The sequence below is a fragment of the Metasolibacillus meyeri genome (genome assembly GCF_003049505.1).
GTDB classification, from domain to species: Bacteria; Bacillota; Bacilli; order Bacillales_A; family Planococcaceae; genus Metasolibacillus; species Metasolibacillus meyeri.
Genome location: NZ_PYWN01000038.1, coordinates 57,281 through 101,284 on the forward strand (window position 1 = coordinate 57,281; position 44,004 = coordinate 101,284).

Sequence of the window (44,004 nt, forward strand, 5' to 3'; positions counted from 1 at the left end):
CACGCCTTCTGCAATCCACAACTTATTGATTTCACGACCTGAACGCAGCGCTTCTAATACAGGATTCTTCCCTGCAATCATTTCATTCGTTTGCTCCGCCATCTACGACACTCCCTTCGACTGTTCTACGATTGTTATTGCGTAATCAATGATTTCATAAACGCGAGTCAGCTCTCCCGATAAATACAAGCTACCGAGCACCGCTTCAAAGCCTGAGCTATTGCGATATGTTTGCACATCTGTATTTTTCGGTATAGAGCCAGATTTTGCATTGCGACCTCGCTTAAATACCGCAATCTCTTCCTCTGTTAAATAACTTTCCTCTATTAAACGATAGATTATCATCGACTGCGCCTTTGCTGAAACATATTTCGTTGCTTCACGATGCAATGTATTTGGCTTTACTCGCCCCATGAGCAGAAGGTGTTCACGCACCTTCTGCTCAAGCACCGCATCACCCATATAGGCAAGCGCCAACGCATTCAATTGTTTAACATCTTCTTTTCGAAGCTCTGACATATTATTACCCTCGTTTCCAGCGTGTCCCTTGGCGCGTATCTTCCAGCACGATATTCAAGCTTAATAAATGGTCACGAATTTCATCAGAGCGTGCAAAGTCACGATTTTTACGAGCCTCGATGCGCTCTTCAATTAACGCTTCAATTTCTTCATCAAGCAACTCTTCTTCCACTTTTAACACCACACCTAGAACACCGCTAAGTACATCAAATGTCGTTAAGAATGTTTGTAAAACCTTTTGCTCTGTATTACTTTCAGCTGTATAAATATTCGCTAAACGAGCTAACTCAAATAATGCTGTAATCGCATTGGCTGTATTAAAGTCATCATTCATCGCTTCCTCAAACTGCTGCTGGATTGCCGCAATTTGTGTTAGCCATTCATCCGCATGATCTACTAAATCAGCTGACGTTGCAAGGCGGTGTTCCACATTGCTATAGGCTGTGCGGATTCGCTCTAAACCTGTGCGAGCAGCCTCCACTAAATCTTGTGCAAAGTTAATCGGCTGACGATAATGCACAGATAGCATAAAGAAGCGCAACACCTGTGGGTCGATTTGCTGACGAATATCATGCACTAATACAAAGTTCCCTAATGATTTCGACATTTTTTCATTATCAATATTAATGTAACCATTATGCATCCAATAACGCGCAAATGTTTTATCATTATGCGCCTCTGATTGCGCAATTTCATTTTCATGATGTGGGAATGTTAAATCTTGACCACCTGCATGAATATCAATTGTATCACCTAAATGTTCACGTGCCATCACCGAGCATTCAATATGCCAGCCTGGTCGTCCATCCCCCCAAGGGCTAGCCCAAAAAATTTCATTTGGCTTCACCGCTTTCCACAACGCGAAATCCAGTGGGTCTTCTTTTTTCTCTCCTGCCTCAATACGTGCACCCACTTTTAAATCATCAATCGATTGATGTGATAGCTTACCGTAGCCATCAAATTTACGCGTGCGGTAATAAACATCTCCTGCTGATTCATATGCATAACCTTTATCAATTAATACTTGAATAAATTCGATAATATGATCCATATGCTCTGTCACGCGTGGATGTGCATCTGCTTTATCGCAGCCTAATGCTGTAATATCGTCAAAATACGCAGCGATAAAACGCTCCGTTAGCTCAAATACTTCCTCGCCTAATTCGTTTGCTGCTTTAATAATTTTGTCATCTACATCCGTAAAGTTAGAAACGAACTTCACTTCATAGCCTGCATATTGCAAATAGCGACGCACTGTATCGTAGACGATAACAGGGCGGGAATTTCCGATATGAATATAGTTATAAACAGTCGGTCCGCACACATACATTTTGACCTTACCCTCTTCTAATGGCACAAACGTTTCTTTTTGTCTTGTTAATGAGTTAAAAATTTGAATGCTCATTTTTCCCTCTCCTTTTTTAATAATGAAAAAACGTCCCTGCCACAAAAATTGTGACAGAGACGCGTAATTAGCGTGGTTCCACTCTGCTTGAAAGGGATGATAAATTCATTTCGCCCCAACGTAATTGTGTCCAGATTTTTTCAACATCCATGACATCCGCCAGAGGCATTATTTTCATGCATCGAGTAATTTGCACACTCGTTGAATGAAAATACATCCACTTTCCGCTCCAAGTCCTTTTAACGAGGGACGACTTCGGCTTGCCTACTCCAGTTTCAGCGAAGCGCTCAAAGGTGCATTTCCGTGTTGCCTAGGCTCAGACTACTTTCAGCCAACGATAGTCCTCTCTTATAGAGCATGCGCGACGTACTTCTCCTTCTCAATGCTTTTATCTATAGTAGCTTCATTGTACAAAAATGTGCAAAAAAAGCAATCATTTAGTTCGCATATTTTTCTACACGAGCAAGTACCTTTTCTTTACCAATTAATGCAATTGCATTCGGTAGCTCTGGGCCATGTGTCTGTCCCGTTGTTACCACACGAATCGGCATAAATAAATTTTTACCTTTATGACCTGTTTCTTTTTGTACTGCTTTGATTGCTGTTTTAATCGATTCTGCATCAAATGCTTCTAATGCTTCAAGCTGCGTTTTGAAGGATGTCATTACTTCAGGTACTTGCTCCCCTGCTAACACCTCTGTAGCTGCCGCATCATAATCGATTTCATCTTTGAAGAACAACTCAGAAAGCTCAACAATTTCAGCACCAAAGCTCATTTGATCATGGTATAAGCCAATCAATTCAGAAGCCCAAGCAGCTTGTTCTTCGTTTAGCTCAGCAGGTAAAACATTCGCTTTTTGTAAATGCGGTAATGCTAATGCAACTACCTCTTCACGCGATAGCTTTTTAATATATTGGTTGTTCATCCAAGTAAGCTTCGTTTTATCAAACATTGAAGGCGATTTTGATAAACGCTTTTCATCAAATAGCTCGATAAATTGCTCCTTTGAGAAGATTTCCTCTTCCCCTTCCGGCGACCAGCCAAGCAATCCGAAGAAATTGAACATTGCTTCTGGTAAATAACCTAAATCTTTATATTGTGCTACGAATTGAATAATCGTTTCATCACGCTTCGATAGCTTTTTACGATCTTCATTGACAATCAATGTCATATGGCCATATTGTGGATACGCCCAGCCGAATGCATCAAAAATCATCATTTGCTTCGGTGTATTCGATAAATGCTCTTCCCCACGGAATACGTGTGAAATTTCCATGAAGTGGTCATCTAATACAACCGCATAGTTATAAGTTGGGATACCATTTGCCTTGACTAATACCCAGTCACCCACATCCTTTGATTCAAAAACAACCTCACCGCGCACTAAATCTGCAAATTTATACGTTGTATCTGCTGGCACGCGCATACGGATTGTGTACACTTCCCCTGCTGCTTCCTTCGCTGCAACTTCATCTGCCGTTAAATTGCGGCATTTCCCATCATAAGTCGGTGCAGCAACACCGTTTGCTTTTTGCGCTTCACGCGATGCTTCAAGCTCTTCTGATGTACAGAAACATTTATACGCTTTCCCTTCTGTAAGTAAGCGCTCTGCATGCTCCTTGTAAATATCAAGGCGCTCCATTTGGCGATACGGGGCATAGGGTCCACCGATATCGATTGACTCATCAGGGATAATCCCTAACCAACGTAAATTATCAAGCTGAGACGCTTCCCCACCCTCAACGTTACGCTCAATATCAGTATCCTCAATACGCACGATAAATTTACCGTCATGATGCTTTGCATATAAATAATTAAATAACGCTGTACGCGCTCCACCGATATGTAAAAAACCTGTTGGTGATGGCGCATAACGAACGCGAACTTGTTTCGTCATAATATAAAAGCCTCCTAAATTTTAAGTCATGAAAAAATTTCCGACCGTTTTAACTTTGTCCATTTTACCATTGTCCATATACAAAGAAAAGTGCGGCGAATAAAAAAGCAAATTGCTCAACACGACTTCATGAAAAATGCAAGTAGCCGTTGGAAAAACATGCACCCCAACAGCCACTCTGTTACTTTTTAATTAACAAAATTGTTGCCAATGCCGCAATTCCTTCTTCCCGACCAACAAAGCCTAATTTCTCTGTTGTTGTGGCTTTTACATTGACCTGTGAGACATCCGCATTTAATAACTCCGCAATTCGGTTGCACATTGACTCGATATACGGTGCCATCTTAGGCCGCTGTGCCATAATTGTTGCATCTACATTGCCTAACACATAGCCTTTATCCTCAACAATTTTCCAAATATATTGTAGCAATTTTGCTGAATCAGCATCTTTCCACTCTGGGTCTGTATCAGGGAAATGACGCCCAATATCCCCTTCACCAATTGCCCCAAGCGCTGCATCCGTAATCGTATGTAACAATACATCTGCATCTGAATGCCCTAAAAGCCCACGCTCATGCGGAATTTCAATACCGCCTAAAATTAATTTGCGTCCTTCCGCAAATGCATGTACATCATAACCTTGCCCTACTCGAAACATATTCATCCTCCTTTTAATTAATTATTTACTTTCTATCATATCAAAGTTTCCATAGAAATAGAAAAAAGCGCGCTCAAAACATTGCTTTGAAACGCGCTTTTTCTGCTATGGTCAATAACACTTCACTTTTCGTGACAACTGTAAATGGTTAAATATGATACTCAATATTTTTCATTTGGCTATTGCTGATATTCGGAGATGGCTGTGAATTGTACACGCGAGAATACGGTGGTACAGAATGCGTTAGCCAAATATTACTACCTAACACCGAATCATGACCGATTGTCGTATCTCCGCCTAAAATCGTAGCCCCTGCATAAATAACCACATTGTCCTCAATATTTGGATGACGTTTAATACCTTTAATTGGATTGCCATTTGCATCAAGTGGGAAGCTTAGTGCACCTAACGTTACACCTTGATAAACCTTCACATTTCTACCAATCGTACATGTTTCCCCAATTACCACACCTGTACCATGGTCAATGAAGAAGGATTCGCCAATAGATGCTCCTGGATGAATATCAATACCTGTTAAACGATGTGCATGCTCTGACATAATACGTGGCACAATTTGCACACCCATCTCATACAATTCATGTGCAATACGGTGGATAAACATCGCAACAACCGATGGATAGCTTAGCAAAATCTCCTCTGTAGAAAGAGCTGCTGGATCTCCATTATATGCAGCTTGAATATCTGTTTGTAGCACTTTACGAACCGTTGGGAATCTAGCAATTAAATTCATGACGATTTGGTCTGCCTGCTCACGGCAATATGTTTCACAATTTGCTGGATTGCTATCCTCCATATTATAAATCAATACTTTTTCAATAATATCACGCAAATCTAGCGCTGCTTCGCGTAATTTATTACTGCTTACAATATTAATGCGTATCTCATCAATCGGTGGTGTCGTGTAAATCCCTGGGAATAGCACTTCATGAAATTTATCTAAAATTTTATAGATTTCATCACGCCCAACAAAGCCAATAGAATTTTCAATATCAATATATTGTTTATTTATATCATTCAGAGAGCTCGTAATTGCTGGTACTTTTTCGTTCAACCATTCATTTAAATTCATAACAACAAAACACCCCTTCATTTTCTCATTAACCATATAATAATACTTGTGTTTTTATAAGGGTACAAAAGATTACTGTCGTTTGCAACAGTTCATTTTATTTTCACTCAATGAGTATTTGACAAGAGGAATTTAGATTAATAATGCTACACCGTGTTGGTGCATAGTATGCATGGAAAATCAAACGCTAGTATAGAAGTTAAAGCGGTTATCTGGGCAAGCAATAAGCAAATCGGCATTACAAATAATACATTCAGTAAATCTGAACTAGAGAAAACTTTATATTCTATCGTTGACTAAAATTATAATAGTAGATTTTATTATTTTATTGTGATTACCGTTCTATACTTTTCTTTTCTGAAATTTCATGCGATAATGATAATCGTTATCAATTAAAATTAAATGATTATTTTTTAGGATGGAGCGACATAAATGCAAAATATATATGATGTAACAATTATCGGCGGTGGTCCCGCAGGTTTGTATAGCGCTTTTTATAGTGGATTACGTGGTTTGAAAACAAAATTGATTGAAAGTCAGCAAGAATTGGGAGGCAAAGTGTTACTCTATCCTGAAAAGCTTATTTGGGATGTTGGCGGTCATCCCCCTGTACTTGGAGGACAATTTGTTAAACAATTAATCGAACAAGCAAAAACATTCGAACCTACCATTTTAACGAATACCAAAGTTGATTTTATAGAACGTCACGATGATTTATTCATCATCCGTACTTCAAAAGGTGAGCAACATTACTCGAAGACAATCCTTTTAGCAATTGGTGGAGGCATTATTAGCCCACAAAAGCTTACATTAGAAGGGGCAGAAAAATATGAAATGACAAATTTACATTATACAGTGCAATCGTATCAGCGCTTTGTTGACAAAGAAATTATTATTTCAGGTGGCGGTAATGCTGCGATTGATTGGGCAGTTGAACTTAGCCCTATCGCAAAAAACGTGACTGTTGTTTATCGAAGCGAACAGCTATCAGCCCATGAAGCAACAATTGAGGAAGCGATCAAGGCCGGCGTGCAAATTGAATGCAACACAACTATTACAAAGCTTACAGCAAATACAGAAAAAACAGCCATCCAGTTCGTCACATGTGAAAATTCACAAACGCAACAAAGTTATACACGTCAAATTGATGAGGTTATCGTAAGCCACGGCTATAACCGCGAATCCTCCGTCGAATTCGATGAAGCCATCGCATTATCGAAAAAGGACGATTACTATTTTGAAGGAAAAGCAACCGGTGAAACAGTACATCCTGGTATTTTTGCAGCAGGTGATATTTTAACATTCGAAGGCAAAGTTAACCTTCTTATCGGTACTTTCCAAGATGCAGCAAACGCGGTTAACTCCATTAAAACGTACTTGGAGCCAAGTGCTTATCGTTATGGAATGGTTTCATCACACAATGACCTGTTTAAAGAGAAAAATCGTTCGATTATTGAAAAGCAGTTAGTAAAAGCAAGCAAGTAAAAATAGGCCTAATCAGAGGTACAAATTACTTCCAACTAACAAGAGTTTTACGTTATTTACTTTAACAAAAAGGCTTTAAAATAAGTTTTTCAACCTTTCAGAAACTTCCCATAACAATTAAATTAAGTCACTGAGGACAATTCAACTTGATTATCTTCAGTGACTTCTATTTTTTAACAACGATGAAAAATAGCACTTAATAAATGAACACAGTTTGACGCTTATCCTGAAATACAAGGTTAGTCAACCATAAAAAGTGAGGACCACGAAGGTTTTTCCCCTTGTTCAACGGCACTTAATGTGGCTATAATACCACTTATACCTTCTAGTACCCCCAAAGAAAGAGCCTCTTTGCCATTATGATCAATATCATAAAATCCCAATGGATTTTTAGGGTTATAAAAATTGGCTAACTTTACTTTTAACACTTGAATAAATTGATATAGCTCTTCATCTTTAGTTTCTAAGTACATTAAAAAGGTTAAGTGCAGAACCCCAGATACCCCATGACAGAAAGTTGGAGAAGTTAATCTTAAGTCTTCAAATGGATATTTTGCCAAGCCCTTAAAGGTAGTTAATGCAAATTTCTTATAACGCTCGTTATTAAGAGCTCGTCCGCTTAACCATAATGTTCTAGCTACTCCTGGCGTACCATAACACCACGCAAATGGATATTTCTGAGTGGTATCAAGTTGATTATTTAATAATTCCTGTAAATTAAGTTTAGAAGGCCACCATATACCAACAGCGTCTTTCTGCCCCCATTGTATGAGGAATTCACACATTTCTTTAATAGTTTCAGTTTGTCTAGGTTGGTTAAATCCATATTCCCTAGAAATAGCTAGTAAGGCTAGTGGCCCACAAATCCCATGAGATAGCCCCAAATCCAAATGTCCATCTGGGTAATTGGTTTTATCATCGATATATTGGTTTTCCACAGTAATAAAATATTGTGGCAAGAGGAGCCCATTAAAATCTTTCTTTTCGTTTAGAAGAACGAAGTAATCTATTATGTCTTTTATAAGATTGTATATTTTTGTATCACCTTTAAAATTAAGCAAATATCTAGCCATTCCAGCTAATCCGTATATCGTTTCAAAGTCGAAACTATTCACTTTTCCATTTTCAATATTATTAAGTGCTTGCCTTAGATAAGCATCAGTATTGGTAAAAATAACATCATTAAGTTGACTAATAAGATTGGTATAATTTTTGCCTTTATCCGAAACTAAATAAGCAGAGGCAGAAATTCCTGTTATCCCACTCCAGAGTGATAAATTTAGAGATGGAAGATTATCAATTATATAGCTCAAGATTTTAAATGCATATTTATTCCACTCCTTATCTTTGTAGCTTAATTGTGACGATAAAACCAGCAATCCTGACAAACCTGTGGCCAAAGTGAAATCAATTGTTTGTTCAGAATGCTCCTCTTGTGTTTGCAAAAAAGACAACAATTCCTTTGGATCCGAGAAATTTGATTGAAAATTTTGAATAAAATATTGAAAATCTTTATCTGATATTAAATCTGTACTACTCATTTTACATACCCCCCTAAAGGCAAATCCATATTATTACATTAAATTACCTTACCTTAAAATTATTCATTTGTAGTTTATAAAGTTTTGAGTAGATTCCTTCATTCTCTATAAGGCTATCATGGGTACCTTCTTCAGCAATTTCACCGTCACTTAAAACTATAATTTTATCGGCAAAGTGAATAGAAGTATACCGATGGGAAATAAAAACTCCAATTTTGCCTTCAACCAGCTCAGCAAATCTCTTGAAGATATCAGCCTCCGCTTCAGCATCTAAAGCTGCACTTGGTTCGTCAAGGATGTAAAGAGAAGCATTTCTCATGAACGCCCTGGCAATAGCTAAACGTTGCCATTGGCCACCAGATAATTGATAACCATCTAAAAAGTATTTTCCTAGCTGTGTATCTAATTTATTAGGTAGGTTTTCAGCAAACATTGTTAATCCAGTTTGTTCTAATGATTCACTAATCTTATCCTTATTATCATGATTGTTAATATCACCGAAGCCAACATTATTTGCAAGGGTCATTTCATAGTTAACAAAATCCTGAAAAACGACACCTATTTCTTCATATAACTTATTTATCGGAATGTTCCGAATGGATTCACCATTAATTAGTATCTCCCCTTCAAAATCTGGATAAAGTCTGGATATTAACTTAATTAACGTAGACTTACCTGATCCGTTTTTCCCCACCACTGCTAATGTTTCTCCCTTATTAATAGTTAAATTTATATTTTTTAAAGCGTAATTACTTGTATTAGGATATTTAAATGAAACATTTATGAACTCTACTGACTGTATTTTTGATGGAAAAGAGTTAGTTAGTTGTTTTAATTCTATTTCATCTTCTTTATCTTCGAAATCAAGGAAGGAAAATAACTGCTCAATATATAAGTTATTTTTACATATATTAACAATATCCCAAACTATATTTTGTGAATTGGAGAATGTTAAAGATACCACTGAAAAATATGCAACTAGACTACCTATACTAATCTCACCTTTGTATCCAGCATAGGCGATAAAGAAAATAACTACACCAACTATAATGTTACCCATTAATTGAGAAAAAATGGATAGCTTTGTACGCTTTTTAGCTAAATATTTATCCTCATCAAGAAATTGATTGATTATATTTCGATATTGATTAAGAAGGTAGTTATTTAATTTAAAAAGCTTAGCTTCTTTAAAGCTCGAATCTCTAATTTGTAATTGTAAAAGATACCAAGCTTTTCGGTAATTAGGAATTCTTTTATAGTGAATCAAAAATTCTGTCTTACCTAGACTTAAGTAAGCATAGAAAAACAAAACTGGTATAACACCCAATAACAATGTCAGTTTCCAACTCCAAGAGAAAAGTATCGCTGCTGATGACAATAACGTAACAATACCTGTGATAATGGATAAAATTTGTTCAAATATTTGATAAGGTCTAAAGCTAGCTTCTTGTTGTGAACGTTGTAGTTGATCTTGTATAAGTGAATTTTCAAAACTTGGTAAACTCATTCGACCAACTTTTTTAATAATTTCAATGTTTACATAGTTTGATATATAGGTTTGATAAACTGTAGTTGTATGTAGCTGAAAGATTAATAGCAACTCATTTAAAAACAAAAGTCCAATAAAAATAAACAAAGGCAACATCACTACATTAAAGCTCGTATTAGATTCAAGCGTTACTACTGTATTGACGACTTGTTGTGTTGCCAGCAATGTTAAAGCTGGCAACATACCACGTCCGATAGAAAAAAACCAAATACTGAGAAAATAAATTGGATTCGCCTTCCAAAGCATTTTAAAAATACGAGGCCAATAAGAAAAAGTAAAAAGGATATTTCTTACATTAATAGATTGATCAGTGACCATTTCAATTTTCTCCTTTTAACATAGCAGCTTGATTAATCCAGGTATAAAGGATATGTCGATATAAAGAAAGGGCTTTTTCTTCAAACTCCCGATCAATTCCAATTAGCCTATTTAGATGTAAATGAATAATGCTATCTAGTATGTGATCCTTATTTGAATAAAGTGAGCCATCTTTCTCATAGCGATTAACCTCTTTTAGATAGATTGCTAACATTTCATTCCTTAATTGAAAAAGATCATACAATACCGGGTGCTCTTCTAAATACTTATTTCTTGCTAGTGTATTATTGTATTTTTCGAAAATATTGACTAGAGAATTTTTATTTTCCCTGAATTCTTTTAGATATTTTTTATAATCCAAAGTCTTACTCAAAAATGCTAATTGCTCCTGATAATCTAATCCAAAGCTATGCATATAATTGCTAATATTAATGATAGACAAATGGTCCTTTGAAATAGATAAGGTTTGATTTTGTTTTCTATTTATTAACTCTAATGAAAGGAGGCTATCATAATAAAATAAATTTTCTGCATAGTTAATGAGCTCTGGACCACCGTACCTCTCAATTTCTGGATCATACGTATCGATAATACAATTACTGATAATCCCAATTTCCTGTAGCTGATTAATCCATTCTTTAACTTTATCTAACTTTTCTTTGTCCACTAAAGGTACTTTAAATCTCAGTCTTATATGGAATTTGGGATCTTTATAGCGCATATAGAAAAACTGTTCAAACCAATCGTTCTTATGAATAAATTTTAATAAATGTTCTCCTAAAAGTTCCTCTTGCCGATTTTCTGGACAGTAAAGTTTAATATAAATCCATTCTGAAAAAGGCATTTTCATACGATTTTTATCCAAGATAACCCGCATATTATTATTCAATACCTTTTTAGTAAACACTTCTTCATCTGATGATATTTTTGTATTAATTAAAGAAAAAACTAATTCAGTTGGGTATTTTTCATCACTCTCTACGTACTCAATTAAAGCAAGGGTTAATCCATGAGAAAGTTTTGAAACCTCCTTAAAAAGGTCTTGAATATGCATTGTATTTTCCGTATTTAGAAGAATTCGATTGTCAAATACAGATAAATATACATACTTAGGAAGGGAGTATTTTTCTCTAAACACATTAAAAGCATCTATAAAATCCTCTAAATTTTTACACCCCTTAAAAGTATGGTGCTTAATAGTCCATCTTGCAGGTGATAATATGAAATTTTTATATGAGATTCGTGGGATGAAAGCTAAATCTAGGCTAACCAAATTACTAAAAAAATACGGATAATTCGTACCACGCCGTTGTGCCCCTACTTCTAAGAGAAATCGATAAACATTAGGACATATATCTGGATTAAGCATATGACTAGTTAAAGGAATAATCTCTTTTTGTAATTCTTGAGATTTAATATAGAGCGCGTCATGAGTACAGCCAACTACAACATCATCGATATTAATATTATTTTCAATATGTGTATTGCTAATAATACACATGTTGTAATCCCTTCTATCCTTCACTTGGCAAACATTAAGGTTACGTGGATTTACAGGAGCTGGTTGGACTTCTACTAACAATGCATCAGGATGTAATTTCTTTTCTCGTTTATTTATATCTATCCAAAAATCATATTGATCTGGAAAGTAATTAATAAACCTCCCCAATGTTGAACCCGCTCCATTAGCGTATGGATTAGAACCTAAAATGAACTTTTTCTCTCCATTATGTCTGTGAGTCGTAAAATAAATATCCAATGAATCAGGTAGCCTGTTTTCAGACTCCTTCACTTTACTAATCATATCTATATGTTCTTCACTTAATTGAAGCTCATATTGGTTAGTAAGCAGAGATTCCATAATCCATTCTAAAAATAAATTATCTACAAAACCTAGTAGATGTCTCCCTTTAAAATCTCCATTTTCTTCCTCATTAGGAGGGTATTTATAACCATTAGGGGCTCCTAAGCCAAAGTCTTTATCTAATAGTTCTAGGATAGGCACTTCTCTATCTAACCCATATCTCTCCAAAAAGCTAGAGTGATACTCTTGCAAACTTGCATCGACAACACCGCCATTAATAGCTGTAAAATCACATAATAATTTAGTTATATTTTCTATTTCTTTCTTGTGAGATTCAGTTAAGAGATAGGATATTTCATTTGTTATAAGGTCGACTTTTAAAAAGTTTTTTACGGAAACTATATTTTTCATTTTTTCTATCGTGTTCATATAAATATCAAGCCCTTCACCAATGGGAAGCTCCTGATAAAAGTTAATCATTTCATTAATGATTTTAAGTTCATTCACTATAGGATGTTTTTCATTTGTAGTTAATAATACATCCAAAATATGAGCTAAAGGATTATGTACATTGTTTGGTATATTCAAGTTAGTAACAAGAAACTCTTGCTCAACCAAACTCACTAGAAATTGAGTAATGACCTTTGTTTCAACAAGAGGATATTTCAACGACAGAATAGCAATTACTTCTCTGAAAGGAATTCCTTTCTTAGATAATGAGTATACCTCTTCAACAATGTGGTTATAATTAATAGTTGTCTCACTGTACGTACTATTTGAACCTTCGTAGTCAACACTATCGGAGCTAAATACTAACTTCGCTCGATTCCCCTTAATTAAGATTCCCTGGTTTAATTTCACATCTAATTGATTAAGTAACCCGTAATCTGCCTGTAATAATTTAATTAATTTATGCGCCCATTCCATATCAATTTGCACTCGCTTTTGGTAATTAAAAGAGATTTCTCTTTCTGTGCTATTTTGAAGAAATTCTCCTATACCAACACTTGCGCACAAACCAAATGGAGTTGTTCTTGTTGAAACTCTATTAAGATATCTAAAAATTCCCTTAATCACATTTCTTTTATCTTTCGATTTACTATCAGTACTTATACTCTCAATTGAAGATAAAAGTGAAGGACTTGATATGGCTATCGTTTCTTTTATCTTTTTATCACACAGAACAAGGTTTTTTAGATAGATTAGTTGCTCATTTTGGGACATTTTGCTTAACTCTTCATTTGAAAGTTTTTCAAAAAAATAGTTTTTGTCCATATATGAGTTTCTAATCATGAATTTATTCATTATTTCTAACCCTTGTTTATTTATTTGTCTTTCAATAGAACCTGTAATCATTTGACACCATTCCCCCATAAGTATTAATAAATCAATAAATTAAGCCATTATAAGAGTGAGCATGTTAATTGACAATAATCTTTGAATTAATTACGAATAACGCAAATGTCCCCCCTGACAATACTTTGATTAATTATGATTTCTATTTTGTAATAAACAATCTTTTTTCATAAATTTGATACCTAGCGTCATGAGTAAAAGAAATTCATTTATATTTAAAATATTTCCTGTCATAAAATGAAAGAAAAGTTCACCTCTAAAACTAGGAGATGAACTATTCTTTCTCACTTCACTAACCTATTTCTAAATATTATTTACTACAACCAAAAGAAATACATACGAATGTTGGACATGTTTTAGTAGGACAAGCCCTTAGTGACACTCTGATTGGAGAAACCGTATGTGGTTGAACAGTGTCATCAATTTTGATTGAGTTTTTTTGAATGTTTAAATCGAAATCATTTTGCATAACGAAATTGCCTCCTAATATTTTGAATTGTTTGTGATCACAAGATAAATAGTAAATTATTCTAAATATTTAGTCAACCACCCAAAAATGTAAAAAGATAATTTTATATTTCACAAACATTACATTTATTTCACAAATATTACATGTATCAAAATAAATATCATAAACAACATTTATATATCCATTAATTCCAATTTTGTGTAATATATAAAATAGAAAGATTTTAAAAAATAACATAAATAATTAGGTGTTTGTTATATAAAAATCAATAATAAACATAATAATTTTTATATAATTATTCGATAATTAGTAGTTGCAAAATATTAAATTACTAAGTTTCCTAAAACATACTGAACAGATCAGTATGTTTTAACTTCTTAATCGTTACAAGAAAAATAAATGAGGTGATAGTTTTGAAAGAAAGAATCATTAAAGCCGCTTTAAAATTATTTTCTCAAAAGGGGTACCATTTAACCAGTGTACAGGAAATTGCTAACTGCGCAGAGATATCGAGGAGTACATTGTACGCCAACTTTACTTCCAAAAAGGATATTCTTAGCTCTATTTATCATTTTTATTTAGATTCATTATATGAACGCTTAGATGTTAATTTACCAGAAGGCGAATCTAATGATGATAGGATGAATAATTTCAAAGTAATCTTAACAAACTATTTAAATGTTGCTTTTGAAAACGAAGATTTTTTAATAATGCAAATGAATGAACAAAATATAAACGACCCCAAACTCGCTAAGTATATAACTGATAAAAGAAATAAAATATATCGTAGATGGTTAGATATTGTAGGATATATTGGTGGAGAAAATTTAAATTACTGCTCATTAGATATGGTTGTTATCTTAAACAGCCTTATTGAAGAGTACTCTACAGTAGCTATCTTTGATCGAAATACGCTAGCAGTAGAAGATTTAGTTAATTTTATATGTCAAATTATTTCTTGTATTTACAATGGTTTTGCTCGCTCCGACATTGAACCTATTTTACTTGAAGATTATATGCCTCAAGAATTTACTAATGAAAATTTAGATATGAAAGACCAATTAAAATTAAAAATTGAGGATTTAGAAGTTTTGATTAAAAATATCCGTTTATCTAAGGACAAATATGTTGAAGTATATTCTTCTTTAAAATTAATTCAAAAGGAAATCTCAAACCCAAAGGCAGATTTGATAATTATTAAAGGTTTATTACGAAATATAAAGCAAATTAAAGATTTACAGTACATTGCTGAGGATTGTATTGAACTCATACAATGAAATACTTCCTTAAAACTTCTCACATACATACTTAGTCATGGAGAATCACCTTGTGTAACTATGAAAATGATATTCGCTACAAACAGATAGATAACAGAAGTCCATTATATGAAAGTCTAGATGAACAAACAGGATTGAACTAATATCAATTAACCTAGGAGGTGTAATTAATATGTCTATAACGATTAAGCAAGTATTTGTTTCTGCTATTTCTGCACTAATAATTTCAATGATTAGCGTTGGAGGAAGTACTTTAGCAACCTTTTTATTCTATAAACTAGATAAGGAATCATTTGGAGATATCCTTTCAACATCACGAATAATATGGTTTTTAATTGTATTTGTCTTATCATTTTTCTTTATATTATATGAGTTAGATAAGAAGAAGCGAGTATAATTAGGTAAGAGATACCATAAAAATAAAAAGAAACTATTCTTTATAAGAAAGTAGAGATAATGTTGAAATTCTTTAAATGGATAACGATTACCCTAAGTATTTTCTTGTTAGCAAGTATTTTTTTAGTTTATCAATTCGGCCCAGTTGTCGGTGCACAATTTGGCAAACCAATTTATATCTTCGCACCGAATGCCGAAAGATATGGGAAAGTTGCAATCGAAATGATTGAATTAAATGGTTATTATGCAAACGGTGAACAATGGGAAGAAACAAAAGAAAAGCTTAAAAATGAGTTTAAAAAAGTTTCCGTTTACGAAGATACGTACTTGTTCATTGAAGAAGCCTTACAAGTTGGAGGCGGAAAACATTCATTCTTACTAACGAAAGAAAATCGACAAACACTTTCTGCAAAAGATGAAATGCCCTCAACCACGCGTGAAGGAGACCTACTTATTATAAAATTACCCCAGCATATAGACGCCGCTGCCAATGGAAAACAGTACGCTGATACGGTTCTACAAGAAATTAAAAACAACATGAACATCAAAGGAGCCATTATCGATCTTCGTGGAAATCGTGGTGGAGACATGGGGCCTATGATTACTGCCGTTTCTCCATTTCTCGAAGATGGGGACCTTTATCACCTTGAATATTTAGATCGTGATTGGACGGTAAAATTAGAAAACGGAAAATCAATCGGGGGTGGCACACAAATTACAACAAATATCACACCATTTAAACTCGATGTGCCAGTCGCTGTCTTAATCGATGACCAAACAGCCAGTTCAGGTGAAGCAGTATTAATGGCATTTATGGGACAGCCACACGCAAAAATATTTGGTCAACCCTCTGCTGGTTATGCTTCTGCCAATATAACACTTCCTTTATATGACGGTACATTAATTAACATTACAGTCGCCTATAATAAAACATTAAACGGCGAAGTATTTTATGACACGCCAGTTCTACCAGATGTTCAAACAGATCATCCGCTAGAACAAGCAATAGAATGGTTAACCAAATAAAGTGAAACTTCAATCAGTGGGGAATTTCCTCATCCCCCACTGATTGTTAGTTGAACGAATCTGGCTTTTACGGACAGTTATCGCCCACCTACCCTTTTTATTTTTCTCAAGTTTTGAGGTGGGTGTCTTGTATCTGTACCTGTCGTGTTGCTTTCGCACAGAAAATATTTGCTTTCGATACATAAAACATTACTGTCCGTTAATGTGGGATAAACAAAGCTATTTAAACGAGATAAAGTTTTTATAAACATCCAACTAGGTAAATTACAAATCATCGAATTGTATAGTGTAATTACAAGATAGAAAAAAGAACAATAGTCACTCTTATTTTCTCCATTAACAGGATTCATCAAGCCTTTATTTTAAACTACGATAGCGCCAAATTTCACGCGTACTAAAAAAACCGTTTGGAAAGTAAGCTCACACATTACTTTCCAAACAGCACCTATCCTTCATTCACTCGCTTGCGCAAAATAGCCTCTCCGAATAATAAATCCTCTTGCGTCGTCATTTTCAGGTTTTCATAGCTACTTTCGACAATATGCACTTCATGTCCAAGACGTTCCACCAGCATTGCTTCATCTGTGCCTAAAAAACCTACTTTTTCTGCTACATCGGCAGCCTCCGCTAGTAAATCAAAGCGAAATGCCTGTGGTGTTTGAATCATCCATAAGCTATCACGCTCAATTGTTTCAGCGATAACTGTACCACGCACCTTTTTCATCGTATCCTTCGCACGAACTCCAGCAATCGCTGCGCCCTCTTCATAGGCGACCTTTGCTAATTGCGCAATAATTTCTTGGGTAATAAATGGTCTAGCCGCATCATGTACAAGAACAATCTCCACCTGCTCCATCGCCTTCAAGCACGAATGAACAGAATGCTGACGCTCTTCACCCCCAGCAGGTAAGCCCTTTACTTTCGTAATATGATAGCGCTCAAGTAATTCCTCAATAAAAGTCTTCTCCTCTGGCTTCACCGCTAACCAAATACCTGTACAATGATGATCCCGCTCAAATATTTCTAGTGTGTGCATTAAAATTGGCTTTTCTAAAAGAGGCAAAAACAACTTGTTTTGCCCTGCTCCCATCCGCTTTCCACTGCCCGCAGCAGGCAACACTACTTCATATTGCATTTGCTCACTTCCTAACTTTCCTTCGGTTTAGCAAATATCATTCGCCCAGCCGATGTTTGTAGCACGCTCGTCACTGTTACCGTAATTGCTTGCCCTATATAGCCACGACCACCTTCTACAACAATCATCGTGCCATCATCTAAATAAGCAACGCCTTGGTTATGCTCCTTGCCATCTTTAATAACAACCACTTGCATATCCTCGCCAGGAATCACAACAGGCTTCACTGCATTTGCTAAATCATTAATATTTAATACTTGCACACTATGCAATTCACAGACTTTATTTAAATTAAAATCATTCGTTAAAATTTGTGCATTGCGTTGCTTTGCTAAGCGAACAAGCTTCAAATCGACCTCGTGCACGTCCTCAAAGTCATCATCTACAATCAACACTTGTGATGCTCGCTCATCCTGTAGCCTTTTTAAAATATCCAAGCCTCTGCGACCACGTGTACGCTTTAACGTATCGGATGAATCTGCAATATGCTGTAATTCAGTTAATACAAACTGTGGTACAACTAAGGCTCCTTCCACAAAACCTGTTGCCGAAATATCCGCAATGCGCCCATCAATAATAACGCTCGTATCTAATAGCTTTGACAATGCAATATCATCCTGCATCGCAACTTTTTTCTTTTGTACATTGCCTTTAGAGGTAAATAACTGCAACAATTCCTCTCGTTGCTTAAACCCAATACGGAACCCTAAATAACCCAGTATAATGGAGGAAAGAATCGGCAACACTTCCGGCACACCTCGCATCGGAATGCGTTCAACTGCAAAGCCGATAAAATACGCTACAATTAAACCAACAATTAAACCAAATGTCCCAAATAGTAAATCAGCAACTGGCAATTTGAAAAGAACTTCCTCCATCCAAACAATCAAACGGACACAATAATCGGATAATAAAAACGATAAAACAAATAGCAAACTAGCACCTAAAATAATCGAAACAATAGGATTGTCAAGCCACGGATTAGAAGATAAATGCATAAACTCATATAATGGCGGTAAGAAAATAAAGCCCAACGCTCCCCCGATTAATAAAAAGGCGATTTGTATAACTCTTTTTAACATTCCATCACATCCTTTCCTTGACCATAATTATACAATGTTCTGCGTTTTAATGCGAAGAATAGACCAAGTGCCAGGCACGCAAACAATTCAGAATTGTTTGTGTGCCTGGCACTCTGATTAAAGCTCATTAAAACAAAGACGCAAGCTATCGCCAATCGTTTCCACACCAACAACCTGAATACCAAGTGGGAAATCCCAGCCACCGATATTCGATGCTGGAATAAAGGCACGTTGGAAGCCTAGCTTTGCTGCCTCCTGTACACGTTGCTCAATACGAGAAACACGGCGTATCTCTCCAGTTAAACCAACCTCTCCAATAAAGCAATCCGTCGCACGCACAGCTTGATCCTTAAAGCTGGATACAATCGACGTCAAAACAGCTAAATCAATCGCAGGCTCATCCAACTTCACACCGCCTGCTACCTTAATATAAGCGTCCTGTGCCTGTAGCATCATACCCATGCGTTTTTCAAGCACTGCCATTAATAACTGAACTCGGTTTTGGTCAACACCTGTCGCCATACGCTTTGGATAATTAAAGCTAGTCGGTGTAACAAGTGATTGAATTTCAACTAAAATCGGACGGGTCCCTTCCATTGATGCAACAATTGTAGAGCCTGCTACACCTTGCGAACGCTCTTGCAAAAACAGCTCCGATGGATTTAATACTTCCTTTAAACCTGCCTGTAGCATTTCAAAAATAGCAATCTCATTCGTTGAGCCAAAGCGGTTTTTTTGGCTACGTAAAATACGATGGTTATGATGACGTTCCCCTTCAAAATAAAGCACGGTATCTACCATATGCTCTAAAAGGCGTGGTCCTGCAATTTGCCCTTCCTTCGTCACATGCCCAACAAGGAAAATCGCAATATTTTTTGTTTTTGCAATGCGCATTAGCTCCGCCGTACACTCACGCACCTGCGACACGCTGCCTGGCGCACTTGTCACCTCTGGATGATGCACCGTTTGAATCGAATCAACCACGACAAACTTCGGCTGCACCTCATCAATTGTTTGATTCAAAAATTCTAAATTTGTCTCTGAATAAATGTAAAGCTCCTGTGACATGACACCTAAACGCTCCGCGCGTAGCTTCGTCTGACGAATTGATTCCTCCCCAGAAATATAAAGCACACGTTGTCCACGATTGGAAAGCAGTGCGGACACTTGTAGCAATAACGTCGACTTCCCAATACCTGGATCGCCACCGATTAACACAAGTGAGCCGGCTACAATACCTCCACCAAGCACACGGTTTAACTCCGTCATCTCCGTCACAATACGTGCTTCCTCTACTGTTTCCACTGACATAATTGGCACAGCCTTTTGCGCCGTTGCATTAGAATGCTGGAAAGCTCCGCGAGGGCCCTTCACAATGATTTCAACCTCTTCCACCATCGTATTCCACTGCCCACACCCCGGACAACGCCCCATCCACTTTGCCGATTCATAACCACATGAATTACACGTAAATTTCGTTTTCTTTTTTGCCATGATACCTCCGAGGTTTTTAGTTTTATTATAGCAAAGTTTAGGAGTTAGAATTTAATTACTCATTTTGAATGTTGTCTATATCATTTTTTCCTTTTAGAACTCTATATTGAAAGCGAAATTTTAGATGAATTAATGCAAAATATATATTACATTCTATCTCTAATGAAAAAACACCTAACGCAAATGAACGCATTAAGTGTTTTCTATATTAATATTTCGCTGATATTTTATTTCCCTGCATGAAAATGTTTTACTTGGTCTACCGCTTCTAATAATTTGCGTGTGACAATTTCAGATTCATCGATATGATTTGTTAATACGCTATTTGTTTCATCGAATAAAGTGGTTGTCATTTTAAATTTACTCATGACATCTTCATTGGATACTTTTTGGTCTTTCATATAGCCTAACAGCTCATTAATACCCGCTTGCACATTTGTAATCATATTTAGTAGCTCGTCTATTTGTGTGGATGTAGCAGCACTTTTTTGGATGCCCTCTGTTACTAATTGCATATTATTTTTATTGTTGTCATAGGCTTGTACAATTTGCTCTTCAATTTTCTTGGTTAAGTTCGCAATATCTTCTGTGCTCGTTTTCGTGCTTTCTGCTAACTTTCGCACTTCCTCCGCCACGACAGAAAAACCTTTGCCATGCTCTCCTGCACGAGCTGCTTCAATGGATGCATTCAAAGCAAGTAAGTTTGTCTGATTTGAGATTTCGCCAATAACATTAACAATTTCTGCAATTTGCTTAGAGCGTTCACTTAAATCACTCATGCTTGCAGACGTTTTTTGTGATTGCTCCCCTAAAGAGTCAATTAACTGCTCCACTTCATGTACAGCCTGCTTACTCTCCACGGATAATGTTGCCATTTGATTAGAGGAAGAAATTAAAATATTGCCTTTGCTTAATGCATTTTCTGCAATATGGTTCGACTGAATCGTGCTATTCTCTACTTTATTAAATTCCCCTAATATTTCGCCAACCATTTGACCTAACACGACATGCTGATTATTTACTTTATCATGTTGCTCAATTGTTGAAATAATTTCTTTATGTAATTCATTTAAAAAAATTTGAAACTCGTGATCCTTTTTATCAAGCTGCGCATTTAACTCATCAATCTTTGTTTTAAATTGCTCGATATCTTCTTTTTTTGATTGAAACATTGTGAACATAGTCCTATCACCCCAAGTAAAAATTTGCTTTCCCATTCATTTTACTTATTTTCTAACAATTAATAAACTATTTTGTCATCATTTTCGTCTTGGAGCGCTCATCTCTGCCTATTTACTAGGTCCAACGTAATAATTCGCACACAAGAGCTTTGCTAATCGCACAATTGATTTTGATTTCGTTTTCGATACAAAAAGAATTTGCCGCTGACGCTACACTTTCGCGCCAGGAGAAGATTTGCTGAATCAAGTTAAATCAGCCCTTTCGTCTAACAAACTTAGCGCCATAAAGAAAAACGCAAGAAATCAATAGGATTTCTCGCGTTTTATCAATTAAGCCTCTACAGCACTTTCCTTTGCACGTACAACAAACTCATCATTAACATAATCGAAAATAATTGTGCCGCCTGTTAATACTGTGCCTTTTAATAGCTCTTCGGATAGGCGGTCCTCCACATGCTTTTGCAGTGCACGGCGCAATGGACGTGCGCCGTATTGTGGATCGTAGCCTTCATCAGCGATTTTCACAAGTGCAGTATCTGTCAGCTCTAGCTCGATGTTTTGCTCTTGTAGACGCTTCGTTAAAGAAGTTGCCATTAGTGAAATAATTTCTGTTAAGTGTTCTTTTTCTAACGAGTGGAACACAATCATTTCGTCGATACGGTTTAGGAACTCTGGGCGGAATGCCTTCTTCAGCTCCTCAAGCATCGTACTCTTCATATCTTTATGCTTCGACTCTGAACTGCCAACGCTGAAGCCTAAATTCTTTTGATATTTCAGTGCATCTGCTCCCACGTTCGATGTCATAATAACAACTGTGTTGCGGAAGTCAACGAGACGTCCTTTTGAGTCTGTTAAACGACCATCCTCTAATACTTGTAATAAAATATTAAATACATCTGGATGCGCTTTTTCGATTTCATCCAAGAGCACAACTGAATATGGTTTACGGCGTACCTTTTCTGTTAATTGACCACCTTCATCAAAGCCTACATAGCCTGGAGGTGCGCCTACTAAACGAGAAGTTGCGTGTTTCTCCATATATTCAGACATATCAATGCGAATCATCGCATCCTCATCGCCGAACATTACTTCTGCTAATGCGCGGGCTAACTCTGTTTTACCTACACCCGTAGGACCTAGGAAAATAAATGAGCCAATTGGACGCTTCGGATCTTTTAAGCCAGCGCGGGCACGACGAATCGCACGTGAAATTGCTTCAACTGCCTCGCCTTGACCAACTACTCGCTTATGCAACTCTTCCTCTAAGTTTAACAGCTTCGCAGATTCCTCTTGTGCAATTTTATTTACAGGAATTCCTGTCCACATTGACACAACTGTTGCGATATCATCAACGGTTACTTGAGATTCTGCCTTGCCTTGCGATTCCTTCCACTCTTTCGTTGTTTGCTCTACTTCTTCTTTTAGCTTTTGCTCAGAGTCGCGTAAAGCAGCCGCCTTTTCAAACTCTTGGCTTGATACAGCTGCATTCTTCTCAGAACGGACGCTTTCTAATCGCTCCTCAAGCTCTTTTAAGTTTGGCGGTACAATAAATGAGCGTAGGCGTACTTTCGAACCAGCTTCATCGATTAAATCGATTGCTTTATCTGGTAAGAAGCGGTCTGAAATGTAACGGTCTGATAATTTTGCTGCTGCTTCCACTGCTTCATCCGTAATTTTTACACGGTGATGTGCCTCATAACGATCACGTAAACCATATATAATTTGAATTGTCTCTTCAACAGATGGCTCATCAACTTGAATTGGTTGGAAGCGGCGCTCTAGAGCAGCATCCTTCTCGATGTATTTGCGATACTCATCCAATGTTGTAGCACCGATACATTGCAACTCACCTCGTGCTAATGAAGGTTTTAAAATATTAGAAGCGTCAATTGCGCCCTCTGCTCCACCTGCGCCAATTAATGTGTGTAGCTCATCGATAAATAAAATAATATTTCCTGCCTGGCGAATTTCATCCATTACTTTTTTCAAGCGATCCTCAAACTCACCACGGTATTTTGTACCTGCAACAACTGTCCCCATATCAAGCGTCATCACACGCTTATCACGTAAAGTTTCTGGCACTTCATTATTAATGATTTGCTGTGCTAGACCTTCTGCAATAGCTGTTTTACCTACACCCGGCTCACCAATCAATACAGGGTTATTTTTTGTACGGCGTGATAATACTTCGACAACACGTGTAATTTCTTTTGAACGTCCAATTACTGGATCTAATGAGCCTTCACGGGCAATTGCCGTTAAATCACGGGCTAAGCCATCTAAAGTAGGCGTACTAGCTGTTGGGCTTGCTGCGCTACCACCCGGTTGGGCTGTATCGTTACTGCCTAGTAATAGCAAAACTTGCTGACGTGCTTTGTTTAAGCTAACATCTGCATTGGCTAAGACGCGTGCCGCAATCCCTTCCCCCTCGCGAATCAACGCTAATAAAATATGCTCTGTTCCAATATAGGAATGACCTAATTTACGTGATTCATCCACAGATAATTCAATGACTTTTTTTGCTCGTGGCGTGTAGCTTACTGTTAAACCTACCTTTTCAGTTCCTTTGCCAACTAGCTCTTCGATCCCTTCTTCAATCGTTTGTGGGCTAACACCGATAGCTTCCAATGCTTTCGCAGCAATGCCGCCACCTTCACGAACAAGACCAAGTAAAATATGCTCCGTTCCAATAGCGTCATGATTTAAACGAATCGCTTCCTCCTGTGCTAACTGCAAAACTTTTTGTGCGCGTTGTGTAAAACGATTAAACATCATAAGATTCCTCTCCCTTTTCACCTGTAGTTAAACGATCTTTACCCAATTTTTCTTGGACGTATTTTGCTCGGTATATATCACGGTCAACCGCATCAAGCATCGTACCTGCATATTGCTGCACAAAACCTGGCTGAATTAACATCACACATTCATTTAAACTACTCGGCAAGATTCCATGAATCATCTTTAAATCTACCCCTAACCGAACGTTTGATAAGCATGATGCTGCTTCCTCACTCGTTAATACACGCGCATAACGCAATGTTCCGAGTGCTCGATTCACGCGGTCATCCAATGTGACATACGCACGCTCTAACAATTTTTTGCGTGCATTGCGTTCTTTCTCAATAATTTGTTCAACAACCTTTTGGAGTTCCTCTAAAATTTCACGCTCTGATTTCCCTAGTGTTACTTGGTTGGAGATTTGATAAATATTGCCCAAATTTTCGCTACCCTCTCCATATATACCGCGTACAACCATACCTAAACGTGTCATCATTTGAACTAAGACATTCATCTGCTTTGACATTGTCAGTGCTGGTAAATGCATCATAATGGATGCACGCAGCCCTGTACCTACATTTGTTGGGCAGCTCGTTAAATAGCCGAACTGCTCATCGTATGCATAGCTTACTTGCTTGCCTAATCGATCATCTAGCGCACTTGCCCGTTCATATGTCTCCATTAACTGCAAGCCTGGACTCAATACTTGAATACGTACATGATCCTCTTCGTTCACCATGACGCTTATTGATTCGTCCGTTGATAAAAAGACAGCAGCTGCCTCTTTATGCTTCGCTAAATATGGGCTAATTAAATGCTTCTCTACTAACAATTGGCGCTCTAATTGTGATAAATCTGCCATTCGAAAATAAGAAAAATTTAATTGCTCCTGCGGTGTCAAGAATGCTTTCATAAGCTTCTCTAGTACTTCATTTGCCTCTTGCTGTGAAGAGCTTAGCGGAAAGCGGGTATTGGCCATATTTCTAGCAAGTCTAATGCGTGTTGTCATGACGATATCAGAATCTTCACCACTCCCCATCATGGATTGTGGGGCACGCTTTAAAAAATGCTCGATATTCATACATCTACACCTCCAGCATCAAGCTTATGCTGAATTGATTTTATTTCATCACGCATTTTCGCAGCATCCTCAAAGCGTTCTTCTTCGATTGCATACTGCATGTGCTGACGGATTTCCTCTATTTTTTGCTTTAGCTGCTCTATGCTAATCGCTACGGATTTCCCCGTATGCGATGTACCTGCCTGCAAGCGACTAAACACTGGCGGTAATTGCTCTCTGAATGTGCTATAGCACTCCGCACAGCCAAACTTTCCTTGCTTTAAAAATTGACGATATGTGACGCTGCATGATGGGCATGCGTTTTGTGTAGCCTTTTTTTCTTCCGTCTGTGTACTTTTCCACATCGGTACGCCGAACCAATTGGAAATAAGCTGATGTAATGCTACAGGCTCTTCCTGTATATCCGTCTGAAATGGATGAAATTTTGATGCACAATGCTCGCAATAATGCTTTGCAACTGTTTGCCCATTTTGTACTTTCGTCACTGTGACAGAGGCGTGTCTCTGTTTACAATGTTCACAAATCACGCGAATCACCTACCTTATTTATTGTCGTATTTCAACGTAATAAACATCGCCTTTACTATATATGCACGAACTTGGTCTCGTAGTGGTAACGGAAGTGCTAATGTTGAACGATCAATCGCCGATAGTATAAGCTTTGCCTCTCGCTTTGTAATGATGTCCTCATCAATCAAACGATATACCATATGCTCCACCGCTTGCTGTGTCACGGCATCACCAACTTGCGCTATCATATCGTCCATTAACGCTGCCTTTGAATGAATTTCAACACGCAAAATACGAATATAGCCACCACCACCACGCTTACTTTCTACTAAATAACCTCGTTCTGCTGTAAACCTTGTATTAATAACGTAATTGATTTGAGACGGAACGCATTGAAATTTATCTGCAATCTCGCTACGTTTGATTTCAATATGCTCCTGACCACTTAATTCGAGAACTTGTTTCAAATAACCTTCTATAATATCAGATATATTCCGCACGATTGTCTCTCACCTCAATTCCATAATTGACTTTGACTATCTTTGACTTAATTATAAAAACAGCGAAAACGAAATGCAATTAAAAGGTCTCATGCAAAAAGAAATTGTGTGAGAATTGTATGAGTGCCTGGCACTCATACAATAAACAAAAAAAAAAGCAAAACCTCTGCATTAGAAGTTTTGCCATTTTTTATACTTTTAAAACTTATACCCAATTTCCGACAATTGGGTAATCCCATTCTGTTTCGTTTAATGCTTTCACAATACCAATAATCGGTACAACAATTAACATAATGGAGAACACAAGCAAGAATGGAAGACCGATTAAAATCCATGATAAAATTCCTGAAATTGTGACAAGCACCCACATCACACCTTGGAATAATAAAGCTTGTATCGATAAACGTTTTACAGCCTCGTCTGAACTAATTAAGAAAAATAGAATTGGCACTAACACTGGTGCAAAAAATGCGCTTGCATGAATAATTACTTTTGACCATTTATCTTCCATATTCAATCAACCTCTCTTTATTATATGTTTGTACTTTATATACGGTAAAAGGTTATAGAAAGATTCATTTTTGTTCAAAAAAACATTAGTTTAGTATGGGCCTCTATCATCTGGATTATCGCCAGCCTGCGGAAATAGGAAATAAGAAATTACAGCCGAGAAAAAGACAGCCCCTACAATAATTAAAAATTTATGCAATGAAGGCACCTCTTCATACCTATTAAATATCATCATTGTTGATGAAACACCTACAACTACAGAAAGCGGAATCACATATTTTAAACGCCCTTTATAAAATTTCATCGCGCGATACTCCTTCATCATTTAATCAATTTAATTCTACCTTGTCGCCCCTAAAAAGACAAATTGAAACGAGCAACAAAACATTGCAAAATTAGTATTTCAAATAGTACAATAGGAATGTTGTACTTTTTATTGTTAAAGGATAGATGAACTATACAAATTACATTGTGGGATGGAGAAAATAATGGCGAACTGGTTTACAAAAAAAACTACGAAACAACCAACTTTTTTTGAAACATCAAAATATATACCCCAAGTTCAATTAGATGTTAATAATTACCCTGACTTAACGAAACAATTACAATTGCTTAAATTGACAATAGAGGACCTAGCTATTTTGAAGCAACTTCAACCATTTGCCAAAGATTTAGTTCCTACAATGGTTGAGCAATTTTATGGCGCAATCAGCCTACAGCCCAATTTAGTAGCAATTATTCAATCAAATTCACATATTGACCGTTTAAAAGGCACTTTAACGAAACATTTAAACGATCTTTTTAATAGTAAAATTAATGCTGCTTATATAGAAGAACGCAAAGTTATCGCACATGTTCATGTACGAATTGGTTTAAAATCAAAATGGTATATCGCATCATTTCAATCATTAATGTCAACATTTATCGATTTTATTAATGACTTAGATTTATCAAAAGAAGAATGTATTAGAGCAGTTAATGCCTTTTCAAAAATAATTAACTTTGAGCAACAGCTTGTTATTGAGGCCTATGAAAATGAAGAGGAGCGCATCCGTTTAGAGCTAGAGGCCTCTAAGCTAGCACTCATTGATACATTACAAGATACTTCCAGAGAACTGAGTTCCACTAGCGAAGAAACGTCCGCATCACTGCAATCCATTTCGCATCAAGCAGAAGGAATTAGCTCTGCTACTGAGCAAGGTTTAGCCTTTGTAGCTGAAACAGAGGAAAAATCAAATTTAGGTACGAGTCACCTTGAAACACAAACTCGTTTAATGAATACAATTTTAACGGGTGTTGAAACATTAGAAACTTCCATGACAGCTTTACGTACATCCTCGCAAAAGATTTCGGAAATTGTCGGACTTGTTACAGGCATAGCAGATCAAACAAACTTATTAGCGCTTAATGCATCCATTGAAGCAGCTCGTGCTGGCGAGCATGGTAAAGGGTTTGCAGTTGTAGCAGACGAAGTAAGAAAGCTAGCAGAAGAAACAAAAACAGCTGTTCAAAACGTAGCACACTTAATTAAAGAAACAGAGGACAATATTTTAAGCATGGCTAATTCTGTACAAGATGTAGATTCACAAGTGCAACAAACAGTCGAGACACAACAAAATCTTGCATCCTCATTTACCTCAATTACTGAGGCAGTGTCTGGTATTAAGCAGCAATACATGAATACAACAGATGATATTCGTACAATTTCCAATTTAATTGCTGAATTAACTGAAGCATCTACAATCGTTGCTGCATCTTCCGATGAATTATTGCAAATCGTAACAAAAATTAATGGATTAGAAGATTAAAATCAAAAGGGATATATAGAAAGTAGGCAAAAGCACGACTTTCCATATATCCCTTTAGCAATCGCCGTGAACGGCATTCGAGCAATTTAGAAATGATATGCTCTACCTTAATGCTGCAACGCTCGCTTTGCTTTACGGTATTCCCTACGCTTCGGTGCAGTTTCGAATAGGCGCTTTTCGGTTTCTGTTTCTGGATAAACGGTTGGCACCTCTCTTGGCTTGCCTTCAGCATCAATCGCTACCATCGTAACGAAAGATTCCGTTGTTAAACGCTCCTCACGTGTTTTTATATTACGCGTTACAACACGCACATAAATTTCCATCGAAGTGCGCCCTGTCGATGTCACAATGCCTTCTAACTCTAATACATCACCTACATACGCAGGAGAAACAAAATCAACTGAGTCGATTGAGGCTGTGACAACATCTCCTTTCGCATGTGTCATCGCTACAATCGCTGCAATTTCATCAATATAAGCTAATACGCGTCCACCAAAGATAGACCCATGATGATTCGTATCTGGCGGAAGCACAAGACGTGTTTGAATTGTACGTGAATAACTCATTGGCATAGCATTTCCCATATTTAATCTCCTTTAAGAGCAATTTTCTCTTATATGTTACATGCCAGTTCGAGGAAATTCAAATGTTTTACGATGAATAAGACCGATTCGCCTTGCGAATCGGTCTTTCATTTAATGCTCCATATTCAATTGCTGCTGTTCTTCTGGTGTAAAAACACGCGACCTTGTTAAAAAGCGCTTGCCTTCTACACCTTCTAAGGAAAACATACCGCCTCGTCCATCAACCACATCAATAATGAGCTGTGTGTGCTTCCAATACTCAAACTGATTTTTGTGTATATAAAATGGTGCGCCACCAATCTCACCAAGTAGTATATCTTGATCTCCTAAAAACAAATCGCCTTGTGGGTAGCACATTGGTGAAGAACCATCACAGCAGCCCCCTGATTGATGAAACATAATAGGTCCATGACGTTCAGCCAACAAATGAATTAAATCGAGTGTTGCGTCTGTAGCGATTACACGCTCAACCATCATTTAGCACCTCGCTTCATTAACAACGAATGGACCATCAGCCCACTCATTGAATTTTCATTTAATCAGAAGAAGCCTGCTCGATTCGGGTCATAGCTCACTAATAAGTTTTTCGTTTGCTGATAGTGGCTTAACATCATCTTATGGTTTTCTCGACCGATACCTGACATTTTATATCCACCAAATGCCGCGTGGGCTGGGTATTGGTGATAACAATTTGTCCAAACACGTCCAGCTTGAATGCCGCGACCGAAACGATATGCTGTATTCATATCGCGTGTCCAAATACCTGAACCTAAGCCATATAATGTGTCATTCGCAATTTCCAAAGCCTCTTCCTTCGTTTTAAACGTTGTGACAGCTACAACAGGTCCAAAAATCTCCTCTTGGAAAATACGCATTTTGTTATCGCCTTTGAAAACAGTCGGTTGAATATAATAACCGTCTGCAAAATCAGCCTCTAATTGATTGCGTGCGCCACCAACTAGACACTCCGCCCCTTCTTGTTTCCCAATATCTAAGTAAGAAAGAATTTTTTCCATTTGCTCTGTAGAGGCTTGTGCACCCATCATCGTATTCGGATCAAGTGGATTACCCGTTTTAATCGCCTCTACACGCTTCAATACGCGCTCCATAAACGGCTCATAAATCGATTCTTGAATCAATGCACGCGAAGGACATGTACATACTTCCCCTTGGTTTAATGCGAACATGACAAAGCCTTCTACCGCTTTATCTAAAAACTCATCATCCTGTGCCATAATATCCTCAAAGAAAATATTTGGCGATTTGCCACCTAACTCTAACGTTACAGGGATGATACTTTGTGATGCATATTGCATAATTAAACGTCCTGTTGTTGTTTCACCCGTAAAGGCAATTTTACCAATACGTGAGCTTGATGCAAGTGGTTTACCTGCTTCTAAACCGAAACCGTTTACAATATTCAATACACCTGGTGGTAATAAATCTTCAATTAACTCTATCAATACTAAAATAGATACAGGCGTTTGCTCCGCTGGCTTTAATACAACACAGTTTCCTGCTGCAAGTGCAGGTGCAAGCTTCCATGTTGCCATTAAAATAGGGAAGTTCCAAGGGATAATTTGTCCTACAACCCCGATCGGCTCATGGAAGTGATAAGCTACTGTATTATTATCAAGTTGACTTAATGAACCTTCCTGCGCACGAATAACCCCCGCAAAATAACGGAAATGGTCAATCGCTAACGGAATATCTGCATTTAACGTTTCGCGTACCGCTTTCCCATTCTCCCAAGTTTCAGCTACCGCTAACATTTCAAGGTTCGCCTCTATACGATCTGCAATTTTTAATAAAATATTACTGCGCTCTGTTGCTGATGTGCTTCCCCATGCTTCTTTCGCTGCATGTGCTGCGTCAAGTGCGAGCTCAATATCCTCCTCTGTAGAGCGTGCCACCTGTGTGAACACTTGCCCTGTTACAGGCGTTGGATTATCAAAATACTGTCCTTTTGTAGGCGGTGTCCATTTACCTCCAATATAGTTGTCATAACGCTCCTTAAAATGAATCAATGCGCCTTCTGTGTTTGGAAATGCATATACCATTCAATTCTCTCCTCTTCGTTATGAATATTAGAACGTACCCTATATGCTATGCTGTAGCCTATGTTAGTAGAAAGGTAGTCTTATATACCATTTTGTCAGAAAAGGTTGAATATTTCAATTTTTATATCTCCAAATCTCTAACTTCCATTCCCTATATTTCCAACAAGAAAACTTTATATTAAGCATCCATGATTCCTTATTGCATACTAAATATTGTATACTTACATTATTCAAATTAAAGGATGATAAACTATGCGTATTAATAAATTTCTAGCAGAAACAGGTGCGGTGTCACGACGTGGTGCAGATAAATGGATTGAAGAAGGTCGAATTACAATCAATGGTGAGCTCGCTACAATCGGCAGCAAGGTACAGGAGGGCGACATCGTCTGTGTAGATGGTCAGCCAGTTTCAAGGGAAGAGCAGCTTGTTTACATTGCACTCAACAAACCAGTTGGCATTACAAGTACAACTGAAAAGCATGTTAAAGACAATGTTGTCGATTTCGTCAATCACCCTTTGCGTATTTTCCATATTGGGCGTTTAGACAAAGATTCCGAAGGTTTATTATTGTTGACGAACGATGGTGATATCGTCAATGAAATTTTACGTGCTGAGCACCATCATGAAAAGGAATATGTCGTGCAAGTTGATAAACCGATTACCGACAAATTTCTGCAAAAAATGGCATCTGGTGTCGATATTTTAGATACAACGACATTACCTTGTCGTGTTGAAAAAGTATCGAACAATGTATTTAAAATTATTTTAGAACAAGGCTTAAATCGCCAAATTCGTCGCATGTGCTCAGCGCTTGGCTACTCTGTTAAACGACTACAGCGCATTCGCATTATGAATATTCACTTAGGCAACTTAAAAGTTGGACAGTGGCGCGATTTAACAGAGCAAGAGCGAAAGGAATTATTCAAAAATCTTAACTACAAACAATCGTAGCACGAGTCAAGGGGGATCGAGACATGCTCACAATTCAACCAACAACTTTACTAACAGGTGCCCGTATAAGCGGTGACTATTGGGACTTAGATCAGCTCGTAAATGCAATTTACCAAATTACAGGTGATGAAAAGCGCTACTATGATTATCAAGGCTCTTGGGATCGCATTTTGAATGTTTGTTATAAGCTGCGTCAAGCAACTAAGGGCGAGCACCATATCGACTACATCGCAAACGGCATTAATCGTGGCATCCAAATAAAGCAAAAAAAGATGATGCCTGAAAAAAATATATATTTTGGTGTTGATATTTTATGGCCAGAATTGCTCTTCACAACCATTGCCTTAAACGATTTTATCCGTTTACATCAGGAATTAATTGATGACTCACCATGGAATCAGCATATTGCAACAGTACGTAACTTCCAAGCACTCGTTATAGATAATTTGTATGAATTAATTGGCGAGGAGCATTACGCTATTTTCCTACATGTGTTAAATGAAAAAGTGGCTGCCTACTTCCGTTACGCTACACAATATGTCGATGTACTTAATATCGAATACTTATCCTTATCAAAAGAAGAACGAGCTGCACACCTTTCTGCCTTTGCCATCCGTTTAGTGGTTGAAGGTGAGGATTACAACTTATTATTAGATCAACTTATGCAGGCAGCTAAAGAAACAAAACATGCGTTGCACGACCTACAAATCTCATTGAAATATCCTGAGTTTATTGATTGGTAACCTTAAAAAGCGCAAACAATCCATTGAAAAAACATGGATTGTTTGCGCTGTTTTTATCTGTTAGTCGCTATTTCAACTCTGCATAAGCCATCTTGCGAATAACTGCTTCATGCTGCGGATAATCTGCTACTAGCTCACTCTGTGTAAACAATTCAAAATCAGCGAAATCAAAGCCTGGTGCCACCATACAGCCAACTAAGCTAAATGTGTCTGCATCATCAACTGATGAACCAAAAATAGTATACTTCGGTACTAGAATTTGTGGCACTTCCCCTGCCGCAATATTTATGCCTAGTTTCTTTGCTTCATATGTACCATCTGGATGAATCATATGTACAGTTAACGGACTCCCGACATGATAATACCATAATTCGTCTGACTGTAAACGATGAAGATGCGAAATATCCTGTGAACGTAATAAAAAATAAATACTTGTGTAGATTGGTCGTAAAACATCGCGCGTTGCCATTTCCTCATTAGCTCGGAAACTCGACTTATAATAACCACCCTCTGGATGTTTGTCTAACTGTAATTGCTCAATATAAAACTGTGCTGACTGTGTCATATACAATCACTCCTCTCTTGTCTACATTAACAAAAAAGAGCCATCTTGCCAAAATGCAAGACAACTCCTTTATTCTATAAACCGCCAAGATAAGCCGCTTTGACCTCATCGCTCTCTTGTAGCTCTTTCGCTGAGCCAGATAAGACAATTTTACCCGTTTCTAATACGTATGCTCGATGTGCAACAGACAATGCCATATGAGCATTTTGCTCAACTAGTAACACCGTCACACCTTCTTTATTGACCATTTCAATAATATTGAAAATGTTTTTTACCATTAGAGGTGCAAGACCCATTGATGGCTCATCCATTAAAATTAACTTTGGCTTGGCCATTAATGCGCGTCCCATTGCTAGCATCTGCTGTTCGCCACCTGATAATGTACCAGACAGTTGCTTATGGCGCTCAAAAAGACGTGGGAATAGCTCATAGACATGCGCCATATCTTTTTTTATACCCTCTCGATCTTTACGTAAATAGGCACCGAGCTCTAAATTTTCCTCTACCGTCATGTTAGAAAATACACGACGCCCCTCTGGTACATGAGAAATACCAGCCTTTACGATGGACTGTGCTGCCTTGCCATCAATTGCTGAGCCTAAATATTCGACAGAGCCTTTCTTTGGTTTAAGCAAACCTGATATCGTTTTGAGCAACGTACTTTTTCCTGCACCATTCGCTCCAATTAACGTTACAATCTCACCCTCATTTACCTCTAAGGAGATGCCCTTTAATGCTTGGATATTCCCATAGTACACGTCAATATCATTTACTTTCAGCATTATTCCGTTACCTCCTCTCCTAAATACGCCTCAATAACCTTTGGATTTGAACGAATTTCCTCTGGTGACCCTTCAGCAATTAACTGACCATGGTCAAGCACATAAATTCGCTCACAAATTCCCATAACTAAACTCATATCATGCTCAATTAATAAAATAGTTAAATTAAATTCTTTACGAATAAATGCAATAAGATCCATTAATTCTTTCGTTTCCTGCGGATTCATCCCAGCTGCTGGCTCATCTAACAGCAAGAGCTGTGGGCCCGCTGCAAGCGCACGTGCGATTTCTAAGCGACGTTGCATCCCATACGGTAAGTTTTTCGATAGCTCATCCTTATATACATCTAAGCCGAAAATCTTTAAAAATGCGAGCGATGCCTCCTCCATTTTGGCCTCACCTGAAAAATGCTTTGGCAGGCGGAAAATAGAAGATAAAATATTATGATTTGCTAAAGAGTGATTCGCTACTTTTACATTATCTAGTACTGATAACTCTTTAAATAAACGAATATTTTGGAAAGTACGGCTAATACCGCCACGCGTCACTTTATACGGGTCGAGCCCTTGGATTTGCTTGCCAGCAAATGTAATGGTACCTTCTGTTGGCGCATACACCCCTGTCAACATATTAAAGGTCGTTGTTTTGCCTGCACCATTCGGTCCAATTAAACCAATAAGCTCCCCTTGGCTCATATACATATCCACGTTTTGTACAGCCTTTAAACCGCCAAATTGAATGCCTAAACCATCTACTTTAAGAAGTGTACTCATACCTTCGTACCTCCTTTTTTACCGAACTTGAATAAGTCTGTAATTTCCTTTGTTCCCATTAAACCTTTTGGTCGATATAGCATAACTAAAATTAATACAAGCGAATAAATAATCATACGTGTTTCAGGAAACGCCTGTAAATATGTCGAAACGAATGTTAAGAAAACGGCTGCCAAGACTGCACCCGACAGACTGCCTAATCCACCAAGTACAACTAAAATTAAAATATCAAATGATTTTAAGAAGCCAAATGCTGTTGGCTGAATAATGTAGAAGTTATGCGCATATATTGCACCTGCTATCCCTGCAAAGAACGAACCAATGGCAAATGCCGCTACTTTATAATAAGTTGTATTAATCCCCATCGCATCCGCAGCAATCTCATCTTCACGAATCGAAATACAGGCACGACCGTGACGGGAATTTGTAAAGTTAGAAATGACGATAATCGTAATCACAACACCTATAAACGCATAAGTCCAAGTAGATTGATGTGTTACTTGCATGCCAGCTGCCCCGCCGACATAATCAATATTTAAAAAGATAATACGTATAATTTCCGCAAATCCAAGTGTAGCAATCGCCAAATAGTCTCCTCTTAAACGTAAAGTTGGAATACCAACTAGTAGTCCTGCTAACATCGCAACAAGCGCACCAGCTAAAATGGCCATCGAAAATGGCATGCCTAGCTTCATTGTGAAAATAGCTGATATATAGGCACCCACTGCTAAAAATCCTGCGTGTCCAATCGAAAACTGTCCTGTTACTCCAATGACAAGATGCAAGCTAACTGCTAACATGACATTAATACACATCGTAATGAGCATATTTTGATAATAAGAGTTGACCATGCCAGAAGAAATGAGAGTTTGCACGACTATATAAATCACCAGCGCTATGATTGCATAGCCCCAAAAGATTTTAGACTTTTTCATCCTCACTCACCTACACTTTCTCACGAGCATTTTTACCGAAAATACCCGATGGTCGTAAAATTAAAATTAAGATTAAAATAACGAATGCTGCTGCGTCACGCCATAACGAGAAGCCTAGTGCACTAACAATTGTTTCAACCACGCCAAGTACAAGACCACCAACCATCGCACCTGGAATAATACCAATACCGCCTAGCACGGCTGCAACGAATGCTTTCAAACCTGGTAATACGCCCATTAACGGTTCAATACGCGTATAGTAAATACCGAAAATAACACCTGCTGCCCCTGCTAACGCTGAGCCAATTGCGAACGTTGCTGAGATTGTATTGTCTACGTTAATACCCATTAAACGCGCTGCATCTGCATCATGTGAAACAGCACGCATCGCTTTACCAATTTTCGTGCGATGCACAATAAACTGTAACAATAGCATTAAAAAGATTGAAACGGCTAAAATAAAAATAGATTTTGTATCAATTTGTACACCGAAAATATTTAATGCTGATTTTTCAAAAACTGTTGGATATGCCTCTGGTGATGCCCCGCGGAAGAAAATAACCGTGTATTCAATTAATAACGATACCCCAATTGCGGTAATTAACGCTGCGATTCGCGTTGCATTACGAAGGCGCTTATAAGCGACCCTTTCAATAATAACCCCTATCACCGCACATAAAATCATTGCCATCAATAATGCTGGAATAAAATGCATATCCCATCTAGCTATCGCAAAGAATCCTATAAACGCACCAAGCATGAAAACGTCACCATGTGCAAAGTTAATTAACTTAATAATCCCGTAAACCATTGTATAACCAAGAGCAATTAGTGCATAAATACTACCGAGTGAAATTCCATTTACAATTTGCTGTATCCATTCCATTATCCTCACTCCTTTTACTTTGACATAAATCAACAAATAGACAGTAAAAGGGGCTGTCGGAAAAGCCCAAAATCACTTCCAAACAGCCCGAATTCAAGTTTTACTTATTCGTTTTAGACTTTAGTGAGGAGACCTTGAATTCAGTGTTTTAATTTCTCTAAAATATGAACACTTTTTCAAATAGCCAACACTCCTAAACACATCAATGGCTGTCTGGAAAGTAGCGCGTTAGCTCACTTTTCAAACAGCCCTCTCATGTCACTTAACGATTAAGGATTCACTTTAGAGTTGAACACTTGATTGCCGTCTTTGAATTCAAGAACTGTTGCTGATTTAACTGGGTTGTGTTTTTCATCTACTGTAAATGTACCTGTCACTAAGCTTAAATCTTTTGTTTCAGCTAGCATATTTTTAATCGCTTCGCCTGTAACATTATCGCCTGCACGTTCAATTGCATCTTTTAAGTAGTACACAGTGTCATATCCTAAAGCATGGAAGGCATTTGGTGCTTGGTTGTATTTTCCTTTGAATGCCTCTACAAACTTCTGAATTGTTGCATCTGGATCTTCAGATGAATAGTGATTTGTAATGTACGTATTATTTAATGCATCTTTTCCGGCTAGATCAACTAGCGTTGGAGAATCCCAACCATCGGCACCCATTAATGGAACTTCTATACCTAGCTCACGAGCTTGCTTAACAATTAAACCTACTTCTTCATAGTAACCTGGAATGAAAATGAAATCTGGACTAGCTCCTTTAATATTTGTTAATGTTGATTTAAAATCTACATCCTTCGCTACATAGGCTTGTTCAATAACAACCTTACCACCATTTGCTTCGATTGTTTCTTTAAACGATGCAGCTAAGCCTTTCGCATAGTCAGATGCATTATCAGCATAAATTGCTACTTTTTTTGCACCAAGCTCATTGATGGCAAAGTTCGCCGCTACAGTTCCTTGGAATGGATCAATAAAGCATGTACGGAATGCATACTCATTAATTGTGCCATCTGCATTTTCAGTAATATTCGGCGCTGTACCAGAAGCTGTTACAACAGGGATTTTATGCTGATTTGCAATTTGCACTGTCGCTACCGTATTTCCTGATGTAGCTGGTCCAATCATTGCTACCACTTTTTCCTGCTCCGCTAAACGAATCGCAGCCGATGCAGCCTCAGCATTTTCCGATTTATTATCTACTCTGATTAACTCTAGTTTCTTTCCGTTAACACCGCCCGCTGCATTGATTTCTTCCAACGCTAATGCTGCGCCATCAGCAATCGATAGGCCATAGGTTGCTACTGCACCAGACAGCTCAAGGTTTGCACCAATTTTGATTGTATCACCATCAGCTGAGTTACCTGATGAACTACCATTTGATGATGAACTTCCTCCCGAATCAGCGCCACACCCTGCCAATGCACCTGCTAAAACTGAAGTTGCTAGAAATACGGAAGCAAATTTCTTTAATTTATAATGTTTCATAATTACAAAACACCCTCTCAATCAATTTTATAATGTTTAGTATTTTCAGATAATTATACATAAAACATTCGTACTGTTCAACATAATTTTAAATGTTCCGAAACATCTATATATACTGAGTATTCAGACATTTGAAGTTATTGCATTTTACTCGATTTTTATTATCTTGTCTATAATCTTTTAATATTTTCATTTATAATTCATTCAAAGTACACTAGTAAATTACTCCTATGACAGCAACCACTACCATAGAAGCAAATTAACTAAAATAATAAAGTATATACACATATGCGTTCATTCGCATTTGACTCATCTTTTAAACGCACTTCTCTATGTAACGTAAAAGGCGTGTCCTGCTCAAGATAAAATAAATAATCAATTGCTGGATAGTATAAAATAATATGTATATTTCTTGGGTGATATTCGAAAGAGTGTAATATATTCGCTACAACTTTGCGGAAAATATCAAGAGAGAAAGGGTTAAAAAAGAAAAAGACATTTTCATTACTTTTCACGCTATATCGCTCTGCCAACATATGAAAAAAAGCGATAGGTACATGCTTTTTTTTCGCCTTTTCTAAGTAAGTCTCTTTATTATGCTGCGCTTCAACAAAAAACTTTTCATCCATTTCGATACCAACAACAGGAATGTGGAAACGATAATGAATATAAATTGGCACGCGCCCCTTACCGCAACCAACATCTACAAATACCGCATTGTCTGGTAATATATATTCGTCAAAAAGTTGCTCCAATCCCGCGTAAGGCGTGGGCTCATAACGATGGTAATGTGTTAGTTTGGGAAAACCATATTGAAAGCCAACAGTATGAATACGTAATAATTTTTCAAATTCATGCTCTTTCATAGCGTACCTCCTCACTATAATTTTTAGCAAAACATGATCCATGATTCTTTGGCGCAAAGAAGCCGTCTCAAAATGACTTTTCAGACGGCTTCTTGTTACCAATTAATTGTTTACTTTACTAACCTCTTGAGCCATTGCTTGAACAAGTGCCTCTACCGTTTTCGGCACGAAACCTTCAAGCACAGGATTAATCATTGCAGCTAAAAATCCACCAGCGGTCATCGTCAAACTACCTGTTAATGAATAACTGCCACCATTAGCTGGTGTCATTTCAAAATAGCCACTACCATTTATATTATCGGACAAACCAACTAAATTAAAGGCTAATTTTTCTCCTTCTACACTTGCCGTTTCATCTAATTGTAATTTTACGGCCTTTTGAATAATACCAAAATCTCCTTGAAATACCCATATCATTTGCTGTGCAGAGGGTAATTCATGATGTAAATAACCCGGAATTAGCACTGCCCAACGCCCTTTATCTTGAATAAACTGCCATAAATCTTCTTTCGTAATTTGAATCACTTCTTGATGAACACTTGTTGTCATACCCCAATCCCCCTAAACAATCAATTATGCCTCGGTTCAGTTTTTTTCAAACTGACCCGTTCAGGCTTTCTCTTAACTTAGCACATACTAAATCAAGAGAAATATACTTCATATAGTAGCAAATAACGTGTTTTTTAACAATTAAAGGGGCAACCTTTTAATAGCAGAATCGTATTTAATAATAACACATGAAATGGAGGCGTTTTGAATGTTAGTCACAACAACAAATAACCTTGAGGGCAAAACAATTGAAACTTATCATGGCATTGTAACAGGTGAGGCGATTATGGGGGCAAACGTTGTACGCGATATTTTCGCGTCTGTTACAGATATTATCGGTGGACGTAGCGGTGCATATGAAGAGAAATTATCAGAAGGTAGACAAATTGCGATTGATGAAATGATTGGACGTGCTAAGCAATTAGGTGCAAATGCTGTCATTGGTGTGGATTTGGACTTCGAAACGATACGCGATGGCATGATGATGGTTGTTGCCACTGGTACAGCAGTCACATATCGTTAAAGTGAGAGATTTAAAACAGATGCATTGTAGTTAAAGTAAAACCCGAACATTAGCAAAACGCTCCGGCAATATTTTGCTAATGTTCGGGTTTCTTAATTCGATCGTTTAATTTATTTAGTAACTAAGATTATTTCTTTCGATTCTTTATTTAATATTTCTATGGATGTAAAGTGAATAGATTAGCACGACTAAGAGAAGTAAGGGAGTTTGCTATTTATTTTCTTTAGTTTAGCATCCATGTTTGCTTTTGCTTCCAGCTAAAATCCTTCATACAAAATATTACTTATGTAACCATTTCATTATTTTAACTACTTATTTTTCTTTTTATTATGATGTTTCCTTTGACATTTGTTCTGAAATCATGTAAATTACCAAATGGCGAACAATTTCGTCTGTAATAAAAAAAATATTCGTTTTTAGAGGTGCTTACTATGATGGATAACGTATTTGATTATGAAGATATTCAATTAATACCTAATAAATGTATCGTAGACAGCCGTTCACAATGTGATACGTCTGTTACACTTGGTGGACATAAATTTAAATTACCTGTTGTACCTGCTAATATGCAAACAATCATTGATGAAAAAATTGCTTTAATGTTAGCTGAAGGGGGCTATTTCTATATAATGCACCGCTTCAATCCAGAAACGCGTATCGACTTTATTAAAAATATGCATGCTCGTGGTTTAATCGCTTCAATTAGCGTTGGTGTAAAAGAAGAGGAATACGCTTTTGTAGAGCAATTAGCGGCTGAAAACTTAGTGCCTGAATTCGTCACAATTGATATCGCACACGGTCATTCAAACGCAGTAATTCGTATGATTCAGCATTTGAAAAAGCATTTACCAGGCAGCTTTGTTATCGCTGGTAATGTTGGTACACCAGAAGCTGTGCGTGAGCTTGAAAACGCCGGTGCTGATGCAACAAAAGTTGGAATTGGACCAGGTAAAGTATGTATTACAAAAATTAAAACAGGCTTCGGTACAGGTGGCTGGCAATTAGCAGCTTTACGCTGGTGTGCCAAAGCTGCGTCAAAGCCAATTATCGCAGATGGCGGTATTCGTACACATGGTGATATCGCAAAATCTGTGCGCTTCGGTGCAACGATGGTGATGATCGGTTCATTATTCGCAGGTCATGAGGAATCGCCAGGTGAAACAATCGAAGTAGATGGTAAAGTTGTGAAAGAATACTTCGGTTCAGCCTCTGAATTCCAAAAAGGCGAAAAGAAAAACGTTGAAGGCAAAAAGATGTATGTTGACCATAAAGGTCCTTTAAAGGATACACTAATTGAAATGGAGCAAGATTTACAATCCTCTATTTCATACGCAGGTGGCACAAAGCTCGATTCTATCCGCACGGTTGACTATGTTGTTGTGAAAAACTCTATCTTTAATGGAGATAAAGTATACTAAATACGTCCACAAAGCAGTTGGGAAACATTTTCCCAACCGCTTTGTTCATTTTATTCTACGTTTTTCGGCATTTATTCCACATTTTTCAGAGTTTATTCCACGTTTTTCGAAATTTATTCTACGTTTTAAATTTATGTACTCCCTCCCAAATAACATATACATATTTTAACATTTAATAACGTCTGGAGATAAGAGTAACAGGTAAATGACAGAACGCTTCAGTTAATTTAAATCTAATGAATTGTTCAAATTTAGATTATATTAAATGCTATAATTTTCTTAAATACCAGTATAATGATGTATGAAATTCGTATATTTTAATTGCAGAGCCTAATTCAACACACCTTTGGACAAGTATGAGAGTGGAACCGAGAAAAATTTCATACGCTATAATTAGCAGAGGGATTTTTCATTATTTAATACTACATAGATGAGAGAGGGGTAAAATAGTTATGCCTAAAGAAAAAGTGAATCGAGTAGTCGTTGTTGGTACAGGGGCTGTCGGTTGTAGTTATGCTTATTCATTGATTAATCAAGGGGTAGTAGAGGAGTTAGTGTTAATTGATGTCAATGAGGCAAAAGCTGAAGGAGAAGCGATGGATTTAAATCATGGGATTCCATTTGCCCCTTCGCCTATCCAAGTTTGGAGTGGTTCTTATGAGGATTGTGGTAACGCGGATTTAGTTGTGATTACGGCAGGTCTAGCACAGAAGCCTGGAGAAACACGGTTACAGTTAGTTGAAAAGAATACGAAAATTTTTAAAGAAATTGTTAACAACATTATGGCGAGTGGCTTCAATGGAATATTTTTAGTGGCAACAAATCCAGTAGATATTTTGACATATGTAACATGGAAGGAATCAGGCTTACCAAAAGAGCGTGTTATCGGCTCAGGGACAGTATTAGATACAGCACGACTTCGCTTTGCATTAGGACAGTATTTCAATGTGGATACGCGCAATGTCCATGCAGCAATTATTGGCGAGCATGGGGATACAGAACTACCTGTTTGGAGTCGTACCATGATAGGTATGGAACACATTGATACTATTTTGAAATATAAGGAAGATGTCAAAAAGGAAAGCTTAGATGATATTTTCATTCATGTTCGTGATGCAGCCTATCAAATTATTGAGCGTAAAGGGGCAACATATTATGGTATTGGTATGTCTCTTGTGCGAATTACAAAGGCAATCTTAAATAATGAAAATAGCATTTTGACAGTGTCTGCCTATCTAAATGGTGAATATGGACAAGAGGATGTATATATCGGTGTACCTGCAAAAATCAATCGTTCAGGAATTCAAGAAGTAATTGAAATTAGGCTGAATGACCAAGAGCAAGAACAATTTCAGCGCTCTGTTTCTATATTGAAGGAAACTATGAAGCCAATTATTTAGATGAAGCTACTTGAAGAATAAATCGAACTATCAAAAATAAATCATTATATGGTTTACTATAACAATTATTATGATTAGTGGAACTTAAAAAAGATGACCCCTATTCAATATAGGAATCACCTTCTAACTGCTTAATTTTTTATTGTGTCCTTTTAGTTCTTTCAACCATAAAGCGATTGGGGAAACATTTCCCCAATCGTTTTTTGGATTTTATTCTACGTTTTTAAATTTATGTACTCATCATACCAACAATGCATTTGAAGGCGTGCCTTGATTTTTTCTTCTTTTTAAAGCCTTCCTTAGAATCCAGAATAATAACCGTCTTCCCAAGTCACACTCTTATATAGAGCGATTGAAAATGAACAGGACCAACAATACCTTTCTTTTCATACTCCGTCCCATCGCTTTGCTCAAATTCAGTACGCACAAACCATCTGTTACCAAATCCTAATTCTATATACTTCACCGACAAATCCCTCCACTCAATTATGATTGCATCTAGATTTTTTCGAGCTTGCTTGAAAAATTCCTCTTCTTATGGAAGTGGTGCCACTATGCTTTCGATACAAAAAGAATTTGTCGCTGACGTTACACTTTCGCGACAGGAGAA

40 protein-coding genes and 1 pseudogene (1 of these 41 running past the window's edge) are annotated in these 44,004 nt (G+C 37.2%); 10 read left to right on the forward strand and 31 right to left on the reverse strand.

Annotated features, from left to right (window positions below; all coding sequences use genetic code 11):
- The 6 genes from rlmB to epsC all read right to left on the reverse strand — a co-directional run.
- Nucleotides 1-102: the beginning of a 23S rRNA (guanosine(2251)-2'-O)-methyltransferase RlmB gene (gene rlmB, locus C9J34_RS06650; protein WP_107839073.1), read on the reverse strand. The gene continues 645 nt to the left of window position 1, outside the view; the window shows 102 of its 747 coding nt (coding positions 1-102); the start codon lies at nucleotides 100-102; its stop codon lies beyond the left edge, outside the window.
- Complete coding sequence (locus tag C9J34_RS06655) at nucleotides 103-519, reverse strand: Mini-ribonuclease 3 (RefSeq protein WP_107839074.1); 417 nt, start codon at nucleotides 517-519, stop codon at nucleotides 103-105.
- A 4-nt stretch (nucleotides 520-523) separates the two neighbouring features.
- Complete coding sequence (gene cysS, locus C9J34_RS06660; protein WP_107839075.1) at nucleotides 524-1,924, reverse strand: cysteine--tRNA ligase; 1,401 nt, start codon at nucleotides 1,922-1,924, stop codon at nucleotides 524-526.
- Nucleotides 1,925-2,361: 437 nt separating this feature from the next.
- Nucleotides 2,362-3,822, reverse strand: a complete 1,461-nt coding sequence (gltX, locus tag C9J34_RS06665) for a glutamate--tRNA ligase (protein ID WP_107839076.1) — start codon at nucleotides 3,820-3,822, stop codon at nucleotides 2,362-2,364.
- A 181-nt stretch (nucleotides 3,823-4,003) separates the two neighbouring features.
- On the reverse strand, nucleotides 4,004-4,480 hold the full coding sequence (gene ispF, locus C9J34_RS06670) for a 2-C-methyl-D-erythritol 2,4-cyclodiphosphate synthase (protein ID WP_107839077.1): 477 nt from the start codon (nucleotides 4,478-4,480) through the stop codon (nucleotides 4,004-4,006).
- Between the two features lie 148 nt (nucleotides 4,481-4,628).
- Nucleotides 4,629-5,570, reverse strand: a complete 942-nt coding sequence (gene epsC, locus C9J34_RS06675) for a serine O-acetyltransferase EpsC (protein ID WP_107839078.1) — start codon at nucleotides 5,568-5,570, stop codon at nucleotides 4,629-4,631.
- Between the two features lie 432 nt (nucleotides 5,571-6,002).
- On the opposite strand from epsC, the gene C9J34_RS06680 reads away from it, so the two are divergent.
- On the forward strand, nucleotides 6,003-7,055 hold the full coding sequence (locus C9J34_RS06680) for an NAD(P)/FAD-dependent oxidoreductase (protein WP_107839079.1): 1,053 nt from the start codon (nucleotides 6,003-6,005) through the stop codon (nucleotides 7,053-7,055).
- A gap of 239 nt (nucleotides 7,056-7,294) precedes the next feature.
- On the opposite strand, the gene C9J34_RS06685 is transcribed toward C9J34_RS06680, so the two are convergent.
- From C9J34_RS06685 to C9J34_RS06695, 3 genes are read right to left on the reverse strand one after another with little or no spacing between them, the layout of a single operon-like run.
- The gene (locus tag C9J34_RS06685) at nucleotides 7,295-8,596 is read right to left on the reverse strand and encodes a lanthionine synthetase C family protein (RefSeq protein ID WP_107839080.1); all 1,302 of its coding nucleotides are present in this window, start codon (nucleotides 8,594-8,596) and stop codon (nucleotides 7,295-7,297) included.
- Nucleotides 8,597-8,639: 43 nt separating this feature from the next.
- Nucleotides 8,640-10,463, reverse strand: a complete 1,824-nt coding sequence (locus C9J34_RS06690) for an ABC transporter ATP-binding protein (RefSeq protein WP_107839081.1) — start codon at nucleotides 10,461-10,463, stop codon at nucleotides 8,640-8,642.
- Between the two features lies 1 nt (nucleotide 10,464).
- Nucleotides 10,465-13,623 carry a lantibiotic dehydratase gene (locus C9J34_RS06695; RefSeq protein WP_193768918.1) on the reverse strand — a complete coding sequence of 1,053 codons (3,159 nt, stop codon included), beginning with the start codon at nucleotides 13,621-13,623 and terminating at the stop codon, nucleotides 10,465-10,467.
- Between the two features lie 882 nt (nucleotides 13,624-14,505).
- On the opposite strand from C9J34_RS06695, the gene C9J34_RS06700 reads away from it, so the two are divergent.
- The 3 genes from C9J34_RS06700 (at nucleotide 14,506) to C9J34_RS06710 (ending at nucleotide 16,791) form a co-directional block, all read left to right on the forward strand.
- Nucleotides 14,506-15,369 (forward strand): TetR/AcrR family transcriptional regulator, encoded by an 864-nt coding sequence (locus C9J34_RS06700; protein WP_193768919.1) that lies wholly within the window; start codon nucleotides 14,506-14,508, stop codon nucleotides 15,367-15,369.
- Nucleotides 15,370-15,541: 172 nt separating this feature from the next.
- A complete protein-coding gene (locus tag C9J34_RS06705) occupies nucleotides 15,542-15,766 on the forward strand; it encodes a hypothetical protein (RefSeq protein ID WP_107839084.1) in 225 nt (74 codons plus the stop codon).
- Nucleotides 15,767-15,825: 59 nt separating this feature from the next.
- Nucleotides 15,826-16,791 carry a S41 family peptidase gene (locus tag C9J34_RS06710; protein WP_107839085.1) on the forward strand — a complete coding sequence of 322 codons (966 nt, stop codon included), beginning with the start codon at nucleotides 15,826-15,828 and terminating at the stop codon, nucleotides 16,789-16,791.
- 445 nt (nucleotides 16,792-17,236) lie between these two features.
- Here the strand turns inward: C9J34_RS06710 and ispD are convergent, their stop codons facing one another.
- The 10 genes from ispD to C9J34_RS06760 form a co-directional block, all read right to left on the reverse strand.
- Nucleotides 17,237-17,926 (reverse strand): 2-C-methyl-D-erythritol 4-phosphate cytidylyltransferase, encoded by a 690-nt coding sequence (gene ispD / locus C9J34_RS06715; RefSeq protein ID WP_107839086.1) that lies wholly within the window; start codon nucleotides 17,924-17,926, stop codon nucleotides 17,237-17,239.
- 11 nt (nucleotides 17,927-17,937) lie between these two features.
- Nucleotides 17,938-19,008: a PIN/TRAM domain-containing protein gene (locus C9J34_RS06720; RefSeq protein ID WP_107839087.1), complete on the reverse strand. Its 1,071-nt coding sequence runs from the start codon at nucleotides 19,006-19,008 to the stop codon at nucleotides 17,938-17,940.
- A gap of 117 nt (nucleotides 19,009-19,125) precedes the next feature.
- Nucleotides 19,126-20,502: a DNA repair protein RadA gene (gene radA / locus C9J34_RS06725; protein ID WP_107839088.1), complete on the reverse strand. Its 1,377-nt coding sequence runs from the start codon at nucleotides 20,500-20,502 to the stop codon at nucleotides 19,126-19,128.
- 227 nt (nucleotides 20,503-20,729) lie between these two features.
- A complete protein-coding gene (locus tag C9J34_RS06730) occupies nucleotides 20,730-21,674 on the reverse strand; it encodes a methyl-accepting chemotaxis protein (RefSeq protein ID WP_238600586.1) in 945 nt (314 codons plus the stop codon).
- Between the two features lie 339 nt (nucleotides 21,675-22,013).
- Nucleotides 22,014-24,458 (reverse strand): ATP-dependent Clp protease ATP-binding subunit, encoded by a 2,445-nt coding sequence (locus C9J34_RS06735; protein WP_107839090.1) that lies wholly within the window; start codon nucleotides 24,456-24,458, stop codon nucleotides 22,014-22,016.
- On the reverse strand, nucleotides 24,448-25,542 hold the full coding sequence (locus C9J34_RS06740; RefSeq protein ID WP_107839091.1) for a protein-arginine kinase McsB: 1,095 nt from the start codon (nucleotides 25,540-25,542) through the stop codon (nucleotides 24,448-24,450). The genes C9J34_RS06735 and C9J34_RS06740 overlap by 11 nt, the downstream gene beginning before the upstream one ends.
- The gene (locus C9J34_RS06745; protein ID WP_107839092.1) at nucleotides 25,539-26,069 is read right to left on the reverse strand and encodes a UvrB/UvrC motif-containing protein; all 531 of its coding nucleotides are present in this window, start codon (nucleotides 26,067-26,069) and stop codon (nucleotides 25,539-25,541) included. The genes C9J34_RS06740 and C9J34_RS06745 overlap by 4 nt, the downstream gene beginning before the upstream one ends.
- 14 nt (nucleotides 26,070-26,083) lie before the next feature.
- Nucleotides 26,084-26,551, reverse strand: a complete 468-nt coding sequence (locus C9J34_RS06750) for a CtsR family transcriptional regulator (RefSeq protein ID WP_107839093.1) — start codon at nucleotides 26,549-26,551, stop codon at nucleotides 26,084-26,086.
- A 205-nt stretch (nucleotides 26,552-26,756) separates the two neighbouring features.
- A complete protein-coding gene (locus C9J34_RS06755) occupies nucleotides 26,757-27,062 on the reverse strand; it encodes a DUF4870 domain-containing protein (protein WP_107839094.1) in 306 nt (101 codons plus the stop codon).
- A gap of 90 nt (nucleotides 27,063-27,152) precedes the next feature.
- The gene (locus tag C9J34_RS06760) at nucleotides 27,153-27,365 is read right to left on the reverse strand and encodes an acyltransferase (protein WP_107839095.1); all 213 of its coding nucleotides are present in this window, start codon (nucleotides 27,363-27,365) and stop codon (nucleotides 27,153-27,155) included.
- Between the two features lie 184 nt (nucleotides 27,366-27,549).
- On the opposite strand from C9J34_RS06760, the gene C9J34_RS06765 reads away from it, so the two are divergent.
- Nucleotides 27,550-28,869, forward strand: a complete 1,320-nt coding sequence (locus C9J34_RS06765) for a globin-coupled sensor protein (RefSeq protein WP_238600587.1) — start codon at nucleotides 27,550-27,552, stop codon at nucleotides 28,867-28,869.
- 107 nt (nucleotides 28,870-28,976) lie between these two features.
- Here C9J34_RS06765 and C9J34_RS06770 read toward each other — a convergent pair whose 3' ends face one another.
- The 3 genes from C9J34_RS06770 to adh form a co-directional block, all read right to left on the reverse strand.
- A complete protein-coding gene (locus C9J34_RS06770; protein WP_107839097.1) occupies nucleotides 28,977-29,453 on the reverse strand; it encodes an acyl-CoA thioesterase in 477 nt (158 codons plus the stop codon).
- 111 nt (nucleotides 29,454-29,564) lie between these two features.
- Entirely contained in the window at nucleotides 29,565-29,927 is a 363-nt protein-coding gene (locus C9J34_RS06775) for a DUF779 domain-containing protein (RefSeq protein WP_107839098.1), read from the reverse strand.
- 65 nt (nucleotides 29,928-29,992) lie between these two features.
- On the reverse strand, nucleotides 29,993-31,513 hold the full coding sequence (gene adh / locus C9J34_RS06780; RefSeq protein WP_107839099.1) for an aldehyde dehydrogenase: 1,521 nt from the start codon (nucleotides 31,511-31,513) through the stop codon (nucleotides 29,993-29,995).
- A 252-nt stretch (nucleotides 31,514-31,765) separates the two neighbouring features.
- On the opposite strand from adh, the gene rluF reads away from it, so the two are divergent.
- Nucleotides 31,766-32,467, forward strand: coding sequence for a 23S rRNA pseudouridine(2604) synthase RluF (rluF, locus tag C9J34_RS06785; RefSeq protein ID WP_107839100.1), 702 nt, complete (start codon nucleotides 31,766-31,768; stop codon nucleotides 32,465-32,467).
- A 23-nt stretch (nucleotides 32,468-32,490) separates the two neighbouring features.
- Nucleotides 32,491-33,210, forward strand: a complete 720-nt coding sequence (locus C9J34_RS06790) for a DUF6904 family protein (RefSeq protein WP_107839101.1) — start codon at nucleotides 32,491-32,493, stop codon at nucleotides 33,208-33,210.
- 67 nt (nucleotides 33,211-33,277) lie between these two features.
- Here the strand turns inward: C9J34_RS06790 and C9J34_RS06795 are convergent, their stop codons facing one another.
- The 8 genes from C9J34_RS06795 to C9J34_RS06830 all read right to left on the reverse strand — a co-directional run bounded on the left by C9J34_RS06795 (nucleotide 33,278) and on the right by C9J34_RS06830 (nucleotide 40,053).
- Complete coding sequence (locus C9J34_RS06795) at nucleotides 33,278-33,775, reverse strand: cupin domain-containing protein (RefSeq protein WP_107839102.1); 498 nt, start codon at nucleotides 33,773-33,775, stop codon at nucleotides 33,278-33,280.
- A gap of 74 nt (nucleotides 33,776-33,849) precedes the next feature.
- On the reverse strand, nucleotides 33,850-34,557 hold the full coding sequence (locus tag C9J34_RS06800) for an ABC transporter ATP-binding protein (RefSeq protein WP_107839103.1): 708 nt from the start codon (nucleotides 34,555-34,557) through the stop codon (nucleotides 33,850-33,852).
- On the reverse strand, nucleotides 34,557-35,330 hold the full coding sequence (locus tag C9J34_RS06805) for an ABC transporter ATP-binding protein (protein ID WP_107839104.1): 774 nt from the start codon (nucleotides 35,328-35,330) through the stop codon (nucleotides 34,557-34,559). The genes C9J34_RS06800 and C9J34_RS06805 overlap by 1 nt, the downstream gene beginning before the upstream one ends.
- Entirely contained in the window at nucleotides 35,327-36,265 is a 939-nt protein-coding gene (locus tag C9J34_RS06810; RefSeq protein WP_107839105.1) for a branched-chain amino acid ABC transporter permease, read from the reverse strand. The genes C9J34_RS06805 and C9J34_RS06810 overlap by 4 nt, the downstream gene beginning before the upstream one ends.
- A 10-nt stretch (nucleotides 36,266-36,275) precedes the next feature.
- Nucleotides 36,276-37,151 (reverse strand): branched-chain amino acid ABC transporter permease, encoded by an 876-nt coding sequence (locus tag C9J34_RS06815; protein ID WP_107839106.1) that lies wholly within the window; start codon nucleotides 37,149-37,151, stop codon nucleotides 36,276-36,278.
- A gap of 269 nt (nucleotides 37,152-37,420) precedes the next feature.
- Nucleotides 37,421-38,638, reverse strand: a complete 1,218-nt coding sequence (locus C9J34_RS06820) for an ABC transporter substrate-binding protein (RefSeq protein ID WP_420799121.1) — start codon at nucleotides 38,636-38,638, stop codon at nucleotides 37,421-37,423.
- Between the two features lie 263 nt (nucleotides 38,639-38,901).
- Nucleotides 38,902-39,504 carry a class I SAM-dependent methyltransferase gene (locus C9J34_RS06825; RefSeq protein WP_107839107.1) on the reverse strand — a complete coding sequence of 201 codons (603 nt, stop codon included), beginning with the start codon at nucleotides 39,502-39,504 and terminating at the stop codon, nucleotides 38,902-38,904.
- 102 nt (nucleotides 39,505-39,606) lie between these two features.
- Complete coding sequence (locus C9J34_RS06830; RefSeq protein ID WP_107839108.1) at nucleotides 39,607-40,053, reverse strand: SRPBCC family protein; 447 nt, start codon at nucleotides 40,051-40,053, stop codon at nucleotides 39,607-39,609.
- A 208-nt stretch (nucleotides 40,054-40,261) separates the two neighbouring features.
- Between C9J34_RS06830 and C9J34_RS06835 the strand changes: the two genes are divergently transcribed.
- From C9J34_RS06835 to C9J34_RS06845, 3 genes are all read left to right on the forward strand, one after another.
- A complete protein-coding gene (locus C9J34_RS06835; RefSeq protein WP_107839109.1) occupies nucleotides 40,262-40,576 on the forward strand; it encodes a YbjQ family protein in 315 nt (104 codons plus the stop codon).
- Between the two features lie 434 nt (nucleotides 40,577-41,010).
- Nucleotides 41,011-41,994 (forward strand): GMP reductase, encoded by a 984-nt coding sequence (gene guaC, locus C9J34_RS06840; protein WP_107839115.1) that lies wholly within the window; start codon nucleotides 41,011-41,013, stop codon nucleotides 41,992-41,994.
- A 452-nt stretch (nucleotides 41,995-42,446) separates the two neighbouring features.
- The gene (locus C9J34_RS06845) at nucleotides 42,447-43,394 is read left to right on the forward strand and encodes an L-lactate dehydrogenase (RefSeq protein WP_107839110.1); all 948 of its coding nucleotides are present in this window, start codon (nucleotides 42,447-42,449) and stop codon (nucleotides 43,392-43,394) included.
- Between the two features lie 229 nt (nucleotides 43,395-43,623).
- Here C9J34_RS06845 and C9J34_RS06850 read toward each other — a convergent pair.
- Nucleotides 43,624-43,860: pseudogene (locus C9J34_RS06850) on the reverse strand (DUF3977 family protein).
- Nucleotides 43,861-44,004 lie beyond the last annotated feature (144 nt).

Coding starts and splice junctions, on each gene's coding strand:
- C9J34_RS06655 (WP_107839074.1), bottom strand. CDS start 519: ATGTCAGAGCTTCGAAAAGAAGATGTTAAACAATTGAATGCGTTGGCG.
- cysS (WP_107839075.1), bottom strand. CDS start 1,924: ATGAGCATTCAAATTTTTAACTCATTAACAAGACAAAAAGAAACGTTT.
- gltX (WP_107839076.1), bottom strand. CDS start 3,822: ATGACGAAACAAGTTCGCGTTCGTTATGCGCCATCACCAACAGGTTTT.
- ispF (WP_107839077.1), bottom strand. CDS start 4,480: ATGTTTCGAGTAGGGCAAGGTTATGATGTACATGCATTTGCGGAAGGA.
- epsC (WP_107839078.1), bottom strand. CDS start 5,570: ATGAATTTAAATGAATGGTTGAACGAAAAAGTACCAGCAATTACGAGC.
- C9J34_RS06680 (WP_107839079.1), top strand. CDS start 6,003: ATGCAAAATATATATGATGTAACAATTATCGGCGGTGGTCCCGCAGGT.
- C9J34_RS06685 (WP_107839080.1), bottom strand. CDS start 8,596: ATGAGTAGTACAGATTTAATATCAGATAAAGATTTTCAATATTTTATT.
- C9J34_RS06690 (WP_107839081.1), bottom strand. CDS start 10,463: ATGGTCACTGATCAATCTATTAATGTAAGAAATATCCTTTTTACTTTT.
- C9J34_RS06695 (WP_193768918.1), bottom strand. CDS start 13,623: ATGATTACAGGTTCTATTGAAAGACAAATAAATAAACAAGGGTTAGAA.
- C9J34_RS06705 (WP_107839084.1), top strand. CDS start 15,542: ATGTCTATAACGATTAAGCAAGTATTTGTTTCTGCTATTTCTGCACTA.
- C9J34_RS06710 (WP_107839085.1), top strand. CDS start 15,826: ATGTTGAAATTCTTTAAATGGATAACGATTACCCTAAGTATTTTCTTG.
- ispD (WP_107839086.1), bottom strand. CDS start 17,926: ATGCAATATGAAGTAGTGTTGCCTGCTGCGGGCAGTGGAAAGCGGATG.
- C9J34_RS06720 (WP_107839087.1), bottom strand. CDS start 19,008: ATGTTAAAAAGAGTTATACAAATCGCCTTTTTATTAATCGGGGGAGCG.
- radA (WP_107839088.1), bottom strand. CDS start 20,502: ATGGCAAAAAAGAAAACGAAATTTACGTGTAATTCATGTGGTTATGAA.
- C9J34_RS06730 (WP_238600586.1), bottom strand. CDS start 21,674: ATGTTTCAATCAAAAAAAGAAGATATCGAGCAATTTAAAACAAAGATT.
- C9J34_RS06735 (WP_107839090.1), bottom strand. CDS start 24,458: ATGATGTTTAATCGTTTTACACAACGCGCACAAAAAGTTTTGCAGTTA.
- C9J34_RS06740 (WP_107839091.1), bottom strand. CDS start 25,542: ATGAATATCGAGCATTTTTTAAAGCGTGCCCCACAATCCATGATGGGG.
- C9J34_RS06755 (WP_107839094.1), bottom strand. CDS start 27,062: ATGGAAGATAAATGGTCAAAAGTAATTATTCATGCAAGCGCATTTTTT.
- C9J34_RS06760 (WP_107839095.1), bottom strand. CDS start 27,365: ATGAAATTTTATAAAGGGCGTTTAAAATATGTGATTCCGCTTTCTGTA.
- C9J34_RS06765 (WP_238600587.1), top strand. CDS start 27,550: ATGGCGAACTGGTTTACAAAAAAAACTACGAAACAACCAACTTTTTTT.
- C9J34_RS06770 (WP_107839097.1), bottom strand. CDS start 29,453: ATGGGAAATGCTATGCCAATGAGTTATTCACGTACAATTCAAACACGT.
- C9J34_RS06775 (WP_107839098.1), bottom strand. CDS start 29,927: ATGGTTGAGCGTGTAATCGCTACAGACGCAACACTCGATTTAATTCAT.
- adh (WP_107839099.1), bottom strand. CDS start 31,513: ATGGTATATGCATTTCCAAACACAGAAGGCGCATTGATTCATTTTAAG.
- rluF (WP_107839100.1), top strand. CDS start 31,766: ATGCGTATTAATAAATTTCTAGCAGAAACAGGTGCGGTGTCACGACGT.
- C9J34_RS06790 (WP_107839101.1), top strand. CDS start 32,491: ATGCTCACAATTCAACCAACAACTTTACTAACAGGTGCCCGTATAAGC.
- C9J34_RS06795 (WP_107839102.1), bottom strand. CDS start 33,775: ATGACACAGTCAGCACAGTTTTATATTGAGCAATTACAGTTAGACAAA.
- C9J34_RS06800 (WP_107839103.1), bottom strand. CDS start 34,557: ATGCTGAAAGTAAATGATATTGACGTGTACTATGGGAATATCCAAGCA.
- C9J34_RS06805 (WP_107839104.1), bottom strand. CDS start 35,330: ATGAGTACACTTCTTAAAGTAGATGGTTTAGGCATTCAATTTGGCGGT.
- C9J34_RS06810 (WP_107839105.1), bottom strand. CDS start 36,265: ATGAAAAAGTCTAAAATCTTTTGGGGCTATGCAATCATAGCGCTGGTG.
- C9J34_RS06815 (WP_107839106.1), bottom strand. CDS start 37,151: ATGGAATGGATACAGCAAATTGTAAATGGAATTTCACTCGGTAGTATT.
- C9J34_RS06820 (WP_420799121.1), bottom strand. CDS start 38,638: ATGAAACATTATAAATTAAAGAAATTTGCTTCCGTATTTCTAGCAACT.
- C9J34_RS06825 (WP_107839107.1), bottom strand. CDS start 39,504: ATGAAAGAGCATGAATTTGAAAAATTATTACGTATTCATACTGTTGGC.
- C9J34_RS06830 (WP_107839108.1), bottom strand. CDS start 40,053: ATGACAACAAGTGTTCATCAAGAAGTGATTCAAATTACGAAAGAAGAT.
- C9J34_RS06835 (WP_107839109.1), top strand. CDS start 40,262: ATGTTAGTCACAACAACAAATAACCTTGAGGGCAAAACAATTGAAACT.
- guaC (WP_107839115.1), top strand. CDS start 41,011: ATGGATAACGTATTTGATTATGAAGATATTCAATTAATACCTAATAAA.
- C9J34_RS06845 (WP_107839110.1), top strand. CDS start 42,447: ATGCCTAAAGAAAAAGTGAATCGAGTAGTCGTTGTTGGTACAGGGGCT.